The organism is Amycolatopsis sp. NPDC004772, from assembly GCF_053601215.1.
Window position 1 is genome coordinate 1 of the sequence record NZ_JBSGBK010000034.1, and the last position, 57,671, is coordinate 57,671.

The 57,671-nt window shown below is 70.6% G+C and carries 49 protein-coding genes (1 of these 49 running past the window's edge); 30 read left to right on the forward strand and 19 right to left on the reverse strand.

Translation table 11 applies throughout. From position 1 onward, the window contains the following. Positions 1–76: 76 nt before the first annotated feature. Genes ACWEF6_RS21395 through groL form a run of 7 tightly spaced genes read left to right on the forward strand, consistent with a single transcriptional unit; the run spans position 77 to position 7,140 of the window. Positions 77–1,105 carry an FAD-binding oxidoreductase gene (locus ACWEF6_RS21395; RefSeq protein ID WP_449684561.1) on the forward strand — a complete coding sequence of 343 codons (1,029 nt, stop codon included), beginning with the start codon at positions 77–79 and terminating at the stop codon, positions 1,103–1,105. Positions 1,106–1,112: 7 nt separating this feature from the next. Further along, positions 1,113–2,282: a ferritin family protein gene (locus ACWEF6_RS21400; protein WP_310975743.1), complete on the forward strand. Its 1,170-nt coding sequence runs from the start codon at positions 1,113–1,115 to the stop codon at positions 2,280–2,282. Next, complete coding sequence (gene mimD, locus ACWEF6_RS21405; protein WP_449684562.1) at positions 2,279–2,650, forward strand: propane 2-monooxygenase effector subunit MimD; 372 nt, start codon at positions 2,279–2,281, stop codon at positions 2,648–2,650. Before ACWEF6_RS21400 ends, mimD begins: the two co-directional genes overlap by 4 nt. Positions 2,651–2,686: 36 nt before the next feature. Then, positions 2,687–3,724 (forward strand): amidohydrolase family protein, encoded by a 1,038-nt coding sequence (locus tag ACWEF6_RS21410; RefSeq protein ID WP_449684563.1) that lies wholly within the window; start codon positions 2,687–2,689, stop codon positions 3,722–3,724. Continuing rightward, positions 3,721–4,416: an iron-sulfur cluster assembly protein gene (locus ACWEF6_RS21415; protein ID WP_449684564.1), complete on the forward strand. Its 696-nt coding sequence runs from the start codon at positions 3,721–3,723 to the stop codon at positions 4,414–4,416. Before ACWEF6_RS21410 ends, ACWEF6_RS21415 begins: the two co-directional genes overlap by 4 nt. Further along, entirely contained in the window at positions 4,413–5,438 is a 1,026-nt protein-coding gene (locus ACWEF6_RS21420) for an NAD(P)-dependent alcohol dehydrogenase (protein ID WP_449684565.1), read from the forward strand. The genes ACWEF6_RS21415 and ACWEF6_RS21420 overlap by 4 nt, the downstream gene beginning before the upstream one ends. 10 nt (positions 5,439–5,448) lie before the next feature. Further along, the gene (gene groL, locus ACWEF6_RS21425) at positions 5,449–7,140 is read left to right on the forward strand and encodes a chaperonin GroEL (protein WP_449684566.1); all 1,692 of its coding nucleotides are present in this window, start codon (positions 5,449–5,451) and stop codon (positions 7,138–7,140) included. Positions 7,141–7,211: 71 nt separating this feature from the next. On the opposite strand, the gene ACWEF6_RS21430 is transcribed toward groL, so the two are convergent. Next, entirely contained in the window at positions 7,212–7,811 is a 600-nt protein-coding gene (locus tag ACWEF6_RS21430; protein WP_449684567.1) for a hypothetical protein, read from the reverse strand. 220 nt (positions 7,812–8,031) lie between these two features. Here ACWEF6_RS21430 and ACWEF6_RS21435 point away from each other — a divergent pair, with 220 nt between their 5' ends. Together ACWEF6_RS21435 and ACWEF6_RS21440 are read left to right on the forward strand one after the other, a co-directional pair. Next, positions 8,032–8,571: an N-acetyltransferase family protein gene (locus ACWEF6_RS21435; protein ID WP_449684622.1), complete on the forward strand. Its 540-nt coding sequence runs from the start codon at positions 8,032–8,034 to the stop codon at positions 8,569–8,571. Next, positions 8,474–9,022, forward strand: a complete 549-nt coding sequence (locus tag ACWEF6_RS21440; RefSeq protein WP_449684623.1) for an LmrA/YxaF family transcription factor — start codon at positions 8,474–8,476, stop codon at positions 9,020–9,022. Before ACWEF6_RS21435 ends, ACWEF6_RS21440 begins: the two co-directional genes overlap by 98 nt. Here ACWEF6_RS21440 and ACWEF6_RS21445 read toward each other — a convergent pair. The 3 genes from ACWEF6_RS21445 to ACWEF6_RS21455 all read right to left on the reverse strand — a co-directional run bounded on the left by ACWEF6_RS21445 (position 9,019) and on the right by ACWEF6_RS21455 (position 11,907). Beyond that, positions 9,019–10,149 (reverse strand): epoxide hydrolase family protein, encoded by a 1,131-nt coding sequence (locus tag ACWEF6_RS21445; protein WP_449684568.1) that lies wholly within the window; start codon positions 10,147–10,149, stop codon positions 9,019–9,021. The genes ACWEF6_RS21440 and ACWEF6_RS21445 overlap by 4 nt on opposite strands. A 289-nt stretch (positions 10,150–10,438) precedes the next feature. Beyond that, complete coding sequence (locus ACWEF6_RS21450) at positions 10,439–11,422, reverse strand: glutathione S-transferase family protein (RefSeq protein WP_449684569.1); 984 nt, start codon at positions 11,420–11,422, stop codon at positions 10,439–10,441. 8 nt (positions 11,423–11,430) lie between these two features. Next, the gene (locus tag ACWEF6_RS21455) at positions 11,431–11,907 is read right to left on the reverse strand and encodes a MarR family winged helix-turn-helix transcriptional regulator (protein ID WP_449684570.1); all 477 of its coding nucleotides are present in this window, start codon (positions 11,905–11,907) and stop codon (positions 11,431–11,433) included. Between the two features lie 107 nt (positions 11,908–12,014). Here ACWEF6_RS21455 and ACWEF6_RS21460 point away from each other — a divergent pair, with 107 nt between their 5' ends. After that, the gene (locus ACWEF6_RS21460; RefSeq protein ID WP_449684571.1) at positions 12,015–12,572 is read left to right on the forward strand and encodes a YceI family protein; all 558 of its coding nucleotides are present in this window, start codon (positions 12,015–12,017) and stop codon (positions 12,570–12,572) included. A 22-nt stretch (positions 12,573–12,594) separates the two neighbouring features. Here ACWEF6_RS21460 and ACWEF6_RS21465 read toward each other — a convergent pair whose 3' ends face one another. Further along, the gene (locus ACWEF6_RS21465; protein ID WP_449684572.1) at positions 12,595–13,197 is read right to left on the reverse strand and encodes a TetR/AcrR family transcriptional regulator; all 603 of its coding nucleotides are present in this window, start codon (positions 13,195–13,197) and stop codon (positions 12,595–12,597) included. Between the two features lie 44 nt (positions 13,198–13,241). On the opposite strand from ACWEF6_RS21465, the gene ACWEF6_RS21470 reads away from it, so the two are divergent. After that, the gene (locus ACWEF6_RS21470) at positions 13,242–13,850 is read left to right on the forward strand and encodes a hypothetical protein (protein ID WP_449684573.1); all 609 of its coding nucleotides are present in this window, start codon (positions 13,242–13,244) and stop codon (positions 13,848–13,850) included. Here ACWEF6_RS21470 and ACWEF6_RS21475 read toward each other — a convergent pair whose 3' ends face one another. From ACWEF6_RS21475 to ACWEF6_RS21495, 5 genes are read right to left on the reverse strand one after another with little or no spacing between them, the layout of a single operon-like run. Continuing rightward, on the reverse strand, positions 13,851–15,851 hold the full coding sequence (locus ACWEF6_RS21475) for a glycoside hydrolase family 31 protein (RefSeq protein WP_449684574.1): 2,001 nt from the start codon (positions 15,849–15,851) through the stop codon (positions 13,851–13,853). It lies immediately after the preceding gene. A 20-nt stretch (positions 15,852–15,871) separates the two neighbouring features. Continuing rightward, the gene (locus ACWEF6_RS21480) at positions 15,872–16,687 is read right to left on the reverse strand and encodes a carbohydrate ABC transporter permease (RefSeq protein WP_449684575.1); all 816 of its coding nucleotides are present in this window, start codon (positions 16,685–16,687) and stop codon (positions 15,872–15,874) included. Next, entirely contained in the window at positions 16,684–17,622 is a 939-nt protein-coding gene (locus tag ACWEF6_RS21485; RefSeq protein WP_449684576.1) for a carbohydrate ABC transporter permease, read from the reverse strand. The genes ACWEF6_RS21480 and ACWEF6_RS21485 overlap by 4 nt, the downstream gene beginning before the upstream one ends. After that, positions 17,619–18,863, reverse strand: coding sequence for a sugar ABC transporter substrate-binding protein (locus ACWEF6_RS21490; protein WP_449684577.1), 1,245 nt, complete (start codon positions 18,861–18,863; stop codon positions 17,619–17,621). Before ACWEF6_RS21490 ends, ACWEF6_RS21485 begins: the two co-directional genes overlap by 4 nt. A 36-nt stretch (positions 18,864–18,899) precedes the next feature. Then, positions 18,900–19,907 (reverse strand): LacI family DNA-binding transcriptional regulator, encoded by a 1,008-nt coding sequence (locus tag ACWEF6_RS21495; protein WP_310976287.1) that lies wholly within the window; start codon positions 19,905–19,907, stop codon positions 18,900–18,902. A gap of 351 nt (positions 19,908–20,258) precedes the next feature. On the opposite strand from ACWEF6_RS21495, the gene ACWEF6_RS21500 reads away from it, so the two are divergent. Beyond that, positions 20,259–23,186 carry a glycoside hydrolase family 3 C-terminal domain-containing protein gene (locus ACWEF6_RS21500; protein ID WP_449684578.1) on the forward strand — a complete coding sequence of 976 codons (2,928 nt, stop codon included), beginning with the start codon at positions 20,259–20,261 and terminating at the stop codon, positions 23,184–23,186. Position 23,187: 1 nt separating this feature from the next. Here the strand turns inward: ACWEF6_RS21500 and ACWEF6_RS21505 are convergent, their stop codons facing one another. After that, entirely contained in the window at positions 23,188–24,009 is an 822-nt protein-coding gene (locus tag ACWEF6_RS21505) for an SAM-dependent methyltransferase (RefSeq protein WP_449684579.1), read from the reverse strand. Positions 24,010–24,132: 123 nt separating this feature from the next. On the opposite strand from ACWEF6_RS21505, the gene ACWEF6_RS21510 reads away from it, so the two are divergent. From ACWEF6_RS21510 to ACWEF6_RS21520, 3 genes are all read left to right on the forward strand, one after another. Continuing rightward, positions 24,133–25,464, forward strand: coding sequence for a cytochrome P450 (locus ACWEF6_RS21510; protein WP_449684580.1), 1,332 nt, complete (start codon positions 24,133–24,135; stop codon positions 25,462–25,464). Between the two features lie 78 nt (positions 25,465–25,542). Continuing rightward, the gene (locus ACWEF6_RS21515; protein WP_449684624.1) at positions 25,543–26,634 is read left to right on the forward strand and encodes an alpha/beta hydrolase; all 1,092 of its coding nucleotides are present in this window, start codon (positions 25,543–25,545) and stop codon (positions 26,632–26,634) included. A gap of 81 nt (positions 26,635–26,715) precedes the next feature. Next, a complete protein-coding gene (locus ACWEF6_RS21520; RefSeq protein WP_449684581.1) occupies positions 26,716–28,809 on the forward strand; it encodes a diguanylate cyclase domain-containing protein in 2,094 nt (697 codons plus the stop codon). A 5-nt stretch (positions 28,810–28,814) separates the two neighbouring features. Here the strand turns inward: ACWEF6_RS21520 and ACWEF6_RS21525 are convergent, their stop codons facing one another. Then, positions 28,815–29,477 carry a nitroreductase family protein gene (locus ACWEF6_RS21525; protein ID WP_449684582.1) on the reverse strand — a complete coding sequence of 221 codons (663 nt, stop codon included), beginning with the start codon at positions 29,475–29,477 and terminating at the stop codon, positions 28,815–28,817. Positions 29,478–29,698: 221 nt separating this feature from the next. Here ACWEF6_RS21525 and ACWEF6_RS21530 point away from each other — a divergent pair, with 221 nt between their 5' ends. Further along, positions 29,699–30,115, forward strand: a complete 417-nt coding sequence (locus tag ACWEF6_RS21530) for a hypothetical protein (protein ID WP_449684583.1) — start codon at positions 29,699–29,701, stop codon at positions 30,113–30,115. Between the two features lie 31 nt (positions 30,116–30,146). Next, entirely contained in the window at positions 30,147–32,249 is a 2,103-nt protein-coding gene (locus ACWEF6_RS21535; RefSeq protein WP_449684584.1) for a (Fe-S)-binding protein, read from the forward strand. 13 nt (positions 32,250–32,262) lie between these two features. Here ACWEF6_RS21535 and ACWEF6_RS21540 read toward each other — a convergent pair whose 3' ends face one another. Both ACWEF6_RS21540 and ACWEF6_RS21545 read right to left on the reverse strand, forming a co-directional pair. Then, complete coding sequence (locus ACWEF6_RS21540) at positions 32,263–35,430, reverse strand: CHAT domain-containing protein (RefSeq protein ID WP_449684585.1); 3,168 nt, start codon at positions 35,428–35,430, stop codon at positions 32,263–32,265. Between the two features lie 99 nt (positions 35,431–35,529). After that, the gene (locus ACWEF6_RS21545; protein WP_449684586.1) at positions 35,530–36,057 is read right to left on the reverse strand and encodes a hypothetical protein; all 528 of its coding nucleotides are present in this window, start codon (positions 36,055–36,057) and stop codon (positions 35,530–35,532) included. Between ACWEF6_RS21545 and ACWEF6_RS21550 the strand changes: the two genes are divergently transcribed. Further along, the gene (locus tag ACWEF6_RS21550; protein WP_449684587.1) at positions 36,038–40,324 is read left to right on the forward strand and encodes a hypothetical protein; all 4,287 of its coding nucleotides are present in this window, start codon (positions 36,038–36,040) and stop codon (positions 40,322–40,324) included. The genes ACWEF6_RS21545 and ACWEF6_RS21550 overlap by 20 nt on opposite strands. Positions 40,325–40,340: 16 nt before the next feature. On the opposite strand, the gene ACWEF6_RS21555 is transcribed toward ACWEF6_RS21550, so the two are convergent. Further along, positions 40,341–41,672 (reverse strand): IS4 family transposase, encoded by a 1,332-nt coding sequence (locus ACWEF6_RS21555; protein WP_449684588.1) that lies wholly within the window; start codon positions 41,670–41,672, stop codon positions 40,341–40,343. Between the two features lie 238 nt (positions 41,673–41,910). Between ACWEF6_RS21555 and ACWEF6_RS21560 the strand changes: the two genes are divergently transcribed. The 6 genes from ACWEF6_RS21560 (at position 41,911) to ACWEF6_RS21585 (ending at position 48,367) form a co-directional block, all read left to right on the forward strand. Continuing rightward, on the forward strand, positions 41,911–42,594 hold the full coding sequence (locus ACWEF6_RS21560) for a Crp/Fnr family transcriptional regulator (protein WP_449684589.1): 684 nt from the start codon (positions 41,911–41,913) through the stop codon (positions 42,592–42,594). 60 nt (positions 42,595–42,654) lie between these two features. Beyond that, positions 42,655–43,347, forward strand: coding sequence for a Crp/Fnr family transcriptional regulator (locus ACWEF6_RS21565; RefSeq protein ID WP_449684590.1), 693 nt, complete (start codon positions 42,655–42,657; stop codon positions 43,345–43,347). Positions 43,348–43,429: 82 nt separating this feature from the next. Then, a complete protein-coding gene (locus ACWEF6_RS21570) occupies positions 43,430–44,929 on the forward strand; it encodes a hypothetical protein (RefSeq protein WP_449684591.1) in 1,500 nt (499 codons plus the stop codon). Positions 44,930–44,959: 30 nt separating this feature from the next. Next, on the forward strand, positions 44,960–46,855 hold the full coding sequence (locus tag ACWEF6_RS21575) for a hypothetical protein (protein ID WP_449684592.1): 1,896 nt from the start codon (positions 44,960–44,962) through the stop codon (positions 46,853–46,855). A gap of 1 nt (position 46,856) precedes the next feature. Further along, entirely contained in the window at positions 46,857–47,117 is a 261-nt protein-coding gene (locus tag ACWEF6_RS21580; RefSeq protein ID WP_449684593.1) for a hypothetical protein, read from the forward strand. Next, positions 47,114–48,367 carry a CHAT domain-containing protein gene (locus ACWEF6_RS21585; RefSeq protein WP_449684594.1) on the forward strand — a complete coding sequence of 418 codons (1,254 nt, stop codon included), beginning with the start codon at positions 47,114–47,116 and terminating at the stop codon, positions 48,365–48,367. The genes ACWEF6_RS21580 and ACWEF6_RS21585 overlap by 4 nt, the downstream gene beginning before the upstream one ends. Before the next feature lie 5 nt (positions 48,368–48,372). Here ACWEF6_RS21585 and ACWEF6_RS21590 read toward each other — a convergent pair whose 3' ends face one another. Then, complete coding sequence (locus ACWEF6_RS21590) at positions 48,373–49,509, reverse strand: hypothetical protein (RefSeq protein ID WP_449684595.1); 1,137 nt, start codon at positions 49,507–49,509, stop codon at positions 48,373–48,375. After that, a complete protein-coding gene (locus tag ACWEF6_RS21595) occupies positions 49,506–50,291 on the reverse strand; it encodes an SMODS-associated NUDIX domain-containing protein (protein WP_449684596.1) in 786 nt (261 codons plus the stop codon). Before ACWEF6_RS21595 ends, ACWEF6_RS21590 begins: the two co-directional genes overlap by 4 nt. A gap of 15 nt (positions 50,292–50,306) precedes the next feature. Here ACWEF6_RS21595 and ACWEF6_RS21600 point away from each other — a divergent pair, with 15 nt between their 5' ends. The 3 genes from ACWEF6_RS21600 to ACWEF6_RS21610 all read left to right on the forward strand — a co-directional run bounded on the left by ACWEF6_RS21600 (position 50,307) and on the right by ACWEF6_RS21610 (position 52,384). Then, positions 50,307–51,128: a hypothetical protein gene (locus ACWEF6_RS21600; protein ID WP_449684597.1), complete on the forward strand. Its 822-nt coding sequence runs from the start codon at positions 50,307–50,309 to the stop codon at positions 51,126–51,128. 123 nt (positions 51,129–51,251) lie between these two features. Beyond that, complete coding sequence (locus ACWEF6_RS21605) at positions 51,252–52,013, forward strand: FHA domain-containing protein (RefSeq protein WP_449684598.1); 762 nt, start codon at positions 51,252–51,254, stop codon at positions 52,011–52,013. Next, positions 52,013–52,384, forward strand: coding sequence for a hypothetical protein (locus ACWEF6_RS21610; RefSeq protein ID WP_449684599.1), 372 nt, complete (start codon positions 52,013–52,015; stop codon positions 52,382–52,384). Before ACWEF6_RS21605 ends, ACWEF6_RS21610 begins: the two co-directional genes overlap by 1 nt. On the opposite strand, the gene ACWEF6_RS21615 is transcribed toward ACWEF6_RS21610, so the two are convergent. Together ACWEF6_RS21615 and ACWEF6_RS21620 are read right to left on the reverse strand one after the other, a co-directional pair. Next, positions 52,381–53,694 carry an MFS transporter gene (locus ACWEF6_RS21615; RefSeq protein WP_449684600.1) on the reverse strand — a complete coding sequence of 438 codons (1,314 nt, stop codon included), beginning with the start codon at positions 53,692–53,694 and terminating at the stop codon, positions 52,381–52,383. The two genes, ACWEF6_RS21610 and ACWEF6_RS21615, sit on opposite strands and share 4 nt — an antisense overlap. 140 nt (positions 53,695–53,834) lie before the next feature. Then, the gene (locus tag ACWEF6_RS21620; RefSeq protein ID WP_449684601.1) at positions 53,835–54,479 is read right to left on the reverse strand and encodes a TetR/AcrR family transcriptional regulator; all 645 of its coding nucleotides are present in this window, start codon (positions 54,477–54,479) and stop codon (positions 53,835–53,837) included. Positions 54,480–54,595: 116 nt separating this feature from the next. Here ACWEF6_RS21620 and ACWEF6_RS21625 point away from each other — a divergent pair, with 116 nt between their 5' ends. The 3 genes from ACWEF6_RS21625 to ACWEF6_RS21635 form a co-directional block, all read left to right on the forward strand. Beyond that, the gene (locus tag ACWEF6_RS21625; RefSeq protein ID WP_449684602.1) at positions 54,596–55,444 is read left to right on the forward strand and encodes a shikimate dehydrogenase; all 849 of its coding nucleotides are present in this window, start codon (positions 54,596–54,598) and stop codon (positions 55,442–55,444) included. After that, a complete protein-coding gene (locus ACWEF6_RS21630; protein ID WP_449684603.1) occupies positions 55,434–57,233 on the forward strand; it encodes a TIM barrel protein in 1,800 nt (599 codons plus the stop codon). Before ACWEF6_RS21625 ends, ACWEF6_RS21630 begins: the two co-directional genes overlap by 11 nt. Positions 57,234–57,534: 301 nt before the next feature. Further along, positions 57,535–57,671, forward strand: the 5' portion of a protein-coding gene (locus ACWEF6_RS21635) for a sugar ABC transporter substrate-binding protein (RefSeq protein ID WP_449684604.1). 1,165 nt of this gene lie beyond the right edge of the window; only the first 137 of its 1,302 coding nucleotides appear in the window; its start codon is at positions 57,535–57,537; its stop codon lies beyond the right edge, outside the window.

Consider the following 57,671-nt stretch of genomic DNA (forward strand, 5'->3'; position numbering starts at 1 on the left):
TGTGGTGTGTTGTTTTGGCTCTCCCCACCCCCCAACACCCCCCCCCCCACCCCGCACCGAGCAAGACGGGGCATCCATGGCAGAGAAACACCGCGTCCGGTTCGAGCCGGTCGGGATCGAGATCGACGTCGCCGAGGACACCACGATCCTGCGCGCCGCCGCCGAGCAGGGCGTGATGCTCATGCACGGCTGCAAGGAAGGGCAGTGCGCGGCCTGCAAGTCGTTCCTCCTCGACGGTGACGACGTCGAACACGACCGGTACTCGACCTTCGCGCTCCCCGACTACGAAAAGGAGGAAGGCTTCACGCTGCTGTGCCGGGCCCACGCCTACGAAGACCTGACGATCGAGCTGCTCAACTACGACGAGGAGATGATCCAGTCCGGCCTACCGATCCAGGAAGCCGAGGTCGAGGTCGTCGCCAACGATCCCGTGACGCACGACCTCCGGCACCTGGTGGTGCGGCTCGACGGCGACCTGAAGTTCTTCCCCGGGCAGTACCTGGACTTCGCGATCCCGGGCACCGAGGAGACGCGGTCGTTCTCGATGGCCAACACCTCCGCGCGCGACGGGCTCCTGGAGTTCGTCGTCAAGATCTACCCCGACGGGCTGTTCTCCCGGTTCCTGGCCGCCGAAGTCGCGGTCGGCGACCGGCTCCGGGTGACCGGCCCGTTCGGGGTGTTCACCTTGCGGGACAACCCGGGCGCGGACCTCGTCTTCGTCGGCGGCGGAGCCGGGATGGCGCCGATCCTGTCCCTGCTGCGGTCGATGGCCGAGCGCGGGATCGATCGGAAGGCCGTCTTCTACTACGGCGCCCGCCGCCGCCACGACCTCTGTTTCGAGGCCGAACTGCGGGCGCTCGAAGACAAGCTGCCGTCTTTCCGTTACGTCCCCGCGTTGTCCGAGCCGGGCGACGCCGACTGGACCGGCGAAACCGGCTTCGTCACCGACGTCCTGCGCCGCGCCGGCCTCGACCTCGCCGGTGCCGACGCCTACGTCTGCGGGCCGCCGCCGATGGTGGAGGCCGCGCTGGAGCTGCTGCCCGCGCTCGGCGTCGCGGACAAACGCGTCTTCTACGACAAGTTCACCACCACGGGCGAAGGGTAGGAAACCCATGACAGCCACCTCCGAACGCAGCGTGCCCAAGCCGGCGTTCACCGACGCCGAGGCGGGCGCGAAGGTCTTCCCGGACTCCACGGCCCGCCAGTACAACTACTTCACCCCGGCCAAGCGCAAGCAGAGCCACTACGAGGACGTCACCGTCGAGGTCCAGCCCGACCCGCGGCACTACCTGTCCCAGGGCTGGCTCTACGCCTTCGCCGACGGCCAGGGCGGCTACCCGCTGGAGTGGACCGCGCTGAAGGCGTGGGGCTCCGACCGCCCGCTGCCCGAGCGCGGCCCGGGCTCCGGCGGCAAGGGCTACGACTGGCCGGCCCACGGCTGGCACGAGTTCCGCGACCCCAACGAGGAATGGGAGCTCACGCTCTACCGGTACAACGCGAACGTCGTGCGCCAGCTGAACCAGAACATCGACGCCGCGCGCCAGGCCAAGGCGTTCGAACAGTGGAACCGCAATTGGGTCGACTTCGTCGCCAAGCACGTCGGCGCGTGGATGCACGTCGACCACGGCCTCGGCCTGTACCTGTTCGCCAACGCCAACCGCCGCGCGCCGACGAACATGCACAACAACGCGATCTCGGTGAACAGCATGCACCGGATCCGCGCGGCCCAGGACCTGGCGCTGTACAACCTGACGCTGACCGAGGAGATCGAGGGCTTCGACGGCACCGCCCACCTGTCGACGTGGAACGAAGATCCGGCGTGGCAGGGCGTGCGGGAGACCGCCGAGCAGCTGACCGGGATCTGGGACTGGGGCGAGGCGATCTTCGCCGCGAACGTCGTCTTCGAGCCCCTCGTCGGCGAATTGTTCCGCAGCAACCTGGTGCAGCAGGCCGCGCCGGCGAACGGCGACTTCGTCACCCCGACGCTGATCGGCGCCGAGGAGTTCGACTTCTCCGAACGCGACCTCCGCTACACGAAACCGCTGTTCCACCTGCTGATCAACGACAAGGAGTTCGCCGACCACAACAAGGCGCTGCTGCAGAAGTGGCTCGAGGACTGGGTGCCGAAGAGCATCGCCGCCGCCCGCGCGCTGCAGCCGCTGTGGTCGCAGCCCGACGCCAAGCCGATCCGGTTCGAGGACGGTCTCGACCGCGTGAAGAGCCGGTTCGCCGGCATCCTGTCCGAATTGGGCCTCAAGGCACCCGAGGAGCTGGGCCAGTGACCATCTTCAAAACCGCGGAAAGCCCGTTCAAGGCCGACAACACCGCGTCCAACATGTGCGGCTTCACCCTGATGAACAACCAGGTGGGCGCGATCATCGCGGAAGTGATGGGAACGAAGGACAACGTCACCATCACGCCGCTGCCTTCGATGATCCGGGTCGACGCCGTCGGCCGGATGGAGGTCGTCTACGCCGAGGTCGACGAGGCCGCCGGCGAGGAAGAAGGCTGGTTCAACGCGGCCGAGTTCGAGGAGAGCATGTCCACCCACTACGGGCGGATGATCCACGAAGACGACCGCACGATCATGTTCGCCAACCCCGAGGACGCGGCCGAATACCTCGACTTCGACCTCAAGCCCGTCAAGTAGGACCCAGCACTCGATCCGGCTCAGGAGGATCAGGAAATGTACGAGAAAGACGGCGAGAAGTATTTCGTGGTGGACGCCCACACCCACTTCTGGGACGCGAGCCCGGAGAACTGGGTCGAAGGGCAGGAGGAATACGCCAAGGGCTGGATCGAGTGCTTCCACGCCTACCAGGGGCTCGGCCCGAAGGAGACGCACTGGCCGATCGACCGGTTCCAGAAGTACTCCGAGGAACTGATGATGCACGACCTGTTCGAGGCCGGGCACGTCGACCAGGCCATCTTCCAGCCGACGAACCTGCGGCAGTGGTACAAGACGGGCTTCAACACCACCGAAGCGGACGCGGCGCTGGCCGAGAAGCACCCCGGCAAGTTCCTCGTCAACACGACCTTCGACCCGCGTGAAGGCGACGAAGGCCTGAAGGCCCTGGAAGAGCGCGTCAAGCGGTACGGCTGCAAGGGCGTCAAGCTCTACACGGCCGAGTGGCGGGGCGACTCCCGCGGCTGGAGCCTCAAGGATCCGGAAACCGCGCGCTTCCTCGAGAAGTGCGAGGAACTCGGCGTCACGAACGTCCACATCCACAAGGGACCGACGATCTGGCCCTTGGACAAGGACGCGTTCGACGTGTCCGATGTGGACCACGCGGCGACGAACTTCCAGGGCCTCAACTTCATCGTCGAGCACGTCGGCCTGCCGCGCATCGAGGACTTCTGCTTCATGGCCACCCAGGAGCGGAACGTCTACGCGGGGCTGGCCGTCGTGGTCGGCGGCCTGATGCACGCCCGCCCGAAGTTCTTCGCCAAGGTCATGGGCGAGCTGATGTTCTGGCTCGGGGAGGACAAGCTGATCTTCGGCGCGGACTACGCCATCTGGGAACCGAAGTGGCAGGTCGAGGGCTTCGTCGACTGGAACATGCCGTCCGACGAAGAGCTGTCGGACTTCCCGCCGCTGACCGTCGACCAGAAGAAGAAGATCCTCGGGCTGAACGCGGCCCGCCTCTACGGCATCGACGTGCCGGAAGAGCTTCGGTTGCGGGATCCGGAGAAGGTCGAGCCCGTCGGCGTGCCGAACTCATGACCACGCTGGTGACCGGCGCCCGCGCCGCCGTGTGGGCGGCGCTGGGCACCGTCCGGGATCCCGAACTGGACGAACCCCTCACCGACCTCGGGTTCGTGGCCCGCTGCGAGGTGAGCGACGCGGGCCACGCCGTCGTCCGGCTGCGGCTGCCGACGTACTTCTGCGCGCCGAACTTCGCGTTCCTCATGGTCGCGGACGCCTACGACGCCGTGGCCGGGGTGCCGGGCCTGACCGGGCTCGACATCCGGCTCGACGACCACTTCGCGTCCGACGTCATCAACCGCGGGGTCGCGGCCCGGCAGGGGTTCGTCGCGTCCTTCGACGGCGAGGCCGTCGACGAGCTCGACACGCTGCGGTACGACTTCGTCCGCAAGGCCGTCCTGGCGGGCACCGACCGCGTCTGCCGGTCCCTCGGCCGGGACCCGGCGGCGCTGACCCTCGGCGACGTCCCGCCGAGCCCGGACCTCGACCGGCTGCGGGCCCGCCGCCGCGAGCTCGGCCTGCCCGCCGAGGACGGCGACCCGCTGCTGCTCGACCCGGCGACCGGGCGAGCGGTGTCCGAGGCCGATGCGAAACGCCACCTGGCGTTCGCGCGGCTGACCCGCACGAGCATGGAGGCCAACTCGGGCGTCTGCCGCGGCATGCTGCGCGCGCGGTACGCCCTGACCGGTGAAGAGGAGGGCACGGGATGAAGGCCGTGCGGCTGCAGAAGTACCACCAGCAACCGGTGATCGAAGACGTCCCGGAGCCGCGCGCCACCGGACCCTTCGACGTCGTGGTCAAGATCGGCGGCGCCGGCGTGTGCCGCACCGACCTGCACATCATCGAGGAGCAGTGGGCCGAGAAGTCCGGCGTCGCGCTGCCCTACACGATCGGGCACGAGAACGCGGGCTGGGTGCACGAGGTCGGCCCGGCGGTGACGAACGTCGAGGTCGGGGACACCGTGATCCTGCACCCGACGCCGACCTGCGGGCTCTGCCACGCCTGCCGGGCCGGCGACGACATGCACTGCCCGAACGGGAGCTTCCCGGGCATCAGCAGCGACGGCGGGATGGCGGAGTACCTGCTGACGTCGGCGCGGGCGTGCATCAAGCTGGATCCGTCGACCCGGCCGTCCGATGTGGCGGCGCTGGCCGACGCGGGCATCACCGCCTACCACGCGGTGCGCAAGGCCGTCCCGCACCTGTACCCGGGCACCACCTGCGTCGTCAACGGCGCCGGCGGCCTCGGGCACATCGGCATCCAGTCGCTGCGCGCGCTGACGGCCGCCCGCGTGATCGTGGTCGACCGCAACGCCGACGCCCTCGACCTGGCGGCCACCCTGGGTGCCGACGAGACCGTGCTGGCCGACGGCAAGCAGGTCGAAGCCGTGCTCGACCTGACCGGCGGCAACGGCGCCGAAGTCGTCCTCGACTTCGTCGCCGAGCAGGGCGCCCAGCAGGACGCCTTCGCGATGACGCGGCGCGCCGGGTCGCACTTCGTCATCGGCTACGGCTCGAACATCGAGATCCCGACGATCGACATCATCTCCACCGAACGCAACATCATCGGCAACCTCGTGGGCACCTACAACGACCTCGTCGAGCTGATGGTCCTGGCCGAAGCCGGCAAGGTCACCCTGCACACGAAGAAGTACCCCCTGGACGCGGCGCTCGACGCGCTGGCCGACCTCGACGCCGGGCGCGTGCGCGGCCGCGCGATCCTCACCCCCTAGGAGCGGGCAGATGGCGAAGGAACTGCGGTTCGGCTCGGACGCCCGCGACCTGCTGCTGGCGGGCGTCGACAAGCTGGCCGAAGCGGTCAAGTCCACGTTGGGCCCCAAGGGCCGCAACGTGATCATCGAGAAGATCACCGGCTCGCCGGTGGTCACCAACGACGGCGTCACCATCGCCCGCGAGATCCACCTGAAGAACCAGTTCGAGAACATGGGTGCGCAACTGGTGAAGGAAGCGGCGATCAAGACCAACGACGTCGTCGGCGACGGCACCACCACGGCCACCGTGCTGGCCCAGGCGATCGTCCGCGAGGGCATGCGGGCGATCGCGAGCGGCGGCAACCCGGTGCTCGTCAAACGCGGCATCGACCACGCGGTCGGGCTGCTGGTGGCGCACCTGGAGAAGCAGGCCCACCCGGTGGTGTCCGAACAGGACTACGCGCGGGTGGCGGCGATCTCGGCCAACGACGACGACGCCGTCGGCGCGGTCATCGCCAAGGCCCTGCACACCGTCGGCGACGGCGGTGTGGTGACCGTCGAGGAGTCGCCGTCGATCGGGATGAGCGTCGAGTTCGTCGAAGGGTTCGAGTTCGACAACGGCTACCTCTCGCCGTACCTGGTCACCGACCCGGGCCGGCTGGAGGCGGTGCTCGACGACCCCTACATCCTGATGTGCGCGGAGAAGATCACCAAGGTGCAGCAGCTGATGCCGTTGCTGGACAAGGTGATGCGGGCACCCCGGCCGCTGGTGGTGATCGGCGAGACGGTCGAGGGCACGGCGCTGTCCATGCTGGTGCACAACCACATGAACGGCACGTTCCAGTCGGTCGCGGTCCGCGCGCCCGGCTTCGGCGACCGGCGGCTGCACAAGCTGGAGGACCTCGCGGCCATCGTCGGCGGCGCGGTGCTCTCGCGGCAGTCCGGGTTCACCATGGAGACGATGACCCTGGAGCACCTCGGCCGCGCCAAGCAGGTCCGGGTCACCGAGAACCGCACCACCATCGTGGGCGGCGCCGGCTCGTCGGACGCGGTCGAGTTCCGGGTCGGGCAGTTGCGGGCGGAGCTGGAGCGCGCGCAGTTCGGCGTCGACGAGGACGTCCTGACCGAGCGGATCGGTGCCCTGACCGGCAAGGTCGCGGTGGTCCGGGTCGGCGCGGCCACGCCGGCCGAGCTGAAGGAACTGCAGCACCGGGTCGAGGACGCGTTGTCGGCGACCCGGGCGGCGATGGCCGAGGGCATCGTGGCGGGCGGGGGAGCGGCGCTCCTGCACGCCGAAAAGGCCCTGGAAGGCCTCGGCTTGGACGGTGACCAGGCCATCGGCGTCGAGATCGTCCGGCGGGCCCTGGCCGAACCGGCGTTCCTCATCGCGCACAACGCGGGCCACCCGGCGCACGAGATCGTCGCGCGCACCCGGGAACTCGGTGACGACGAAGGCTTCGACGCCCTGCACGACCGCTACGGGGACATGATCGCCCTCGGCGTCGTGGACCCGCTGCGGGTGTGCCGCTCGGCCGTGCAGAACGGGGCTTCGGTGGCCGGTCTGCTGCTCACGACGAACTCGCTGATCGCCGAGGAACAGACCCCGTGGGGCGGCAGCCCGGCCCTGATGACCGAGTTCGGCCCGCTGGACGAAGGCCTGCACCAGCCGTCGCCCGACGCCAGCACGCCGCAGTCCCTCGGGATGGGCCCCTCCGTCGGCTGAGCTCTCCCGGCCCGCGGAGTGCGGAGGTCTTCCCGCCGGTGTCCTGAGCCCCCGGCGGGGAGACCTCCGGCTCAGGGAGCGAGGCCGTGGCGCGCCAGTTCGTGGCCGGCCAGCTTCGCGATGACGTCCCGGTCGCGCTCCCGCCAGCCGGTGGCCGGCTCGCCCACCGAAGCCAGGCGGTGGAGGGGCTGCGTCGTGAGGGCGCGCAGGGCCAGCAGGTCCAGCCCTTCGTCACCGAGGGCCCGCAGCCGTGCGGCCGAGGTGGCGCGGCGCGTGTAGTGCCAGCGCAGCGGCAACCACGACACCAGGAGCGTCAGCACGGGCAGGGCGATGATGACCGCCGCCAGCCACCAGGCCAGGTTCTCGACGGCCTCGATCTGCCAGTGGCCGGCGTCCGTGAGTTTCGTGCCGACGTCCGAACCACCGTGCAGGGCCTTGGCCAGGGCGTCCCCGACGAGCGGGAGGCCGTCGGCGGAGTTCGCCGCGGAGTCGAACGTGCCGCGCAGGCCGGTACCGGCGTCGACGAGCCCGTCCCCGGGTGCCCGCAGCTTCATGACCTGGTCGTACACCGACGTCCCCAGCCAGACCGCGATGACGACGAGCAGCACGGCCAGGAGGTCGCTGACGAGCTGGGCGGTCCGGCGGATCGGCCGTTCGGCGTAGAGCTGCATCGAGGACGCCTTTCGCGGTGGGGGAGCGCGGCCACGGCAACGTACCCGGGTCCCGGCCGGGCGAACCGGGCGCGGCGGCCTATGACACCCGTCATGGCATTTTCCGGTCCGGTGTGCTCTCATGGGGACTATGACCACTGTCATAGAGGTCGCGGACCGCGCGCAGGTCGCCGCGCTGATCGCGGCCTGCTCGCCGGAGAGTCTCCGGCGCCGGTTCATGATGGGCGGCCCGGCCCGGCCCGCCGAGGTTTTCCAGCGTTACGAACGGTTTTTGCTCGCCGGTGTCGCGTTGCTCGCCTTTCGCGACGGCACTCCGGCCGGGCTGCTCAACTTCGTCTCGGAGACGCCGGGGGAAGCGGAAATCGGGATCCTGGTCGCCGACGCGTGGCAGCGGCAGGGAGTCGCCAGTGCGCTGAGCCGGTGGCTGTGGGCGTGCAGGCGCTGGCCGGGCTGGACCGTGCGGGCCACCGTGCAGGCCGGGAACACCGGCGCCGAGGCGCTGCTGCTGGGTCAGGGGTTCCGGCCGATGCCGTCCTACGAGCGCGGTGAACGGGACTTCGCGCTGGTCGTGCCGGACTGGGCTACCATGACGGACGTCATGAAGGAGGCAGCCGATGACCAGGACCCCGCGCGAGCGGATGGTGCTCAGCGCCGCCCAGCTGGTGCGGATCCACGGTGTCGGGGCGACCGGCATGCGGGACGTGGTCGCCCACGCCGAAGCCCCGCGGGGGTCCCTGCAGCACTACTTCCCGGGCGGTAAGGACCAGCTGATCGCCGAAGCCGTCACCTGGGCCGGCGACTACGCCGCCCGCCGCGTGGCGCGCGTCGCGGCCAAGCTCGCCGACCCGACCCCGGGGAACCTCTTCGCGGCGATGGCCGCCCAGTGGACCGGCGAGTTCACGACGTCCGGCTTCGACGCGGGCTGCCCCCTGGTGGCGACGGTCGCGGACACGGCCGCCACCAGCGACAGCCTGCGCGAAGCGGTGGGCAAGGCGTTCGAGGGCTGGCAGCGCCCGGTCGCGGCGACCCTCGAGCAGCTGGGCGTGCCCCCGGCCCGCAGCGCGTCCCTGGCGGTGCTGATGCTCAGCGCCCTCGAGGGCGCGATCGTCCTGGCGCGGGCGCACCAGGACGTCGCGCCCCTCGAGACGGTGGTCGAGGAGCTGCGTCCGCTGCTCGACGGCGCCGTGGCCAAGCGGCGCCGCCGGGTCTAAAGGCCGCGGAAGAACTCGCGGATGTCGGTCACCAGTGCTTCGGGCGCCTGCAGGGACGCGAAGTGGCCGCCGGTGTCGTACTCGGTCCAGCGCGTGACCGTGTTGGACAGTGCGGCCAGGCCGCGGATCGCGTGGTCGCCGCGGAAGTTCACCACCGCGGTCGGGACCCCGGAGGGCGCGGGCCGCTCCCCCCAGCCGTCCTGGCCGGCCTCGAGGTAGAGACGCGCGGCCGAGCCGGCGGTGCCGGTGAGCCAGAAGATCGTCACGTTGGTCAGGAGCGCGTCCCGGCTCACCGGGGTCTGGTTCGTGGCGGTGGGATCCCAGTCGACGAACCACTCGAGGTTCCAGGCGAGCTGCCCGGCGGGGGAGTCGTTGAGGGCGTAGGCGAGGGTCTGCGGCCGGGTGGCCATCTGGGTGGCGTAGCCGGAGTGGGGGTACCACCAGGCTTCGTTCTCCCGCGCCCGCTTCCGGTCCTCTTCGGACAATCGGTCGAGGTCCCCGGGAGCGGTCGGCACCCCGGCATTGGCGACGGCGTTGAGGTGCACGCCCAGCACGGCATCAGGAGCGACGCGGCCGAGTTCGGGCGAGACGATGCTGCCGAAGTCGCCGCCGTGGGCGCCGTAGCGTTCGTAGCCGAGCCGCTGCATCAGCTCGGCCCACGCTTTCGCGACGCGGTGGGTGTTCCAGCCGCGTTCGGTGGTGGGGCCGGAGAAGGCGAACCCGGGCACCGATGGTGCGACGACGTGGAAGGCGTCCTTCGGGTCACCGCCGTGGGCCTTCGGGTCGGTGAGGGGGCCGAGGACGTCCCGGAAGTCGGCGATGGTGCTGGGCCAGCCGTGGGTGATGATCAGCGGAGTCGCGTCGGGTTCGGGGGAGCGGGCGTGGACGAAGTGGACGTTCTGGCCGTCGAGGGTGGTGGTGAACTGGGGGTACCGGTTGAGGCTTGCTTCCTGGGCCCGCCAGTCGAAGCCGTGCTGCCAGTAGCCGACGAGGTCGGCCAGGTAGGCCTGGCTGACGCCGTAGTCCCAGCCGGCGTCGGGGAGCTCGCCCGGCCAGCGGGTCTTGGCCAGGCGGTGGTGGAGCTCGTCGAGGTCTTGCTGGGGGATGTCGATGTGGAAGGGATCCATGGGGGCGACGGTCTCTTGGATATAGGACAGGTGATGTCCGCTGCCTTCTGTGCTTCCCGCCGGCCCGAACGCCGGATTGTTCAACGGCCGCTGAGGGCGGCTGCTTGCCTTGGGGCGTCATTGTTGTTCAGGTGTGCATGCCGCCTTCGATGCGGATTTCCGTGCACGTGATGAACTTTCCGTCGTCCGAGGCGGAGCGTGGTGGCCCGGCCGATGCCGGAACCGGCGCCCGGTGGCCAGGACCCGGCGATCGCGCAGGCGTTCCATGGCGATCACCGTAGCCAAGTTCTCAGAGCGCGGGCACCCTCTCGGACTCCGGCGGCGGGCCCGGCGGGGTCCCGTCGCCGAACGGGCGGCCGCCGAGCTCCTCGCGGCCGTGCGGGGTGAGCCAACCGGAGCTGTCCGGGCCGAGCGGGACGATCCCCGTCGGGTTCACGTTCTGGTGCACCACGTAGTAGTGCTCCTTGATCTGGGCGAAGTCGATCGTGTCGCCGAAGCCCGGCGTCTGGAACAGGTCGCGCGTGTATGCCCACAGCACCGGCAGCTCGGTCAGCTTCTGCCGGTTGCACTTGAAGTGACCGTGGTACACCGCGTCGAACCGCACCAGCGTGGTGAACAGCCGGACGTCGGCCTCGGTGATCGTGTCGCCCACCAGGTACCGCCGGCCCGCCAGGCGGTCCGACAACCAGTCGAGCCGGGCGAACAGTTTCCGGTACGAGTGGTCGTACGCCTCCTGGGACCGGGCGAAGCCGCACTGGTACACCGCGTTGTTGACGTCGGTGAACACCTTCTGCGCCACGTCGTCGATCTCGTCGCGCAGCTTCTCCGGGTACAGCTCCGGTGCGCCGTCGCGGTGATACGCCGTCCACTCCGTGGACATGTCCAGCGTCATCTGCGCGAAGTCGTTGGTGACGACCTGGCCGCTCGGGACGTCGACGAACGCGGGCACCGTGATGCCGCGCGGGTAGTCCGGGTCGCGCTTGAAGAACGCCTCCTGCAGGCGCTCGATGCCGAGGACCGGGTCGCGGCCCCCGGGGTCCAGGTCGAAGCTCCAGCTGCGCTCGTCGTGGACCGGGCCCGCGATGCCCATCGACAGGACCGGCTCGAGCCCGAGCAGGCGCCGGACGATCACCGCGCGGTTCGCCCACGGGCAGGCCCGCGCCACCACCAGCCGGTAGCGGCCCGGCTCGACCGGCCAGCCGTCGCGGCCGTCGGCCGTGATGCGGTCCGGGAGGTAGTTCTGGTCGCGCTTGTACTCGCCCTTGTCGCTCATCGGCGTCCTCAGCAGTCGTCGGTCGGGGGAGCGGTGTCCAGTGCCGCGGCCAGCCGGGCCAGCACCGGCCCGGCCGTGCGGATGTCCTCGGTGCTCAGGTGGTCGAACACCGCGGCCCGCACGCGGGCGAGGTGGCTCGGGTAGGCCGCCTCCAGTCTGGCCAATCCGGCCTCGGTCAGCACGGCGTTGGACGCGCGGCCGTCCTCGGCGCAGCGGCGCTTCTCGACCAGGCCGCGGCGGGTGAGGTCGTCGACGACCCGGCTGATCCGGCTCAGCGACAGCCCGGTGGTGGCGGCCAGGCCGGAGATGCGGAGCAGGTGGTCCGGCGCTTCGGACAGCGCGACCAGCACGCCGTAGTCGGTGATCGCCAAGCCCGTCTCGGGCAGGAACTGGTCCTCGAGCGCGCGCGGCAGCGCCGTCATGATGCGCATCAGCGGCCGCCAGAAGGCGGCTTCGTCGAGGTCGAGAGCGGACAGTTCACCCATGCGGGCAACACTACCGAAAGCTTGCTTGCGCAACCAGCCAAAGTGAGTACAGTGTCGTTGAACCCTCAATCACCTGGGGGCGCCACCACGAGGAGAGAAGAACAGCGATGACCAGCGCGACCACCTACCCCCAGCTGACCGGCGAATACACCCTCGACGCCGCCCACTCGCGGATCGGGTTCGTCGCCCGGCACGCGATGGTGACCAAGGTGCGCGGCAGCTTCAACGAGTTCACCGGCGCCGCGACCATCGACGGCGACGCGCCGGAGAAGTCGAGCGTCCAGGTGACCATCCAGGCCCACAGCATCGACACCCGCAACGCCGACCGCGACGGGCACCTGAAGAGCAACGACTTCCTGTCGATGGACGAGTACCCGCAGATCACCTTCACCTCGACCGAGATCAAGCAGACCGGCGAGACCAGCTTCGACGTCACCGGCGACCTGACGATCAAGGACGTCACCCGTTCGGTCACCGTCCCGTTCGAGTTCGAGGGCTCGGCGAAGGACCCGTTCGGCAACGACCGGATCGGCTTCGAGGGCTCCACCTCGATCAGCCGCAAGGACTACGGCATCACCTGGAACGCCGCGCTGGAGACCGGTGGCGTGCTGGTGAGCGACAAGGTCACGCTGGAGTTCGAGATCTCCGCGATCAAGTCCGCCTGACTTCCGGGAGCGGGAACCGGGCTCACCGGTTCCCGCTCGCCCGCAGGTTCCCGATGCCGACGTCGAGCGCCGCTTCGAGGTGGTCGATGCGGCCGGTCGACAGCATCACCACGACCCCGCCCTGGATGCCCGCCAGCAGGGCGGCCGCCGCGCGTGGGGCGTCCAGGTCCGCGCCGACCTCGCCGGCCCGCTGCAGGTGGCGGATGCCCGCCTCGATCTCGTCCTGCCAGCGCCGCAGCAGTTCGGTGACCACGGCCTGCGCGCCCGGGGTCGCGCGGCCGAGCTGGGAGATCAGGACGTTGAGCGGGCAGTGCTGCCCGCGGCTGTCGTAGTGCGAGACGACGGTGTCCCGCCAGCGCTGCCACCCCGCCCACGACGTCAGCCGGCCCAGCTGCGGCTGCTGGACGGCCAGGACCTGGTCCGCTTCGAAGCGGGCCACCGCCAGCAGGAGCTCTTCCTTGCCGTCCGGGAAGTAGTGGAACAACTGGCTCTTGCTCGTCCCCGTCCGCGCCCGGACGTCGTCCAGCGTCGTGACGGCGACACCGCGCTCGCGGATCTCGGCCGCGGCGCCCTCGACGATCCGCTGCCGCGTCGCCGCGCCCTTCGGGGTCAGCTTTGGACTCACAGGTCCACTTTAATTCGCTGGCGGCGGCCGGGAGAATCCCGGGTATGGCCACCGTCACGCCGTTCGCCGTCCTGGCGCTGATCGGCGCCGTCTCCGGCTCGGTGACGGCGTGGCTGCTCCTGCGCCGGGACCGGCCCGCCGAGGTGCTGACCCCGTCGGCGCCGCCGGAGCCGGTCCCCGACGAGGTCGCCGCCCTGCTGCTGGCCGACGAGCACACCGTCCGGCTGGCCGAGCTGGCCTCCTTCGCCGAGCAGGCCGACGCCGACCCCGAGCGGCGCCAGGAGTGCGTCCACGCCATCACCGCCCGGCTCGACGACGACTGGCCGGACCCGGTCGCGTGGCAGGCGGAGCTGTGGCAGCTCCTGCGGCCCCACCTGCGGCGCGCGTCCCCGCGGTTCTGGCCCGGGATGGACCTCGACCTCGACCACCTGGTGCTCCACGCGGTGGACCTGCGCGGCTGCGAAGTCCGCAGGGCGAGCTTCGTGGAGACGTCCTTCGCCGGTCCCGTCGATTTCACGGGCGCGACAGCCGCCGAATACGACTTCACCGGAGCCCACGTCCGGATCGACGCCGGCGTCGTCCGGATCTGGCCGCCGGGCTGGGCACCGGGCGAGCCCGAGCCGCAGCCGTGGGTCGAGCTGCGGGAGCGGTGACTATTCCCGGATCGGCAGGTCCGCCCCGTCGCGGAGGAACACCGGGATCCGGTCCGCCGGGGCCGGCGCCTCGACCCATTCGCCGCCGTCGTGGCGGGTGCCGGCCACCGCGTCCGTCCAGGTCGCTCCGGCGGGCAGGTACACCCGCCGCGAGGTGACGCCCGGCTCGAGCACCGGGGCCACCAGCACGTCCGGGCCGAGGAGGAACTGGTCGTCGACGTCCCAGGCGGCGCGGTCCGCCGGGAAGTCGACGAACACCGGCCGCATCGGGGGGATGCCCTGCTCGTGGGCCACCCGCATCTGCTCCATCAGGTACGGCCGCAGCCGCTCCCGCAGGCGCAGCGACGCCGTGATCGACTCGTACGCCGCTTCACCGAAGGACCAGACCTCGTTGGGACCGCCGGTCATCTCCGGCCCGAACCCCGGGCGCGGGTCGCGGTAGCCGTGCAGCCGGAACAGCGGGCAGAACACGCCGTACTGGAACCAGCGCACCATCAGCTCGCGGTACTCCGGCGAGTCGGGGTCACCGCCGTGGAAGCCGCCGATGTCCGTTGTCCACCAGGGGATTCCCGCCAGCGCCACGTTCAGCCCGGCCCGGACCTGCGTGCGCAGCGACGGCCACGTCGCCCCGATGTCACCCGACCAGAGCGCCGCCCCGAAGCGCTGGCTGCCCGCCCACGCCGACCGGGACAGCAGTACCACTTCGTCGTCGCCTTCGGCGCGGATGCCGTCGTGGAACGTCTGCGCGTTCGCCTGCGGGTAGAGGTTGAACACCTCCGCGCCCGGGCCGGCGTGGAAGCCCAGGTTGTGCGGGTGGCCGGGCTGGATCTCCGGCTCGTCGCCGTCCAGCCACCACGCGCGCACGCCCAGGTCGTAGTAGTTCTCCTTGACCTTGCTCCAGACGAACCGCCGCGCCTCCGGGTTGGTCGCGTCGTAGAACGCCACCGGCATCTCGACGCCGAACCCCTTGTCCTTCCAGGGCGCGTGCGCCGGGACGCCGCTCTCGGCGGCCACCAGCAAACCCTGCTCGTGCAGCTCCTGGTAGTTCTCCGAGAGCGGGCTGACCGACGGCCACACCGAGACCATCAGCTTGACGCCGAGGTCCGCCAGCTCACGCACCAGCCCGGCCGGGTCCGGCCACTCCGCGGTGTCGAACTTCCAGTCGCCGAGGTGCGTCCAGTGGAAGAAGTCCGCCACGATCACCGACAGCGGCAGCCCCCGCGCGTGGTACTCGCGCGCGACCGACAGGAGCTCCTCCTGCGTGCGGTAGCGCAGTTTCGACTGCCAGAACCCGGCCGCCCACTCGGGCAGCATGGGCGCGTGGCCGGTCGCGTCGGCGTAGTGGCTCAGGATCTGCCGCGGGCCGTCGCCGGTGGTGATCCAGTAGTCGAGCTGACGCGCGTCGTCGGCGACCCAGCGGGTACCGTTCTCCGCCAGCTCGACCCGGCCGACGGCGGGGCTGTTCCAGAGGAACCCGTAGCCGCGGCTGGACAGCAGGAACGGCACCGACACCTCGGCGTTGCGTTGCACCAGGTCGAGCACGAGGCCCTTCTGGTCGAGCCGGCCGTGCGTGTGCTGCCCGAGGCCGAACAGCCGCTCGCCCTCGTAGGCGCTGAACCGCTGTTCGAGCCGGCCGTAGCCGTTGCGCGAGGGCATGAACAGCCGCGCGCCGGGCCACCAGAAGTGCGCGCGCTGCTCGGACAGCAGCTCCTCGCCGGTGTCCGTGCGGACGAACTTCAGCTGCGCGTCGATCCCGGTGTCGGTGTCGGCGATCTCGACGATCGCGGTGAGCGGGCCGTTGACGACCCGGCCGGTGCGTCCCTCGGCGGACGCGGTCGCCGCCGACGGCTTGGCGGGCAGCAGCGCGCCCGGGACGTCTTCGGCGATGCGGTGCCGTCCGGCCCGCACGCGCAGGCTGCCCTCGCCCCACGGCTCGATGCGCAGCACCTCGTGCCGCACGCTGACTTCGAGCGAGCGGCCGTCTTCGGTCGTGGTGATCACGCGGGTCTCCTTGGAAGAGGTCAATCTTTGACGGCGCCGCTGGTCAGCCCGGCGACGACGTAGCGCTGGGCGACGACCAGCAGGACGGCCGCGGGGATCGCGGCGAGGACGGCGGTGGCCATGATCCCGTTCCAGTCGGCGGACTGGTTGCCGACGAACCGGTAGATGCCCACGGTGATGGGCTCGAACGACTGCCCGGTGGTCAAGGTGACCGCGAACAGGAAGTCCGCCCAGGCGAACAGGAACGAGAACAACCCGGCGGTGACCAGCGCGTTGCGGCTGACCGGCAGGATGATCGAGGAGAACGTGCGCCAGTACCCGGCACCGTCCACCCGGGACGCTTCGGTGAGCTCCTTCGGCACGGAGATCATGAACGCCCGCAGCAGGAGGATGGCGAACGGGATGGTCGCGGTGGAGTCGGCGAGGACCAGCCCGAGGTAGTTGTCGATCAGGCCGAGGTTGCTGAACACCGTGTAGAGCGCGTTGGCCATCACGATGCCCGGGATCATCTGCACGATGAGCAGCACGAACACCAGCGCCGGCCCGCCGCGCACCTTCAGCTGGGCCAGCGCGTACGACGCCGGTGCCGCCACCAGCAGCGACACGACCACCGTGCCGAGCGCGACCACGACGCTGGAGAGCAGGTTGGGCCCCTGCGTCGAGACGGCCTTGCGGTAGCCGTCCAGGGTGCCGCCGACGGGGAAGAACGCCGGGTCGGGGCGCAGCAGCGCGCCGCTGGGCTGCAGGGAGGCGTTGACCATCCAGTACAGCGGAAACAGCAGCGCCGCGACGATCAGCACACCGAGCACGGTCCGCGGCCAGTTCGCCGTCTTCATGCCGCCTCCGCCAGGGTCGCCTTGGCCGAGCGCAGGTACAGCAACCCGAAGACGGTCGCCACCACGATGAGGACGTTGCCGACCGCCGCGCCCTGCCCGAACGCGAAGTCCTGAAAGGACAGCCGGTACGACCACGTGGTCAGCGTCTGCGTCGCGTTGGCCGGCCCGCCGCCGGTGACGACCATGATCACGTCGAACACCTTGATCGTGTAGACCAGGCCGAGCATGAGCACGATCCCGGTGACCGGCCGCAGCAGCGGCCAGGTGACGTGCCGGAACCGCGCCCAGGCCCCGGCGCCGTCCAGCTCCGCGGCTTCGTAGAGCGACGCCGGGATGGCGCGCAGGCCGCCGTGCAGGATCACCAGGTTGAACGGGATGCCGATCCAGATGTTGGTGAGGATCACCGCCGGCAGCGCCCAGTTCGTGCTGCTCAGCCACGGCACCGCGGCGAAGCCGAGGAACCGCAGGCCGGCGTTGAGCACGCCGTGGTCCTGGTCGAACATCCACCGCCAGACCGCGCCGCTGACCACCAGGGGCAGCAGCCACGGCAGCAGGAGCAGCGACCGCAGCAGCGCGCTGCCGAGGAAGCGGCCGTTGAAGAACACCGCGAGCGCCAGGCCGATGCCGAACTGGAAGACGAGCGACCCGGCGGTGAACAGCACCGTGTTGAGCGCCGCCGTCGAGAACAGCGGGTTGTTCAGCACGGCGGAGTAGTTCGCGATGCCGACAAAGGGCGCTTCGCCGGTGTAGAACGACTTCACCGTGTAGTTCTGGGTGCTCATCACCAGGTTCGCGACCAGGGGGTAGCCGAAGAACACGATGATGTAGGCCAGGGCGGGCAGCAGGAACGCCCACGCGGCGAACCGGTTGTCCCGGCGGGACCTCCGGTTCGCGCGGGGTGCCGCCGAGACCGTCGGGGCGGCGGCGAGCGTCACGAGCCGCTCGCCTGCTGGGCGGCCTTGAGGGCCTGGTCGACCGGAGTCTTGCCGGTCAGTGCCGCCTGGAGCGCGTCGGCCAGGGCCTGCGAGACCTTCGGGTACTTCTCGCCGAGCTCCGCGGTGCGGGAGCGGGCGGTGCCGACCTCGTCGACGAACGCCTGCATCGCGGGCTGGTCCTTGCCGAACTTCTCCGCGACGGCCGTCTTCGACGGGATGTAGGCGTGCGCCTTGCTCCACTCGACCATCGTCGGCTCGGACAGGATGCAGGAGAGCACCTTGCCCGCGGCCTGCTGGGCGGGCCCGCCGGTCACCGGGATGGTGCCGACCTCGCCGCCGAGGGCGACCACCGGTTTGCCGCCGGCCTGCGGCACCGGAATCGGCACCACGCCGTAGTGCAGGGACTTCTGCTCGTCGAGGCGGGCGATGTTCCACGACCCGTTGATCATCATCGCCGCGTTGCCGCCGACGAACTGGTCGGCGACGTCGTTCTGGTTCCAGGTCACCACGGACTTCGACGCCGCACCCGAGTTCACCAGGTCGGTGACGTACTGCAGTGCCTGGGCCGCCTTGGGGGAGTCCAATTGGGACAGTTCGGCGCCGTTGCTCCAGAAGAACGGGAGGAACTGCCAGGTGCCTTCTTCGGACGGGATGGCGGAGAAGGCGAGGCCGTACTTGCCGTCCTTGGTCAGCTTCGCCGCGGCGGCCTTCAGCTCGTCCCACGTCTTCGGCGGCTCGACCCCGGCGGCCTGCAGGAGGTCCTTGTTGTAGATCAGCGCGAGGCCGTTGACGCCGGGCGCGACCCCGTACACCTTGCCCTGGTAGGTCCCGGCCTTGACGATGCTGTCGTAATAGCCGTCGGTGCTGATGCCGTAGTCGCTCAGCGGGGTCAGCGCGCCGGTGGCGGCGACCTGCTGGAGCGTCGGGTTGTCGGTGAAGAGCAGGTTCGGCAGCGTCTTCGAGCTGGCGCTCTGCAGCACCTTCGGCAGCATCTGGTTGGTCGGCACCTTCTGGCGCTCGATCTTGATCCCGGTCTGCCCGGCGCAGGCGTCGAGGATCTTCTGCCACGCGGCGGAACCCTGCTCGTCGGCGTAGTAGTCGAGCTCGGTGATCGACGTGGCGGCCGGGGCGTCGGCGCCGCCGGGCGCGGCCGGGGCCGTCGGGCTGGGGCTGCAGGCGGCCAGCAGCACGGCACTCGTGGCGCACACGGAGAGGACGAGGGCGCGACGGACTACGGGCATGGTGATTCTCCTTCGGCAGCGGAGCAGAACCGGGGGTCAGGCGCGGGGCGCGGCGGTGCTTTCGCGCCGGGTGAGGCGGGGCCCGAGCAGCCGGACCTCCGGGGTGGTGTGGCCGGCGAGCCGGCGCATGGTCATTTCGACGGCCTGGGTGCCGACCTCCTCGGCCGGGATGGCCACGTTGGTCAGCGCGACGGCGTGCTGCTCGGCCATGCTGTCCGGGCAGACGGCGATGACCGAGATGTCCTCGGGCACCCGCAGGCCGCGGTGGCGCAGGTCCGACAGCAGCCCGGGCAGCACGGCCTCGTTGTGCACGACCAGGCCGGTCAGGCCGGGATCGGCGGCGAGCAGCTCGTCGAGGCAGGCGCTCACCGCTTCGTAGGAGTGGGCGCACGCGTGGGAGGCCGCGCGCACGTCCCGGCTCTTCGTGGCTTCGTCGAAGCCGCGCAGGAACCGCGTCGCGTAGCTCGTACCGCGCCGGTAGACCGCCGGGGACGGGCCGATCAGCGCGATCGAGCGGTGGCCGAGGTCGGCCAGGTGGGCGACGCAGGCCGAGGCGGCCGCGGTGAAGTCGAGGTCGACGCAGCTCAGCCCGGCCGGGTGGTCGGGCACGCCGATGAGCACCACCGGCAGGTCGAGAGCCAGCAGCATCGGCACCCGCGGGTCGGCGGTTTCGACGTCCATCACCATCAGCGCGTCGGCGATCGCCGAGGACGCCACCCGCTGCAGCGCGGCGGGCCCCTCGTCCTTGGTGAGCAGCAGCAGGTCGTGGTCGTGCGCGCGGGCCGCGGTGACCGCCGACGCGACGAACTCCATCACGACGGCGACGTTGAGGTCCGTGCGCAGCGGGACCACCAGCGCGAGCACGTTGGTCTTGCTGCTGGCCAGTGCCCGGGCCCCGGCGTGCGGGTGGTAGCCGAGCTTGCGGATGCTGTCTTCGACCAGCCGCCGGGTCTTCGGCGAGATCGAGCGTTTGCCGCTGATCACGTACGACACCGTGCTGGGGGCGACCCCGGCCGCGTTGGCGACGTCGTTGATCGTGACCACGGGCGGCCTCCTGAAGGCGGGGAGGGGGGCGGGCGTTGTGTCGAAGCGCATCGACGATGGCACGAAGGTAAGTGACACCCGCCGGAAACACAAGCATCATTAACCGTTTGCCGGTATTCGATGGTTATTCGACAACAGAGGTGTTCGTCGAAATCGTCGAAGGTCCCTGTTGAACGTTCTTTTTGCAGCTCAGTGCCACGATCAAGCCGTCCTCACAAGAGACCTGGGAGCGTTCCCAGGAAGTCTTGACCTTCTGCTCACGCGGCTGTAATAGTCGTCGGGTTCCCCGCCGTTCGACGCGAATGTTCCGCGCCGCGCCGTCGAAACGATTCGACGAATCGGAGGCCGTCCGTGCGCTTGTCCCTCTTCCGCCGTGCCCTCGTCCCGGCGGTGGCCGCGACCCTGCTGCTGGCTTCGTCGCCGGCGCTCGCGGCGCCGCCACCCCCGTTCCGCGATCCGTCCCGGCCCCTGGCCACCCGGATCGACGACCTGCTGTCCCGGCTGACGGCGGACGAGAAGATCTCGCTGCTGCACCAGTACCAGCCGGCCATCCCGCGGCTCGGCATCGGCGTCTTCAAGACCGGCACCGAAGCCCTGCACGGTGTCGCCTGGTCGACCGACTACGACAACTCCGGTGCCGTCGTCAAAGCCGACGGCACGGTGTTCCCGCAGGCCATCGGCCTGGCCACCACTTGGGACCCGGCGCTGGTGAAGCAGGTGGGCGCGGCCGTCGGGCAGGAGGCGCGCGGCTTCAACGCCCGCAACCCGACGCTGTGGGGCCTCAACCTGTGGGCCCCGGTGGTGAACCTGCTGCGCGACCCGCGGTGGGGCCGCAACGAAGAGGGCTACTCCGAAGACCCGTACCTGACCGGCGAATTCGCGAAGGCCTACGGCCACGGCATGCAGGGTGACGACCCGCGCTACCTGCAGGCCGCGCCGACGCTCAAGCACTTCCTGGCCTACAACAACGAGGTCAACCGCGACACGACGAGTTCGTCGGTGCCGCCGAAGATCCTGCACGACTACGACGAGCAGGCGTTCAAGATCCCGCTGGAGGCGGGCGCGGCCAACGCCGTGATGCCGTCGTACAACCTGGTCAACGGGCGGCCCAACCACGTCAGCCCGGATCTCGACGGCAAGCTGCGGAAGTGGGCGCCGGACGACATCGCCGTGGTCAGCGACGCCGGCGCACCGTCCAACCTGGTCAACTCCGAGAAGTACTACGCCACCAAGGCCGAAGGCGACGCGGCGGCGATCAAGGCGGGGCTCGACAGCTTCACCGACAACGACACCGACGGCTCGATCACCGTCGCCGCGGTCAAGGAAGCGCTCGCCAAGGGCTTCCTGACCATGGCCGACGTCGAGAACGCCGACCGCCACCTGCTGTCGCTGCGGTTCCGGCTCGGCGAGTTCGACCCGCCGGGCCGCAACCCGTACGCGAAGATCACCCCGGCCGTCATCGGCTCGCCGGAGCACCAGGCGCTGGCGCGCAAGGCCGCCGACGCGCAGATGGTGCTGCTGCGCAACAACGGCGGCGCGCTGCCGCTGAACGCCGCGAAGAACAAAAAGGTCGCGGTCGTCGGCCCGCTTTCGAACACGCTGTACGAAGACTGGTACGCCGGCGCGATGCAGTACAAGGTCACGCCGCTGCAGGGCATCAAGGAACGGCTCGGCTCGGCGGGCACGGTCGCGTCGTCCGAAGGCGTGGACCGGATCGCGCTGAAGGACCTCGGCACCGGCCGGTACCTGACGGCCCCCGCGACCACCGGGAAGATCACCGCCGGCGGCACGGTGGCGGGCACCGCCGAGTCCTTCGACGTCTACGACTGGGGCGCGGGCAAGAACACGCTGCGCGCGGCCGCGAACGGCAAGTTCCTGAGCTACTCCGGCGGCGCGCTGGTGAACGACGTCGACCAGCCGGCCGGCTGGTTCGTGCAGCAGCAGCTGAAGCTCGACGCCCAGCCCGACGGCAGCTACGTGCTCGAGTACGCGGGCAACGAGGTCAACGAACCGTGGTTCGGCCCGAACAAGTTCGCCGTGGTCGGCGCGGACGGCGTCCTGACGATCTCCTCGCCGGACGCCGCGCACGCCACCAAGTTCGGCCGGGACGTGCTGAGCAGCGGGGTCGGCAGCGCGGTCGCCGCGGCCAAGGACGCGGACACCGCGGTCGTGGTGGTCGGCAGCATGCCGTTCATCAACGGCCGCGAAGCCAACGACCGCACGAGCACCGAGCTCGCCCCGGCGCAGCGCGCGCTGATCGAGGCGGTGCAGAAGGCGAACCCGCACACGGTCGTCGTGGTGGAAAACAGCTACCCGACGACCGGCTGGGACACCTTGCCGGTACCCGGCATCCTGTGGACCAGCCACGCGGGGCAGGAAACCGGGCACGCGGTCGCCGACGTCCTCTTCGGCGACACCGACCCGAGCGGGCGGCTGACGCAGACCTGGTACGCCTCCGACGCCGGGCTGCCGAGCATCCTGGACTACGACATCGCCAAGACCGGGATGACTTACCAGTACTACCGCGGGAAGCCGCTGTTCCCGTTCGGCTACGGGCTGAGCTACACCAGTTTCCGCTACGACAACGTCCGCGCGTTCCAGGCCGGCGGCCAGGTCCGGGTGAGCGTCGACGTGACGAACACCGGCGCCCGCCGCGGGTCCGACGTCGTCCAGCTCTACTCGAAGAACTCCGGTGTGCAGCGGTTGCGGGACTTCTCGAAGCTGACCCTGGCCCCGAAGGAGACCCGCACGGTGCGGTTCGACGTGCCGGTGGCGGACCTGGCGTCGTGGGACGTCGCCCGCGACCGGTCCGTCGTGGCGGCGGGGGTGTACGAGTTCTCGGTGGGCCGCAACGCTTCCGAACTCTCGGCACCGCAGCCGGTCTACGTGGCGGGGGAGCGGCCCCAGCCGCGCGACCTGAGCCGGCCGACCCAGGCCCAGAACTTCGACGACTACTCCGGCACGGCGTTGACGGACACGTCGAAGGTTTCGGGGACGTCGGTCACCACCGCGGCCGGCAGCTGGGTGGCGTACCGCAACGTGGCGCTGAACGGCCCGGGGCGCTTCTCGGCCTCGGTGTCCGCGACGGCGGCGTCGAAGGTCACGGTCCGCCTGGACTCACCGACCGGCCGCGTGCTGGGCACCGTCCCGGTGTCGTCGACGGGTGACCGGTACGCGTACACGACGGTGACGGCGGTGCTGGCCAAGGCGAGCGGCCGGCACGACGTGTACCTGACCTTCGACGGCCCGGTGAACCTGGCGACGTTCTCGCTGCGGTGACCTAGGGTTTGCGGCCCACCCCCGCATAGGGCAGGGAGTTGACCGACGGGTCGTCGGACATGTCGCCGGCGCCCTCGGGGTTCCACATCGCGCAGCCGACCAGGCCCGGTTCGACGAGGTCGAAGCCCTCGAAGAACCGGAGCACCTGGTCGTGCGTGCGCGGGAACGGCTGGTTCTGCTGGTTCTGCCGGGTCGTGTAGACCTCGATCGCCTCGTCGAGGCCCTCCGAGCCCGAGTCCGCCGCGACGTGCGTGACGGCGAGGAAGCTGCCCGGCGCGAGCCGCTCGCGGTAGCGGGCCAGGATGCCCACCGGGTCCCAGGAGTCGGGCACGAAGTGCAGCAGCAGCAACATGAACACGCCGGTCGGCTGCTCGGGGTCGAGCAGCCGGCGCGCCGGCTCCGCGTCGAAGATGTCGTTGACGTCGCGCAGGTCGGCCTGGATCACCGCGCAGTTGTCGTTGCCCTGCAGCAGCAGCTCGCTGTGCGCGACGGCGACCGATTCGCGGTCGACGTACACCACCCGGCACGACGGGTCGATCTGCTGGACGATCTCGTGCAGGTTGCCGACGGTCGGGATGCCGGAGCCGACGTCGAGGAACTGCCGGACCCCGGCGTTCACCATGTACCGCGCGGCGCGGCGCAGGAAGGCACGGTTGAGCCGGGCGGCGTCGCGGATGCCCGGCATGATCTTCAGGATCTGCTCCCCGAGCGCCCGGTCGGCGGCGAAGTTGTGGTCCCCGTCGAGCCAGAAGTCGTACACCCGGGCCGGGTTCGGCACCGAAGTGTCGATCTCCGGCGGGACCCAGCTCAGTTCTCCGGTCACGGGACCTCCCACCCTCGCGGACGCTGCGGGACCGGAGCTTAGCCCCTCATCCGTTCGTGTGGACTCGGGCTCCGCCGCCCCGGCGTCCGGCTAAGGTGGCCCGGTCGCGAGGGAGGCGAGGCCATGACGAACCCACGTCCCGTGCCCGGCCGGGTCCCGCTGCTCGGGCACACCGTGCCGCTGCTGCGCGACCCGCTGAAGTTCTTCACTTCCCTGTCCGCGCACGGAGAAGTCGTCAAAATCAGGCTCGGGCCGCTGCCGGTGCACGTGGTCACCACCCCGGAACTGGCCTGGCAGGTGCTGGCCACCGACGCCGACAAGTTCGACAAGGGCCTGGTCTTCGACAAGATGCGCCCGCTCTTCGGTGACGGCTTGGCCACCTCGAACGGCGAGCTCAACCGCCGCCAGCGCCGGCTGGTGATGCCCGCCTTCGGCCGCACGCGGATCGCCGGCTACGCCGAACACACCATGACGACGCTGGCCGACGACCTCGTGTGTTCGTGGCGGCCCGGCGAAGTCGTCGAGTTCGACAAGCGGATGCAGGACCTGGTGCTGACCATCGCCGGGCAGACGCTGTTCTCCACCGCGCTCGGCGAGGAGGCGCTGGCGGAGATCCGGCACTCGATCCCGGTCATGCTGAAGTACGTGCTGATCCGGGCCTTCTCGCCGAAGTTCGTCGAGAGGCTGCCGATCCCGGCGAACCGGCGGTTCGACACCGCGGCCGCGCGCCTGCGCGAGGTGATCGGCGAAACCGTCGTCGCGGCCCGCGAAGACGGCGCCGACCACGGCGACCTGCTCTCGATGCTGCTCCTGGCCCGCGACGAGGACACCGGCGAAGGCATGTCCGATCGCCAGGTGCACGACGAGGTCATCACGATCCTGACCACCGGCGCCGAGACCACCGCCGTCGCGCTGGCCTGGTTCTTCCACGAGCTGGGGCAGCACCCGGACGTCGAACGGCGGTTCCACGCCGAAGTCGACGAAGTGCTGGGCGGGCGTGCCGCGCGCTTCGAAGACCTGCCCGATCTGGTCTACACCCACCAGATCGTGAACGAGATCGTCCGCCGCACCCCGCCGCTGATCCTGATGCGCCGCGCGCGGGAGGACGTCGAGCTCGGCGGGGTAGCGATCCCGGCCGGCAGCGAGGTCGCCGTCAGCCAGCACACCCTGCACCGCGATCCGCGCTGGTTCCCCGAGCCGGACCGGTTCGACCCGGACCGCTGGGCCCCCGGCCGTACCGCTGACGTGCCGAAGGGGGCGTACATCCCGTTCGGCGCGGGCGCGCGGCTGTGCCCGGGGCACGTGTTCGCGCCGACGGAGATCGGCATCGTCGCCGCGACCATCGGGGCGCGCTGGCGCCTGGTCCCGGTACCGGGCAAGAAGGTGTACGCGCAGATCAAGGCCACCATGCAGCCGAACCGCCTGCCGATGACGCTGGTGCCGCGCGCGACCTGACGGTACCCGTCCGGCTACCGGGTGTAGTGTTCCGGAGTTCCTTCACCTGTCCGAGTCCAGAGGGAGTGCGGCGTGAAGCTGCCCGTCAAGGTGACGTCGGCGTTGTTCGCGTGCGGTGTCCTGTTCGCGTCGCTGACCGCGGCGGTGCCCGCCGAGGCCGCCGCGATCTCCTGCAGCGACACGGATCTGCCGGTCTCCGGCCCGGGCCTGCCCCCGCTGGTGCCCGGGGCGCCCGCGACCGTCCACGGCCGGCTGTGCCTGCCCGCCGGGGCCGCCCCGGACACCGTTCAGCTGCTCGTGCACGGCGGGACGTACAACAGCGCGTATTGGGACCTGCCCTACGAGCCGCAGCGCTACTCCTACCAGCGCGACATGGCCGCGCACGGATACGCGACCTTCGCCGCCGACCAGCTGGGCGCCGGGCGCAGCAGCCGGCCGCTGAGCCTGCCGCTGTCGGTCTGGGCCGCGGCCGAGTCGATGCACGAGGTGGTCGGGCACCTGCGGGCCGGCCGGGCCGGTGGCGTCCGGTTCGCGAAGGTGGTCATCGTCGGGCACTCGGTCGGCTCCGGGGTCGTCGCCGTGGAAGCGTCCACGTACCGCGACGTCGACGGCGTCGTCCTCACCGGCATCACGCACCTGCCGGCCCTGCCCGTGCTCGCCCTCGGCGCGGCGCTCGGCCTGCAGCCGGCGCTGCTCGACGGGCAGCTCGGGACCCTCGGCAGCGACCCGCTGTACTTCACGACGAGGCCGGGAGCGCGCGCCGGGCTGTTCTACGCGGCGGGCGACGCCGACCCGGCCGTGATCGCCGCCGACGAGGCGACGAAGGACCAGGTTTCGGTGCCGGGGATGGGCACGGTCGCGTTGTTCGGCATCGTGTTGCCCGCGACGTGGGGAATCTCCGTACCGGTTTTGCAGGTGGTCGGGGAAAAGGACGTCCTTTTCTGCGGGGTGCTGGCGTTGCGCGACTGTTCCGACGCGGCGGTGCTGCGGGCGCAGGAGGCGCCCTATTACGCCGACCCGGCGAAGTTGTCGACGTACGTGCTGCCCGGCGCGGGGCATTCCGTGGCGCTGCACGAAAACGCGGGCGAATACCGCAGTGCGACCCGGTCCTGGCTGCAGGGCCGCCTGGGGATCGCTCCGCAGGGTTATCACTCGATCGGACGAAACTGAACCCGTGCGTGTCGCACAATTCCGGGCCAAGATATATCGATTGACCCGAACGGTGTGTACTGAACCCTTGGACAGCCTGAGGTGACTGCTCCCCAACCCCGCGGCAACGCCCCGCGGAACAAGCCGGACGCCGATCGCGCGGCGAAACGGCTGGCCGCGCTCGCGCGCAAGTGGGGCTACCTGATCAGCACCACGGCGTACCTGCCGCACACGCCCGAGGAGATCGAGCGCGAACTCGCCGGCCTGGCCGGGCGGCTGTTCGAGGCGGTGGCGAGCGAACCACCGGACCTCGCGGCGGCCGCGACCGCCGGCGGGCGGCTCGTCGAGCTGCGCTGCGTCGGCGCCGAAAGCCTGCGCCGCAGCCTGGAAGTCCTGGGCAAGGCGCTGGTCCGCGAGCCGGAACTGCGCGGGATCGACCGGCTCGCCGAGCGGGTCGTGCTGGTGCTCGGCGCGTTCAGCTCCGGGTACGGCGAGATGCTGCGCGAGGACATCCAGAAGCGGCAGGAGGGCCTGAGCCGGGCGCTGCTGAAGGTCGAGCAGGAGACGCGGCAGAAGCACGTCATCTCCCGCGCGCAGTTCGAGGAGGTGTTCGCCGGCTCGGCCAGCGGCGTCGCGCTCACCGAGCTGGACGGCCGGGTGCTGCGGGCCAACGCGGCGCTGGCCAAGACGCTCAACCGCACGCCGGCCGAGATCGCCGCGATGACCGTGTTCGACCTGGTCCACCCCGAGGACGTCGAGCAGCTGCGGGAAAGCTACGGCGAGCTGGTGGCCGGCCGGCTGCATCGGCTGCGCGCCGGCCGCCGCCTGCTCGGCAAGGACGGCGAACCGATGTGGGCGACGTTCGCCGCGTCGGTGATCCGCGACGCGGTCGGCGCCCCCCGCCAGCTGCTCACGATCGTCGACGACGACACCGAGGTGTCGCTGCTGCAGCGGCGGCTGAGCCACCAGGCGCTGCACGACGTGCTCACCGGGCTGCCGAACCGGCAGTTCTTCAGCACCCGCTTGGAAACCCTGCTCCGCGACGCGGACCCCGCCCGCGGGGTCACCCTGTTCCACCTCGACCTCGAAGGCTTCTCCCAGATCAACGGCGGCCTCGGCCAGGAACTCGGCGACCGGCTCCTGCGCGGGGTCGCCGCCAAGCTGAAGCTGGTGTTCGACGGGGAGAAGGCGCTGGTGGCCCGCCTCGGCGGCGACGAATTCGGCGTGCTGGTGCAGAACACGGCGGACACCCCGGGCGTGGTGACGCTCGTCCGCCGGATCACCCACGAGCTCGCCGAAGCGGAGTACGTCGACGGGCAGCGCGGGGTCGCGGTGCCGGCCGCGATCGGCGTGGTCCACCGCCCGCCGCGCGACATCACGCCCGCGGAGCTGCTCCAGGCGTCGGACCTGACCTTGCGGCGCGCCCAGCGGACGGGCAGCCAGTGGGGCCTGTTCGACCGCGAGCTGGACCGCCGCGACCGGCACGACTTCGGCTTGGCCGCGTCGATGGCGGGCGCGTGGGAGAACGGCGAGATCGAAGCCCGCTACCAGGTCCTGACGTCGGCGACGACCGGCGCGGCCGAAGCCGTCGAGGCGCGCCTGCAGTGGAACCACCCGGCGGAAGGCGTGCTGCCGCACGAAACCTGCGTCCGGCTGGCCGCGGAGATCGGGTTGGCGCTCCCACTGGGCACGTGGCTGTTGCGCACGGCGGCCGAGCGGCTGGCGGCATCCGGGCCGGACGTGCCCCTGGTCGTCGAGCTGACGGCCCAGCAGGCGGCGGACCCGGAATTGGTCGGCGAAATCCGCCGCATCCTGGACGACACCGGTTTGCCGCCGGACCGCCTGCGCCCCGGCTTCCCGGCCGCGGCCCTGGACGTCAGCGACACGGCCGACAACTTCCGGGTCCTGGGTGAGATCGGCGTCCGGGCGGAGATCCACGGCCTCGGCGACATCACGTGCCTGACGGAGTTCCCGGCCGCCGCGGTCCGCATCGCACCGAACCTGGCGGCCAAGCGCGAACACCCCTTGGTGGCCGGCCCGCTGTCGGCCTTGATCGACGCGGCCCACGCGGCCGGGTCCGCGGTGTCGGTCGCCGGGGTGCGGACGCCGGAGGAGGCCGCGTGGTGGCGGGAGCGGGGTGTGGACCTGCTGTCGGGCCCGGCGTTCCCGAACCTGCCGGACGGCTTCCCCGGCTGAGGAGCTCAGATCCGCACGAGGACCTCATCGAGCGGCTTGCGCTGCAGGTCCGGCACGACGCAGTCGTCGGCCGGGTAGCCGACGGGGATCACCGCGAATGCCTTTTCGTTGCGTGGGCGGCCGAGCAGTTCCCCGAGGAAGCGCATCGGCGACGGCGTGTGCGTCAACGCGGCGAGGCCCGCCACTTGCAACGCCGTCAGGAGCATGCCCACCGCGATGCCGACCGACTCGTCGACGTAGTAGTGCTTGCGGACACCGCCGTCTTCGTCGACGGCGAACCGTTGCTGGAACACGACGATGAGGTACGGCGCGTCCGTCAGGTGGGGCTTCACCGCGTCCGTGCCGAGCGGCCGGAGCGCCTCGAGCCACGCCTCGCCGAGGCGGCCTTCGTAGGAAATCCGTTCCTCGGCCTCGGCGGCTTCGCGGATCCGGCGGCGCACCGCGGGATCGGTGACGAGGACGAACGTCCACGGCTGCTGGTGCGCCCCGCTCGGCGCGGTCGAGGCGACGGCGATCGCGTCGAGCACCGCGCGTTCGGGCACCGGGTCGGGGGAGAACATCCGCACCGAACGCCGGGCTTCCATCCGCCGGCGCAGCGCGGCGGCCCGGGCGAGCGCTTCGGCGTCGGGCAGCCGGGCGGGGCGGTAGGGGACCGGGTGATACGTCATGCCCGGATTGTGGCGGGGGACACGCTGTGCGCAGCAGGGCCGAACGTACGATTCGCGGTGTTAAGCGTCCGCTGTACGGACAGTAAGGTGATCCTTGCCTGCGAAATTGCGCCGAACAGTCCAGGGAAACTAGGCCGAACGGTCCTGTCGCGTGAAGTGATCTCCTCATTACCCTCCAGTAGCAGACAGTGGTGCCGATCACAGTCGTTCCGGGAGGCTTCATGGCGTCGCGCGTCCGAGGACCCGGCTCCGAAGACCGGCGCGAACTGCGGATCCGGCACCTCGCCGGCTGCCTTCCCTGCACGCTCAAATGCGCGTATTGCGGGCTGCCGGTGCGGCTCACCGGACCGGGCGACCACCCCGGCTACGGCGTGGTCGAAGAAGTGACCGGCGATCTCGTGCTGCTGCACCGGTTCTGCCGCGCCGCGGTCGGCCGGTGCCGGACGCGGGGGTGCGTGCTGCGGCGCGCCCACCTCGGCCGCGCGACCGAGCAGTACGAAACCGGCCGGCGGCCCGGGCGTTACCAGCGCCTCGGCGTCCGGCGCTCGCCCGACCTCGATCTGTACCGGAAGCACTGGCGGATCGCGAAGATGCGGTACGCGTGCAAGGCGTGCCGGTACTACACCGGCTCGCACTGAGCCGGTCCTTCCATCACGACGCGGAGGACTCGTGCTCGTTCGTCTCATCCTCGGCCTGCTCATGACGGTCGTCGGCCTCGCCGTCGCCGGCAAGCGGGTCGCGTTCCTCTACCGGATGATCAAGGCCGGCCAGCCCGACGCCAAGCGGTCCGACGAGCTCGGCGCCCGGGTCTTCGCGCAGGTGCGTGAGGTGTTCGGCCAGCGCAAGCTGCTGAAGTGGTCGGTGCCCGGACTGGCGCACTTCTTCACGTTCTGGGGCTTCGTGATCCTCGCTTCGGTGTACCTCGAGGCGTACGGCGCGCTGTTCGACGAGAAGTTCGCCATCCCGTGGATCGGCCACTGGGCGGTGCTCGGCTTCCTGCAGGACTTCATCGCCGTCGCGGTCGCCGTCTCGCTGGGCGTCTTCACGATCATCCGCATCCGCAACGCCCCCGAGCGCAAGGACCGCGCGTCCCGCTTCTACGGCTCGCACACCGGCGGCGCGTGGCTGATCCTGATCATGATCTTCAACGTCGTCTGGACGATGTTCTTCTTCCGCGGCGCCTCGTCGGCGTCCGGCAACTTCCCCTACGACAACGGCGCGTACGTCTCGCTCGGCGTCGGGAACCTGCTCGAGCCGCTCGGGCACTCGACGACCGAGGTGCTGGAGACCATCGGCCTGCTGCTGCACATCGGCGTCATGCTCGTCTTCCTCAGCATCGTGCTCTACTCCAAGCACCTGCACATCTTCGTGGCGCCGATCAACGTCTCGGCGAAGCGGCTGCCGGACGCGCTCGGCCCGCTGCTGCCGATGGAGTCCGCGGGCAAGCCGATCGACTTCGAGGACCCGGGCGAGGACGACACGTTCGGCCGCGGCAAGATCGGCGACTTCACCTGGAAGGGCATGCTCGACTTCGCCACGTGCACCGAGTGCGGCCGCTGCCAGTCGCAGTGCCCGGCGTGGAACACCGGCAAGCCGTTGTCGCCCAAGCTCGTCATCATGAACCTGCGCGACAACCTGTTCGAGGAAGCGCCCTACATCCTCGCGGGCACCGAGCACGAGGGCGCGCGCCCGCTGGTCGGCCCGGAAGACGACGGCGGCGTCATCGACCCGGACGTGCTGTGGTCGTGCACCACCTGCGGCGCGTGCGTCGAGCAGTGCCCGGTGGACATCGAGCATGTCGACCACATCGTCGACATGCGCCGCTACCAGGTGATGATCGAGTCGGCGTTCCCGACCGAGCTGGGCGGGCTGTTCAAGAACCTGGAGACCAAGGGCAACCCGTGGGGCCAGAACAACTCCGAGCGCCTGGCCTGGACGAAGGACCTCGGCTTCGACGTCCCGGTGTTCGACGGCGAGCTGGCCGAGGACGTCGAGTACGTCTACTGGGTCGGCTGCGCGGGCGCGTTCGACGACCAGGCCCGCAAGACCGTCCGCGCCACGGCGGAGCTGCTGCACATCGCCGGGGTGAAGTACGTGGTGCTGGGCAAGGAGGAGTCGTGCACGGGTGATCCGGCGCGCCGCGCGGGCAACGAGTTCCTCTTCCAGATGATGGCGCAGCAGACGGCGGAGACGTTGAACGCCGTGTTCGAGGGCCGCGAGCCGAGGCTGCGGAAGATCGTCACGACCTGCCCGCACTGCCTGAACACGCTGAGCCGCGAGTACCCCCAGCTGGACGGGCACTACGAGGTGGTGCACCACACGCAGCTGCTCAACCGCCTGGTCCGCGGCGGGCAGCTGACCCCGGTGAAGCCGGTCGAAGACGGCCCGAAGGTCACCTACCACGACCCCTGCTACCTCGGCCGCCACAACAAGGTCTACACCCCGCCGCGCGAGCTGGTCGGGGCGACGGGCGCCGAGCTGGCCGAGATGCCCCGCCACGCCGACCGGGCCCTGTGCTGCGGCGCGGGTGGCGCCCGCATGTGGATGGAGGAGCAGATCGGCAAGCGCATCAACCTGGAGCGCGTCGACGAGGCGATCGCCACGGACGCGGAGACGATCGTGACGGGCTGCCCGTTCTGCCGCGTGATGCTGACCGACGGCCTGGTCCAGCGCCAGAGCGAGCAGAAGGCGGAGAACGTCGACGTGCGCGATGTGGCGCAGCTGCTCTTGGAGCGGGTGAAGGCCACGGACACGTCGGCCCCGAAGGTCTGAATGATCGCGGGGGCTAGCGGCCGAAGTGGACGAAGGCGCCCCACAGCAGTACGGCCAGGTCGCGGTCCGCGCCGGCCAGCTCACGTGCCAGTCGTTTGCGCGTGAGCTGGACCGTCGCGTGCAGCGCCTCCGCAGCGCGATCCGCGGTGGGCGACGGATCCGAGAGAAACCGGTAGAAGAGGTCCGCGACGTTCTTCGCGATGCGGTCGTCGACACGCCAGTTCGCCGCCACGACCCGGTCGAAACCCGCTGCCAGCAGGGCGCCGGCGAGATGCATCGCTTCGTCGGGCAGCGTCAGCCTGCCCGACGACGACTCGCACGCACCGAGGTAGGCGAGCTGCGCCCGGCCGGTTCGGGCCGCGCGGAGGTCGGCGAAACCGACTCCGCCGGTGCGAGCGTGGTCGTGACTCATCAGGCAGGCACTTTCCATGCTGTAGGTGTCCTGCCGGCCGTGCCCGGCGAAGTGAAACCAATCGTGTCGCGTGAGTTCCGCCAGCAGCCGTGAACGGGTCGCGTCGGCGTCGAGGAGCAAAGTGCTGTCCCGGAAGACCGCCGCCGCGGCTCGCGCCTCGTCGGTCGCCGCTTCGAGGAACGCCTGCCCCGGGGTATCGGCGACCCCCACGGCCAGCATCCGCTGGTTCCCGGGCGCTGCTGGGGGCTCCAGCAACGTCCGCAACGTCGGCACGTAGGACGGCACGACGTGGTCCAGCACCGTTTCGGGCAGCTCGTCGCCGGTGGTCTTCCGGTACCGGCCGGCGGCGTGGATCGGGAGCACCGTGACCATTCCGGTCGGGCACCACCAGACCCGCCGCCGCGGTCCCAGGGCGGCCAGCACCGGCGAGGCCACGCTTTCCCACAGCCAGCTGAGCGTGTTGTGCAGCGAGCGGACCCGGAGATCGATCGTGGCCTCGTCGACCGCCGCGAGCTCGTCGCCCAGGACGAACCGGTCCCGGTGCTGGAGGAAGCGGGCCGACTGGTCGACCAGGTGCTCGCGGCGCAGCCGGGGGAGCGGCACGACGGCGAGTTCGCCATCGGCCAGGACAAGCGCGTCGGAGCGGTGCTTGCTGGCGTTCACGACAACGGCCGGACCGGGCAGCCGGGCCAGGAGCTCGGCGCACGAAGGACCCTTGAGGAACCGCTCGAACCCCGGCTCGGCGCGGATCCGGGCGAGGACTTCCGACTCCTCGGTCTCCAGCCTGCGGCGCAGCGAGAGCTCGGCGTGCGTGGTCGGCGAGTCGGCGCTCGTGCGCAGGGCCGCGATCCGGACGTCGACCTCTTCAAGCCGCCGTGCCAGGTCCGGGTATCTGGCTCGCAGGCGATCGAGGTCGGCGGTGCGGTTCGTGCCGAGGAGGATGCCGCGGCCGCTCTCGAGGAGCTCGACGGCGAGGTGCGGCTCGCCGGCGGCCAGTGCCACGGCGGCCGCGTCCGATGCCAGGGCGAAGAACCGGCTCAAGCCGAGTTCGCGATCGACCGGGCGCCACGTGCGGGGCACCATGTGGACCAGGAGGTCGACCGCCGTCCGGTAGGCCTGGCAGGCGCCGGGCCAATCGTGACCGGCGAGCAGCTCGCCGAGTGCGATGTGGGCTCGGATCCGGTCGTCCGGGGCCATCGGCGCGTCCAGCACCGATCGCAGGACGGTGACTGCTTCGGTGCGGGCCGCGGGGGCGTCGAACCGGTCGGCACGAATCTTCAGCAGCTGTACCAGGGCGAGCCGGTTCGTGACCGGCACCCGGTGATCTCCCGCCTGCGCGGCGGCGAGCGCACGGGCCAAGTGCTCGCCTTCCTCGAGGGTCGCGCGGTCGGGCTCGGCCCTCAGCCGGTCGAGTAGCGCGGCGACCAGTGTCGAACGCACCAGGTCGTATCCGGAGGCAGCGGGATCGGCCGTGGCCAGCCAGGTGCGGAGACACGGCTCGGCTTCGGCGCGAACGGCCTGGTCCGGGTGTCGCCGCAGGGCGACGGCAAGGTTGTTGACCAGCAGCCCCCGGGTCGAGAAGCGTTCCGGCGCGGCGGAAACCGCTGCCCGCAGGGTCTCGATCGCGACGTCGAGGCACTGGCGCTCCTCGCTCCCGGCCAGCCCGGTCGCCGTCTCGAGGTAGACCGACCCCAGGATCGACAGCAGCATCGGCCGGAACGGGTCGTGCGGCGCCATCGAGCCGAGTGCTTTGTGGAGGTGCCCGGACGCCGTGTCGATCGCCGAGGTGATCCCGAAGAACCGGAACTGGTCGATCAGGGCCAGAGCGAGGTTGGCGTACCGTCCGGGCAGGTTGACGTCGCCGGCCGGAGTCAGGGCCAGGATTTCCGTGAACCGCGCGGTCACCTCTTCGAGCAGGGCCCGCTCGCCGCTGCGCCGGAACTGTTCGTGCCGAGCGTTGGCGAGACTGGTGAGCCGGCCGGGATAGTGGGTGCTTCCGGGCGGGGTGAGCCGCACCGCCTCGGTGAGGTCCGTCGCGGCACGGTCCAGAGCGTCCCGTTCGTCCGAGACGATCGCCGCCTTGGTGCGCAGTTCGCCGAGGGTGGTCAGCGCGACGACGCGAAAGCCGGGTTCGCGGGTCGCTCGCGTGGCGTGCTCGGCCGCGGCGATCGCCTCGGCGAGCACCGCGGGGTCGGGGTCGAGGTCGAACCACAAACCGAGAAGGGCGGATAGCTGCTGTGAGCTGCGGGGCTCACCGGCCGCCGCTGTCGGACGGCAGAGGTCGATGGCCGACGCAAGGTGTCCGAGGTCACCCGTGTGGTCGAAGAGGCGGGTCAGCATCGTGGCGAGTCCACTGTGGATGGTGGCTCGCCCGTGGAGGTCCGCCTCGGGAACCTCCTTCTGCGCTTCCCGGTACGCCTGCACGCACTCGTCCAGGTGGGCCGGCTGCGAAGTCCGGTCGAACCGGTCACCCAGCGCTTGGGCCAGGTTGTTCAGCTGGACGTAGCGCCACGGATCGCCCGGCTCGCCGTCGACCGCCACCCGGGCCGCCGCGATCGCCTCCTCCAGCCGCCCGCGATCGGAAGTGGCTTCGGCCAGGTCACGCAGTGCGCGGCTGAGCTGGTTGTGCAGGTGGTTGCGGAACCAGGAGGCCGGCGTCACCGCGATCATCGCGCGGGCGTCTTCGCACGCCCGCAGCAGATACCGGATATCGCCCGTGGCGCGGAACGCCTGGATCAGTTCCTCGAGGGGGTCGACGCTGTCCGGCACGGGACTCCTCGGTTCGACGGAGGTGTTCGCGGCTCCCAGTCGCTGCTTTCGCCCGCGATGCAACGGACTCCGGCCGGCCTCACTCGATCGGAGCATCGGTCAAGAGTCGCCGGGTTCCATTTCGACGGCGAAGAGAGCGCACCGGGGAGCGCTGCCGGGCGGGGCCACGACACTGCGATCGCAGTGGTCCAGCGGGCACCGGTGGGTGACGCGGAACTGCCCGCGCAGCCACGGTGGCGTTTTGCCGGTCGTGTCACCCTCGCGGATCACCTGCGTCGCCGCGTTCCGCAGCAGCCGGTCGATCTTCCGCGCCAGTGCGGTCCAGTCGTCCAGGGTGTCCAGCCCCGCCCGGGTATCGGCGAGCAGTTTCGCGTACCGGTCGCGTTCCTCCACCACGGTGGCTTCCTCGAGAATCCGTGGCAGGCGGATGCAGATATCGGCCCAAAGTTCGCGGTTGTCGCCGGGCATTTCGTCTCCGATCACGGGATGGCGGTTCTCCGGTGTGTAAGGTGGCACATCACGCAGGGAGGTGTCGATGTCCTCGGTTCCGGAGATCGTTCCCGGGGATTTTCCTTTCCCCGAGGGCACTCGGGGAAAGGTCCACGACGTGGTCCTGCGGATCACCACGTCCCGGCAAGGCTGGTACGGCCCGGTGGAATCGGTCGGGATACGGCGGGTCATCAGCGGCGGGCGCAGTGGCGCCCTGGTGCTCGACGTCGTGTTGCGGGCCGGTTCCGAGCGCCGGCAACGGGTCGTCAAAATCGGGCCGTCGGCCGAGGTGGCGGGGGAGTTCGCGAATTTCCGCCGGATTCTCGGCGATTACCCGGCTGCGGTGTGTGCGCCCATTCAAGAGGTGACGGACGGCGTGCGGGAGGACGACGGCGAAAGTCCTTCCGAGACCGAGGCGGTCGTCTACGCGCATGTGGAGGACTACGCCGGGAGGTCGGAGGTGCCCGCGGTGACCCTCGAGGACATCGTGAGAGCGGCGTTCGAGAACGGGGAGGCCGAGCCCACCCTCGCCCGAGGGCTGATCAGCGCGCTGTTCGACGCGATGGCCACGCCGTTCCACAACCGGCGGGTCGTGCGTGCCGAACGAAGCCTGCGCGACCTCAACGCCGCCCTCGGACCTGATCTCGTGGTGGAACCCGGTGCGGTGAGCGCGGAGCTGTCCTACCCGGAGGATGTCCTGCAGGCTTCCCTCGCGGGCGGGGGATTCGCGCCCGGGGATCCGATCCGGCTGGCCGATCCGGCTCACTCCGCCGTGCGTGTCGTCCTGCGCCCACCGGCCGACGGACCGATCTCGGGCGTGGTCGTCAGCACGAGGTTCGACGACCGGCGGGCCCGCTTCGACCAGGCCTTCAAGGCTGTCGCGCGCGTGGCGGGCGCGGTCGAGACCGACGGGGTACGCACGGCCGATCCCGCGCGGGGGCTGCGGCGCGTGCTGACCGACCCGGAGCTCGGCCGGGTCCGTGGTGTCGTGCACGGCGACCTGAACGCCCGCAACGTCATGTGCGTGGACGGCCGCCCGGTCCTGATCGACTTCGCCGAAACCACCGACGACCGGCCTGTCTTCGCCGATGCCGCGTGGCTGGAACTCAGCCTCGCCCGTGACGTCTTCGCCGGGCTTGCCTACGACGATCTCGTCCAGGTGCAGCGGCTGCTCGCGGTGGCCACCCGCCTACAGGCCCCCAGCGCGGACGACCGGCTAGCCGAACTGCTCCGCGGACAGGCGAAAACCGTCTTCAAGATCTTGGCGGCGATCCGGTCGAGCGCGGCTCGCTCGTACCCGCGGGACGTGGTCGCGTGGCGCGACTACCTCGCCCAAGTGCATCTCGCCGCCTACCGGACCGCCAAATGGGAGGGAGCAGTCCAGACCGCGGGCAAGCTCCGCGCGGTACACGCCGCGGCCGCGGTCGCCACCGAGTGGCTCGTGGACGACGATCCGTTCGCGCACTGGGAGGATCCCGGTGAGGTGCTCGGATGCGTGGCGGGCTTCGCCGATCCTGCGGATCCCGAAGCCATCGACGTCATCGCCGGGCTGGTGACGGCAGTCGACCGCGCCGGAGGGCAGGCGGAGGACCTGAACCTGCGCGAGCTGAGCGATCGGTACGTGCTCAGGCATTTCTCGGCCGAGGCTCGCGAAGTGGTGATCGATCTGTCGCGGGAGCACGACGAGTTCCTGGCCGTCGTTCCGGAGGAGGAAGCGAAGCCGCTCGTCCTCGTCGGCGGCCCCGGCAGCGGCAAGACGTGCATTCTCCGCGAGCTCGCTTACCGGGCCGCGATGGACATCGCCCGCCCTCGAAGAGGGGCGGCCGGGTTGAGGGTGCCTCGGCTGGTCGAGGCTCGTCGGCTGCTCGCCGAGGGGGTGGAAGGCCTGGGAGTACCGCGGGAAGCCTTCGTCCTCGGTGCGGTGCGGCTGCTGGTCGACGGTGTCGACGACGTCCCGTTGGCGGAACGGGAAAAGCTGTTCGGTTGCGTTACTGCGCTGCACGAGCGGTACCCGCGCGTCGCGGTGGTCGTGGCGTCGAGGGACCGGGACCAGGCGGACCGCGCCGGGCTGCCGGCGTGGCAGGCAGGTCCGTGGTCGCCCGAGCGGGCCTTGCGCTTCGTCGCCGAAAGCCGAGCGCGGTGCCCGATCCCCGACACCGACTTCCCGGACCTGCACCGCGAGCTCAGCGCACTCGGAGGCGCGACCCCGGGCATGCTGATGATGTACCTGGACGTCGTCCGCAGGCTACGCCGGACGGTTCCGCTGGCCGGGGTCTACCACGACTACTTCGCGGCCCTGCTGGACGGCCTCGACCCGGTCGGTCTCGTCGAGGCCGCGGAGGCGAGTGTCGATAGCGGTGGTCCTGCGTCACCGCCCGAAGCGATCGAGGACTTCCTCGCGCGTGGCGTGCTACGGCGCGAAGGCGACAAGGTGCTGTTCACCCACGGGATCGAACGGGACTTCTTCGCCGCGATGGCCCTCACACTGGCGTCGGAGGACCTGGTCCGCGAGCGCGCCCGACAGTTCGCCTGGCGACCGGTGACCTTGCTGGCCGCCCGTCTGCCCGAGGTGCCCGACGCCGTGGTGGAGACGGTCGTCCGGTCGGTGGCCACCGCCGACCCCGAGTTCGCCGCGAGGCTCCTGCACCTGCGGCCTTCGGTGTCCTGCTGCTCCGAATTCGTCTCCACCCAATCGGCGATCCTCGGAGACGCGGAGCAGGGCCGTTTCGCGGTGCTCCGGGCCGTCGAAGCCCTCAAGACCGTCGGTACGCCGGAGGCGCTGCGTCAGCTCAAGTCGCGGCTGACCGAGGAGTCGATGCCGTCCGGGCTCCTGGGAGCCGCGCTGAATGCGGTGACACGCAGGCCGTCGAAGCTGGAAGAGTCCGCGGTGCCGCAGCGGTGGCTGAGAGAGCTCCTCGGCGGGCTCCTGGACGCGGGACGGCCGCCCGAGTTGCTCCGCGTGGTCATCCGCGTCGTCAAGTTCCAGGTGGTGCGCGGCCTCGATCTGATGCTGGCTCAACTCGTCACCGCGGCCGATCCGGCTGTCGCGCAGGCCGCCGACGATGCGTTGGCGTCCTTGAACGTGGTCCTGCCCAGTGCGCTCCGCACCGAGCGTCCGCGGCTCGTGTCGGCGCGATTGACCGAGGTCGAGCGGGTGCTTCCCACTCTGTGGAAGGACGGGGAGATCCGCGCGGCCCGGACGGAACGGCTCCACCTGCTGCGGCGGCTGGACGACCTGGCGTTCTGGCTGCCGCGCCTGTACTCCTACGGTATCCGGCACGACGTGGCCGACCGTCTGAAGGGCGAGCTCGGTGATGTGGTCGACCTCGGTGAACGGCGGCGGTTGGCCGCCTTGGACGTCGGCACCGCCAATGCCCTCGCCCACCGGATCATGGCGGAGCACCCTCGGCTGCGCGACGAACTGGTGTTCGCCGCTGACGTCGGATCACCGACGCCGGTGTTGCTCATCGCGGCAGCGGCCGTGGGGTCCGTGGCGGCGGTCGAGCACGCCGCCGAGCTCGTGATCCGGCTCGCCGAGGAGGAAACGGGAGACCGGATCGAGGGCTTGACGGCGCTGGCCCACGCAGTGGCTCAGGCCGACTCGGCCCGTGGCTTCCGGGTCAGCAGAAGCGCTGCGCGCAGGTTGCGGGAGCGGGCGATCCCGGCACGCCTGCACTGGCCGTGGACGGCGATGCTCGCCTACACCCGTCCGGACTCCCGGGAACTGGACACCCTCCTCGCCGGCGGTGCGGCCGACGCGGTGGCCGAATTGGCCATCCGGTGCACGGCGCTCGACGGTGCCCGCGCCGACCCCGTGCCCCTCGGCGAGGACGCCCGTCGGTTCCTGCTGACCGATCGCAGCGAGGAACCCGTTGTCCGGACTCTCGCCCTGTGTGCGGCCGGGCTCACCGAGGGGCTACCGGAGATAGCCGGGTTGCTCTCCGACCGGAGCCAGGGCGCGACGGCGTCGACGATCTCCTCGGGCCGGTACGGTCCGCTGGAACTGGCGCCACTGGCGGAAATGCTGTCGGCGTACGGCCAGCTGGCCCGCGAAGCCGGGGAAGCCGACGCGGCGCTCCGGGTCCTGGCGGAGGTGGATCCCGCCGGTCTGCACCCCAGCGTCGCGGACGGGAAGGCCGTCGCACTGGGGTACCTGGGCGATTGGGTCGCGGTGGTCGAGGCCGCGCCGGGCGACGGCGGACGGCTCGACACCGCGGCCCGGCACACACTGCGCAAGTGGGTGCCCGGGCCTGCGACGCCCGCACACCTTCGAGAGCCCGGCGCGATCGCGTCGTGGCTCAAGCACCGGCTCTCGGACGCGGCGCTCCCGGCCGGGCCGCGCTCCCTCGCCCAGGAGCTGCTCTTCGAGATGGAGACCCGGCACGGCGCGCTGCTCCCGGACTAGCGCCAATGCCGTGTAGTTAGTGGTTCGGTTGGTTCGTCAAGGGGGTTGGCGGGGCGAGGATGTCGATGCTGATGGTGGCTTTGTAGCTGGTTCGGTCGATGGTTCCTCGGGCGTTGTATTTAGAGATGGCGCGTTTGACGACGCGGGGGCTGGTCCGGATGCGGCGGTCGGGCAGCAGGTTGGCGAGTACCTGCCTGCCGATCACCCCGATCAGGTCGATCACCGTGCCGGCGATGACGCCCGCGGCCTGGACGATCTGGTCGCGGGCGGTGTGCAGGGCGACGGTGAACCCGGCTCGGTCGGGGTCGATGCCGGGGAGTGTGCTGGTGGCATCGGCCATTGCGGTGCGCAGGAGCTGGTAGGTGATCAGCAGGGCATGGACCTCTTGGTCCACCCCGTCTGGGGTGCGGGCGCGCAGGACCCGTCCGCCGAGGATGCTGGACTTGATCTCCAGGTAGGTGGTCTCGATCTCCCAGCGTTCGTGATAGAGGGTGACCAGGCCGGAGGCGGGATAGCGGTGGTGGTCGAGCAGGGTGGTGACCAGGCGGTAGACGCCTGTGCGGCGTCCGGCGCTGGTGGCGATGGTGACTTCGGCGTTGATCACCCGGACCGGCAGCGTGCCGAGCAGCGAGGAGTAGGAGCCGTCGTCGTGACGGCGTATCGGCGGCAGTTTCCGGTTGGCTTTGACCCGTAACAGCACGTGTGCGCCGTTGCCGGCGATCGTGGTGGCGAGGCGGGCGTCGGCGAAGTCGCGGTCGGCCAGCACGATCGTGCCTTCGCGCACGCGGTGTGACAGGCGGGCGGCGTAGGTGGTCTCGCCGCGGGTGGCCGGTCCGAACACCGCGTCCAGCACGGTGCGGGTGCCGCAACTGACCAGCACCAGCATCCGCAGGAGCGGCTGGGAGGAGCCGCCGGGTTTGGTGAATACCGTCAGGTTGGCGGCGCTGTCGGCGACGGTCATGGTGGTGCCGTCGAGTGCGGTGACCAGCAGCCCGCGCCACCGGGTGCCGGTCGTGGCGATGCCGGCGGCGGGGCCGCGCAGCAGATCGAACAGCCACCGCAGCGGCTCGACGCCGACCCGGCAGCGGGCCTGCCACAAGGCACCCGCCGTCGGTGCTGCGACGTCGATGCCGTCCAGCCCGGACACCAGCCGGTCCCACACCTGCCGGTAGCCCAGTTCCGGGAACAGGCAGCCGGCCAGCAGCAGATAGACCACTACCCTCGCGGGCAGATCTCTGATGCGGGACTGGACCTTGCGGGTCTCGGCCAGTGCCTCGTCGACCATGTCGAACGGGACCAGCTGGGTCAGCTCACCGAGATGACCCGGTGCGAACCGGCCCTCGGCCACAGCGACGGCACGGGTGATGACAGACTGGGTGTCCAACGGAGTTCCTGTACTTCAGCGATCTTGGTCGACGCTGTTCTAACAGGAACTCCGTTGCCCGTTTCAGTCACCTTGACAGGCACGGCGAAGCCTTAACTACACGGCATTGGGACTAGCGCTACGCCGAACGGGTACGAGGCCTGGTGGTGGTGCCGCCGGGCCTGTTGGGGTTAGCCGGAGCGGTGGGGGAGGTGTGACGGCGGTGGACACGACTTCGGCCGGTCCGGGACTCTTCGCCGCACTGCCGGCGATCACCGTCCAGGCGTTGCTGGGAGTCGGGGCCGAACGCCGGTTCCGCGCCGGAGACGTCCTGGTGCGGGAAGGGGAGCTGACCACGCACGTGATCCTGCTCCTCTCCGGCTGCGTGAAGGTCACTGCGAACACCGCCGACGGCGGCCGGGCCCTGCTGGCCGTCCGGTTTCCCGGCGAGCTGATCGGCGAGCTGGCCGGACTGGACGGCAGGCCGCGTTCGGCGACCGTCACGGCGGTCGGCCTGGTGAACACGCGGGTGATGACCCAAGCGGTCTTCCAGGCATTCCTGAAAGACCATCCGGATGCCGCGGTCGCCGTGAGCCGATCGGTGGCGGCGAAGCTGCGATGGGCGACCGACCGCCGGATCGACTTCAGCGGGTACGACGTCCCGGTCCGAGTCGCCCGCGTACTGGCCACGCTCGTGCGGTCCCACGGGACCCGCACAGCACGAGGCTGGGAGATCGGGTTCCCGTTGTCACAGCCCGAACTCGCGGCTTTGATCGGCGCGGCGGAGCCCACCGTGCACAAGTCGCTGACCGAGCTGCGCCGTAAGTCGGTGCTGGAAACGGGTTACCGGAAGATGACGATCCTGGACCTGCCCCGGCTCCGGCTCCTCGCGGGCCTGCCGGACTGAGCTGCGCAATCCCGTTCTTGGACGGGGTCCGCCGCGTCCGGGACCGGCACAGTCCGTCCGGTGAACGCCCCGTCCTGGCCGCCCCCGTCCCTCCTCGGCCGTCTCCGCAGGCGGGATGTCGAGGCCATGCTCGACCTGGGCACACCGGTCAGCTACCCGGCTCAGCAGCGCGTCATCCGGCAGGGTGACGCGGCCCGGTACTCGCTGCTGATCCTGCAGGGAGCCGTCAAAGTCGTCGTGGACACCGAACGCGGCCGCGACGTCGTCATCGCGGTGCGCGGTCCGGGCGACCTGCTGGGCGAGATGGCGACGCTGGAGCACCGCCCGCGGTCGGCCCACGTGGTCACCTGTTCGGCCGTGCAGGCCCGGATCATCCACAGTCCCCAGCTCGCCGACTTCCTCGGCCGCAACGTCGAAGTGAGCCTCGCGGTGGCCCGGATGCTCAGCGAGCGCCTGCGGTCCGCGGACCGCAGGGGCATCGACTTCGTGGTGTGTCCCGCACCGGTCCGGGTCGTCCGGGTCCTGCTCGACGTCGTGCAGCAGCACGGTACGGCCACGGGGCAGGAACTCGGGATCCCGCTGTCGCAGGCGGAGATCGCTTCGATGGCGGGCACCGGGCTGAGCACGGTCGAAAAGGCCTTCCGGCGGCTCGAGTCGGAAGGGGTACTGGGCCGCCGCTACCGGCGCGTGCTGATCACCGACCTGTCCGGCCTCCGCCGATTCGGGGAACTTCCTGGCGGAATCCCGTACTAGTACGGCGTCGCCCGTCGTGATCTGTCACAGAGTGATCCGCGTCAGCATGAGCCACCCGAAAGAGTCGTCCGAAAGAGTGCACATGCCGAAGCCTCGCGACCTGTTCCGCCGGAAGTTCCGCTCCCTGTTCAGCGTGCTCGCGACGGGCCGCGCCGGCCCGTCCGCCGGCGACCGGTTGTTCGCGAGAGCACACCCGGAGCACGTCACGGTGACCGAGTGCCATCACTACGAGCAGGAGATCTCCCGGAATCCGTCGATCGACCGCGTCGGAGCGCCGACCGGGCGGATCGAGATCGTCGTGCCGTTCGACGGGGCCGACCACTTCACCCGTCAGGCCTGTGCCGATGTGGCACCCACAGTCGAAGCCGGGGGAAAGGACCCGCGGAACGCGGTGATCGGTCACCTGGCTTTCACCGGGCACCAGCACACGGATCTGGGAGCGGTGCTGGGCCTGGACGACAGCTACGGCGCCCTGCCGATCGAGATACCGATCGTCGGACGCGACGCCCCCGGCGGCTGGCACGAGCTGCGCCGGGATCGCCAAGCCGGCGTGATCTGGCACGAATACCGGCCCGATCCGGGGCTGCTCGAGGTGTACCCGGTGAAGGTCCAAATCGACCTGCTCGACCCGGATACGCTCGGGGGCGCGATCACGACCCAGGATGCGCCGGACCTGGTCCACGTTTCGCAGCAGCCGAACTTCCGGCCCTTCCTCTGGCTCCGGGTCCGGGTCGCGCTGACCATCCCCTGGCGGAGTGACCGGCCCGAGCCGTCCCCGGTCATCAACCGGATCTCTCTCGATTGGCCCACGATCACGTCCCTGCACGTCTTGAAGGTCGAAGAGCCGGACGCGGCCGGTGGCGAGCGCCCCATCACGTACAACCCGGTGGCCCGGACCATCGAGTGGCGGGACGTGCCCATGCGGGCGAACGACCAGCGGCGGGACGACGAGCTGCGGTTCATCAGTGACGCCATGGTCGTCTCGATCCGCCAGCCCGGAGAACTGTACCGGCAGCCGAGCCTCGACGGCGCGGTCGAGATCGAAATCCCGGACTACCTGCTCTCGGGCATGCGGACCCGGCTTTTCGACTGCGCCGGCCGGTTGGTCGACGACCGTCTCCGGGAGCGCAGCAAGCTGACCTCGCGGGTCCACGTGATCTTGGGCGAGGCTTTCGCCCGGCGAAAGCTCATGCCTCATCAGCACCTCCACTTCGACGAGGTCATTCCGGAGCAGGGCCGCATCGCCGACATCGAGAACGCGCTCGCCGACCGGGGATTCGACGTCACGTTCCGGGAGATGTCCGAGCCGGGTGGCGCGAGCCGGTGGCACGGCCGGGCCAAGCGGGCCGAGGGGCCGGAGACGATGAACCTGATCATCCTCGTGGAGGGAAGCCACCACGAGACCGAGCGCACGGTGCACAAGCCGGGTGGCCATTCCTACACCAGCAAGCTGCCCAGCGGGGAGCTGAAGGTGTTCATGTACGGCGAGCTGCCGCGGGCCAGCCGTGCGGTGACGCGCGAGATGAACGCGCTGCACGCCGCGGTCCGCGACCGGTTCGACCGGATCCGGGCACTGCGGTGAAACCCGGGACTCGACGAGGAGTGCCACCGAATGCCCTATGAACTCCGCGAACGGGCGCCCCGCGTCCGCTGCCACAGCTGCGGTTCGGTCAAGATCGCCGCGGTCTGCCACCACTGCGGCCGGCCCCTGTGCCGGCGGCACGTTCGCAAACCGGCGGTCACGAGTGAATTCGAGGGATTGGGACTGCGCCGGATCCAGCCACATCACTGCGCTGCCCACGACCACGTCGTGCGGGCGTCACTCCGGCAGATGTACTACGTGGTGGGTGGTATCGCGGCGGCGGGTTCGCTGCTGCTGTTCGTGCTCCCGCTCGCCGGAGTCGTCCTCGTGCTCGGAAGTGTCGGCGCTGCCGGTCTGATCCGGTACGTGGATCGGCGCCGCGATCGAGCCGCGCTGCTGGCCCGGCCTTCGCTGCCGGTCGTGCCCAGTATCGACTCGGTCGAAGTACGGGAAGTCCTCCGTGGTGAACTGGTCCTCGACGTGGACGGCACCTACCGGACGTCGGTGACGCCGGTCAACGGTCACATCCAAGTCGAGATGACCTTCGGTCGCCCGGACCAGGACCGGTTGCGTGAGTACTGCAAGAAGTTCCGGCTGGAAAGCCGCGAGGGCGTGCCGTTCTCGGCGGGCTTCCTGGTGCTTCGCGGACCGGTCGGACTCGAGTTCACCGACCGGGTCGGCGGTCCGGTCGTCCCGCTGGCCGGCCTGGTGGGGACGCAGCGGTTCCTGACTTCCCAGGACGTACCGGTGAGCGCCAAGTGGCAGGTACGGCTGGGACACCGCGTCACGGGGGTGCCGGGCCGGAGCGAGATCCCGTTGTGGCTCACCCCGGCGCTCATGCCGGAGTCCGACCAGCGCACCCTTCAGCTGGACCTGCAGTGGCTGGGCAACTGGCCCTCAGCGGAGTCGGGTCTCGATGCCGACCGCGTCGAACGACTGACGCTCTACGTACCGGCCGCGTGGGGGAACGTCGAATACGTCGAGGGCGCGACGGTCGGCGGCCGGGTCGATCCGGACAGCGGACGCCGGCTCATCGAGTGGAAACAGCTTCCCCTGGACCAGGACAAACGCCGGTTGACGCTCGCCGCCCACTTCGAGGAGCAGATCAGACTGACCGATGTGATCAAGGGATCGCTGGTCGTCTCGTTCCGCGGGGCGCTCTCCGGGCTGGAAGGGGTGGACCTGTTCGAGCCGCTCGGCGGACGACGGCGCGGCGGCCGGTACACCGACGTCAAGACCGAAGTCACCGCGGATGTCGAACTGAGCCTGAACGGCGTCCGTTACCAGGACATCCGGGTCGTCCCGGATCCCCGCAAGGACGACCCGGTACGGATCCCCGAAACGCACGAGTTCCCCGGCGTGATCCCGGATCACGACACGCTCATTGCCCTCACCGACGCGATGAGCGCGGACGGGTACTACGTCAAGCGGGTCATCGAGAGCCCGCCGCGGGATCGCGGCCGCGCCGACCTCGTCAACCGGGCCTGGGACGTCGCCGGCCGCCGTTACTTCGGCGTCTACCCGGTCGACTTCCACCTCGTGCTGACCGGTGAGGAGGTCTACGGCAGCGACATCCGCGCGGAAGCCGGCAACACCAAGGTGCGGTTGTACGTTAAAGGCGCATTCGCGAGCAAGGAAATGGAGGACGAGATCGAGTCCGTTTGGTACGGGTTGCAGGGCATCATCTCGGAGACCCTCCAGCAGCGCAGGGCGAGCCGGCCGCCCGACGAGCACCGCATCGGAACGGGGCAGCCGGCGTCGGACGCGCGGATTCGACAATTGAACCAGCGGCGCGAGAGATTCGAGGACGCGTTGCTGGAGCGGCAGATTTCCGAAGACGCCTGCCGGGACTTCATCGCCCGCATCGATCGCGACATCGCCGACCTGGCCGACGGCTATGGCGGTAAGCAGAGCTGGGAGGGGTGAAATGGCGTGGAAGTGCAGTGACTGCGACGCCGAAGAAGACAGCGCGGGAAAGGTCGTGGTCGACGCTGTCTGCCATCACTGCGGGAAACCGCTTTGCCGGTTGCACCAGCAGGCCGTGCTCGACGACGCCTTCGCAGTGGACACCTCCGCGGCGATGGACTCCATCGGCCTGATCCCGGTGGACCGGATCGCCGTCCACTGTGAAAGCTGCCGCCGGGACCACCACCCCCGGGCCGCGCTCATGAACGGGAGGCCGCGATGATCCGCGCCGAAATCACCACCGACGGCCTCTACGCCGGCCAGGACTCGAACATCGTCGTGCACCTGCGCAACGACGGTCCGCGGATGTGCACGAACATCCACTTCGCCCTGCGGCTGCCCGCCCAGATCCCGGCCCTGCGAGGCAACAAGGAGTTCTCGGTGCCCCGGCTCGACGCCGGTACCGAGTGGACGACGACGGTCAAGGTCCGGCCGCTGCGCGCGGGGCCGTGGACGGCGACCAGCACGAACTTCTCCTTCCGCGACGAAGTCGGCAACGGTCACCGGATCACCGACTTCGCGGCGGTGCTCGAAGTTTCGGAGGCCGTGGTGCAGCCGCCCGAGGAACCGCCGAAGTTCGAGATCGAACTGTCGACCGTGCGCGTTGCCTGCGGGGAGTGGGACGCCATCAAGGGTGAGATCGTCAATACCGGAGCCACGGCCATCACCTGGGGCCGACTCGGCCTCCAGGGGCCGTTTTCGGTCGACCCGAAGGGAGTCGCCGTCTCACTCGGCCACCTCCCGCCCGCGGAGCGGGAACCGTTCGAATTCCACGTTCTGGCCAGGGAACCGGGGCGGGCCGTACCCGTCCACCTCACGGCGGAGTGCGCGAACGGGGCCGGCGGCCGGGTCGAGCGCGGGGTCCGGCGAACGGTCGCCGTGGGGCACGTCGGCCAGCAACGGTCCGGTAGCGTGGAGATCCTCTACCTCGCGGCGAACCCGACGGACACCGAGCGGATCAGGTGGGACGCCGAACTTCGGGACGTGCGGGAAGCGCTCCGGATGGGCGAGCACCGGGAGCGGTTCGTGCTTCACGAACGCGGTGCCTTGCGAGTGCGGGACCTGACGCAGGCTCTCCTGGACTTCTCGCCGCGGATCGTCCACTTTTCGGGGCACGGCAGCGACGACGGGCAGTTCCTCGCCGAGGCCGCGGGCGGTGAAGGGCGGCTGCTCTCGGTGCCGGGTCTGGCCGCCTTGTTCGAAGAAGTCTCCGACACCGTCGAGTGCGTGATCGTCAACGCTTGTCACAGCGCACGGCTGGCCGAAGCCCTCGCCCAGCACGTCGGCTACGTCATCGGCATGCGCAGCTGGCTCGGTGACCGCTCGGCGACGGACTTCAGCGTGGGGTTCTACCAGGCGCTGGCCGCGGGCTTGGCGATCGAGCCCGCGTTCCGGATGGCCAGGGCCGCACTGGCGATGGGCGACGAACGCCTCCACGGGCGGAACGTCCCGGTGCTGTACCGCGGCCCATGAGCGGGTCACGACCGTGGTGCATGCACCCAGGCTCGTTCGGCGAAACCCTTATCGGGAAGGACTGCGTCGACCGGCTCGAACTCCGCCGGATCGAGCTCGCCTCCGGTGGCCGCGATGACGTCCCTGAAGACCACGTCCGCGACGATCAGCGCAAAATCGGCCGAGCGGTCCCGGGCGAGCCGGCTGCGCAGCGGCGCGCAGTCGAGCAGCCGGTGCACGGCGATGGTCGCGGTGCCGACCCAGCCGTTCACGCCCGGGGCGACGTGGCCTCGGTGCAGCGCGACCCGCAGCCGCAGCCGTGCCCGGTCGCTCAGGTCCGCGTTGGCGGTGGCCAGCGCGGACCGGACGCCCTCGACGAGCCGAGGGATGACGACCGTTTCGTCCAGCCCGGTCGGCAGGATCGCGAACTGGCCGTCGCCGGAAGGTTGGAGGTCGACCTCACGTTCCGTGATTCCGGCAGCCCGCCTCGCTTCGGCCAGGACCCCCACGAGCCGTTCCTGCGTCCGCGCGGCTTCACTGGTGGTGAGCCGGCCGTAGGCGACAGTGTCGGCAGCCATGCACAGGCGCACAGCCGGCTTCCGGTGGCTGACCGGGTGCGGCGGTGGCGGCGGGTGCCGTGCCCACCCGGCCGGCAGCGCGACGGCGAACTGAACCGGATCGATGCCGGCGTGAAGCCGTCGGCGATGCCAAGCCGGGCGCAGGATGGTGCTGTCGAAGCGGTTGACTCCGGCGAGCTCTGCGTGGTCCTGCGGAACCCAGAGGGTAGCCCGGACTTCGCCGGTCCGGGGCGCCGTGGTCACGCCGACCGGATCGCCGACCAGCCAGCCGCACCCTTGCGGCAGGTCGGAAACGACCATGTCCGTGACGGGCTCGGCGGTCACGCCCGACAGCGCGTGGATGCGCACCCGGGGATCGGAGAATTCGGCGATCAGATACGTGGCGGCGATCCTGGCGCGGCCGGCGACAGGTTCCAGTGCGTACCGCTGGCGGAACTCCACCAGCCCCATGCCGTCGGGCATCTCGTCGGCCAGCTCGTCTGGCGTCGCGTGGTGCGCTGTCGGCAAGTCGAGCCGAACTTCGCCGAGGGCACGTTTTCGCGAGGGGGTGCGGAGCTCGGCGACGCGCCGTGCGGAGGCGGTCATCGCAGCGCCGGCAGGTCCGGGGCGAGCCGCGACGGACCCGCGAGGAGCGCGGTCTGCGGGGCGATCAGAGCTCGACCGAGGCGGCCGTGGGTGATGTCGGCCAAACCGGCCAGCAGGACGCCCGGATATGCGTCGTCTTCTCCGGCTTCGGTCAGGTGCCGGCTCAGACGCCGGGCGGCGGAATTGGTCATCGCCAACGCGCGAACGTCGAATCCGCGCACTTGCCGGTAATTTTTTCCGGGTACGGCCAGCGGACCCTCGCGCACTGAGCGCACGGAGGTGAAGTCCAATTCCGAAACCACGTCGTCCCATCCGTCGACGCCGACCTCGGCGAGCTCTTCGCGCAGTTCGCGACGTAAGCATTCGTCGGCGGTCTCGCGGTACGCCCCGGAGGCGAACCAGGTCCGGAACCGGCGCAGCGCGCGGGCCGGGAGAGTGCCGCGCAGGTCCGCTTTCAGTTTGCGGTGTGGGGATCCGGTGCGCTCCGCCTGGAATCCGAGCTCGTCCAGGATCCGGGCGGCCGGGGGAAAGAACTTGATCACCCCGCCCGGTGGTCCGTAGGCGCCCGGGCGTTTGGGGGCGTCGAACAGCACGAAACGGTCGTCATCGACGATGCGGAGCAGGACGCTGAACGAGATCCGGACCTGATCCCGGCGGCCGGACAGGAATGCGGACGAAGGTTTCACGATCACAGCCCTCTCGTCGTCCGGAATCGTAACCACGTGATCGTAACAGCTCCCGCCGAAACATCGACTGATCAGTGGTTTGCCCGGCTTGTCCAAGGAAGGAGAATGGTCGTGGGACTCTTCGGAGGCGGAGAATCGTTGTCGGAGGACTTCCGTGCCGCGTTGGCCGATGACGCGTCGCACCACCGCCGGATGGTCGCCAAGGGCGAGCAGGACATCCGGTTGTACCTCGAGGACGGTGAGACCGTCCGGCTGATCGCTGTGGAGGACTTCACGGCGACGCACACCCTCGTGGTGACCGACCGCCGTTTGCTTGTCACGCGGAAGGGTGGCCGGGTGCTGGATCGCACGGTCGTGCCGGAGGAGATCCGGGACGTCGACGTGCGCCCGAGCGGCACGGGGTCGTTCCACCTCGTGGTCGAGGGTCCGGGGACCGTGGTCAAGTTCCAGCGCCCCGGCGTCGCATACTCGGTCGGGGAGGCGATCGAGAAGCTGGCCCGGCGCCGCCCGCCGGTGGGACTCCCCTCGGAGCTCGCGACGGCGGGTGGCCGGGCCGTCCCGATCCTGTACCCCGGCTTCTACCTGGACCTGCTGACCGAGACGGGCGTCCCGGCGACGCCGGAGAACGTCGGCAACTTGATCGAGCGGGTGTTCGTGATGGTGATGGGGAAAGCCGACGAGTACTTCGGGCAGCTCGGGGACCACGATGCGGCTCGGCGGTTCCACGACCGGTTCGACGGTGGTGGCCCGGAGGACCGGGTCCTGAACTCCGTGGACGACATGGTCGACTGGCTGTGGGACTGGAATCCCCGCTGCCACGGGCCGCTGACGCACCTGTTCCCCCGGATCCAGGCGCTCCTGCTGGAGCCGCACAGCTTCCTCCGGACCGGGAACGGCCGGGTGCCGTCGTGGGCCGAGTACCAGGAAGGCTGAAAGCGTCGGATTCGAGTTCCGGCCCCGAAGGTCTGAACGGGTTCACCCGTTCGCCCTATATCCCCCGGCCGCCGCGCGGCTCTTCCTTGAGAGGCAGGGAGCCGTGCGGCGGGAGGAGAGCCGATGGCCGGGGCGAGGATCGAGGCGGTCGGCGGGTCCGGGGTGCGCTTGGTGGTGCGCCGGGGCTCGTGGCTGGTGGGGCGCGGGCCCGACGCGGACCTGCGGTTGCCCTCGGACCAGGTTTCGCTGCGGCACGCCTGGATCCGCCAGGACGCGCGCGGCACCTGGGTGGCCGACGCCGGGTCGCGGAACGGGACCTGGGTCAACGGGCGGCGGCTGGCGCCGCGGCAGGACCACCCGCTCCGCCACGGTGACCGGCTCGAGTTCGGCCCGGTCGCCGCGGTCTACTCCGACGGGGACGGCGGTGGGCAGCAGACGCGGAGCTGGCAGCGGTCGTCCGGCGGGGTCTCGTTCGGCGACGTGTCCGCGGGGACCATCAACAACGCCGGGCGCGATGTCAACAACAGCTACGACAACCGTCAGCACCACAAGTACGAGTTCAGCACCCCCGAAGGGCAATTGATCTCGGAACTGGCCACCGGGCGGGGCGCCGGCCGCGCGGTCATGGTGCTCGGGTTGCTCATGGTGCTGGCCGGGTTCGCGATCTGGGCGTCGGTGATCTTCCGCTTCATCAAGGCGGGGTCCGATTCGGTCTCGTCGGGGTCGTTCGACGCGCCGCCACCGCTGCTCGGCCCGGAGGTCTTCGACGGCGTGCCGCTCGGGGCGATCGGCTTCGCGCTCTTCGGGCTCGGCGGGGTGGTGGCGATGATCGGGCTGGTCATGGCCAAGGCGGCGCGCGAGCGGCGCCGGAACAGGAGGCGGTAGTGGACGGCATCCACTTCCACGGCGACGTCCGGGCCGGGACGGTCAACAACGCCGTCCACGGCGACATCAACACCGTCCACGGTGGACATCAGCAGATCCACCGCGGCCTCGACGCGCGGCAGGTCGCGTCGCTGGTGCGGTCGGTCCGCGCGGAACTCGACGCGGCCCGGTTGCCGCCGGCCACGAAGGACGCCGTGCACGACGCCCTCGACGAGGTCGACCGGGACGTCGTGCACGGCGGAACCGGCGTGGGCGCGAAGGTGCGCCGGGCCCGGGATCTGCTCCGGGACGCCGGGGGCCTCGCGACCGCCGGCGCCGGGTTGTGGACCGCGGTGCGGGCGCTCGCCGCCGCGGCCGGCGTCCCGTTCTAACCGTCCACAGTGGACGCGACCACAGTGGACGGTGCCGCGGGCGCGACGCCGCCCAGGTGCGCGGTCGGCACCCGGTAGGTCTCCCGGGCCGTCGCCGCGGCCAGTGCCGCGACCACGCACACCGCCGCGGTGAAGATCGCGACGCCGAGCCAGTCCTCCTTGCCGGACCCGATCGCCGCCACGACGCTGGGCGCGAACCCGGCCACCGCGAAGCCGATCTGGGTGCCGATCGCCATGCCGGACAGGCGGACCCGCGCGCTGAACATCTCGCCGTACAGCGACGGCCAGACGCCGTTGATCCCGGAGTACGCCACCCCGAACAGCACGATGCCGAGGACGAACAGCAGCGCGTACGAGCCGATCGAAATCGACCACAGGTACGGGAAGATCAGCACACCGCAGGCCAGGCAGCCGGTGATGAACACCGGTTTGCGCCCGACCCGGTCGGCGAGCCCGGCCAGCAGCGGGATCGCCGCCAGCGCGACGACGTTCGCGAGCACGCCGACCCAGAGCATCGGGGTGCGGGACAGGCCGATCGTGTTGACCGCGTAGCTCAGCGCGTAGACGGTGAAGATGGTGCTCACCGAGGCGATGGTGGCCGCGACGACCACCCGCAGCACGTCCGCCCAGTGGTGCCGGAACAGCAGCGCGACCGGCAGTTTCGCGACCTCGGTGCGTTCGAACACCGGCGTCTCGTCGAGCTTGCGCCGGATCACGAAGCCGACGACCACGACGAGCGCGCTGCCCCAGAACGGCAGCCGCCAGCCCCAGGTCAGCAGATCCTCCTGGGGGAGTGCGGCGACCGGCAGGAAGATCGCGGTGGCCAGGATCTGGCCGGCCTGCGTGCCGCTCAAGGTGAAGCTGGTGAAGTAGGCGCGCCGGTGTTCGGGGGCGTGCTCCAGGGACATCGAATTCGCGCCGGCCTGCTCGCCGGCCGCGGAAAGGCCTTGCAGCAGCCGGAGAACGACCAGCAGCACCGGGGCGAGCACGCCGACACTCGCGTACGTCGGCAGGCAGCCGACGCAGAACGTCGCGAAGCCCATGAGCAGCAGGGTGAAGACGAGCACGCGCTTGCGGCCGAACCGGTCGCCGACGTGGCCGAGGACGAACGCGCCGACCGGCCGGGCGAGGTAGCCGACGCCGAAGGTGGCCAGGGCCAGGAGGGTGCCGGTGGCGGGGGAGGAGGCGGGGAAGAACACCTTGCCGAACACGAGCGCGGCGGCGGTGCCGTAGATGAAGAAGTCGTAGTACTCGAGCGCGCTGCCGATCCAGGCGGCCAGCGCCGCCTTGCGGGGCATCGATCCGGTCACGGGGAGGTGCTCCTGACGTCCGTGCTTCGTTGCTCAGACTGCGGCGGGGAAGCAATGTACGGTCTAGTTAGTTAATAAAGAGTGCGAGACCGGGGCGCCGGGTGTCAAGAGATCCTTTTTCGCTGGTGGGCGGCTTGGGCTCAGCGAGCCGTCAGGTACTCGATCAGCAAGTCGCCCAGCATGGTGCGGTAGTGGTCGCGACGGGCCGGGTCCAGCATGTCGCGGCCGAAGATCGCCTGGAACGTGTGGCGGTTCGCCAGCCGGAAGACGCAGAACGAGCTGATCACCATGTGCACGTCGAGCGCGTCGACGTCCTCCCGGAACAGGCCGGCCGCCCGGCCGCGCTCGAGGATCCGGGTGATCCCGCCGAGCGCCGGGTCGGCCAGGCCGGCCAGGATCTCCGACTGCGACAGGTGCTCCGCGTGGTGGATGTTCTCGATGCTGACCAGCCGGATGAAGTCCGGGTTCGCCTCGTGGTGGTCGAAGGTCAGCGCGGCCAGCTGCCGCAGGGCGTCCTCTGGCTCGAGGTGCTCGACGTCGAGTTGCTGTTCCGACGCTCGGAGCGCGGAGTACGCGCGCTCCAGTACGGCGATGTAAAGCCCTTCCTTGCCGCCGAAGTAGTAGTAGATCATCCGCTTGGTGGTGCTGGTGCGGGCGGCGATCTCGTCGACCCGGGCGCCGGTGTAGCCCTTGTCCGCGAACTCGCGCGTGGCCACGGTGAGGATGTCGGCGCGGGTCCGCTCCTTGTCCCGCTGGCGCTCGGCCTCCGACGATGGTGCGGCCACCGGGCTCCTTCCCGCGCAGGTCGACGGGCCCTACTCTAGCCCAGCCCTTCCGCCCGGCCGCACGCCGCGCTACCGTGAACGGACTAGTTCGTACATTAATGGCCGGAGGGCGCCGCGTGACCAGCTACCTGATCGGACTCGTCGGCACGGGCATCGGGCCGTCCGCCAGCCCGGCCCTGCACGAACGCGAGGCCGACGAGCTCGGCCTCCGCTACGTCTACCGGCTGCTGGACCTCGACGTCCTGCGCCGCCCGGTCGCCGGCGTCCTCGCCGCCGCCCGGCTCGCCGGGTTCGACGGCCTCAACGTCACCCACCCGGCCAAACAAGCCGTGCTGCCGCACCTCGACGAGCTCTCGCCGGAGGCCGAAGCCCTCGGCGCGGTCAACACCGTCGTCTTCCGGAACCACCGCGCGATCGGCCACAACACCGACGCCACCGGGTTCGCCCGCAGCCTCACCCGCGGCCTGCCCGACGCGCCGCTGGACGACGTCGTCCTGCTCGGTGCCGGGGGAGCGGGCGCCGCGGTCGCGCACGCCCTCCTCTCCCTCGGCACCGGCCGGCTCACCGTCCACGACGTCGACGGCGACCGGAGCGCCCGCCTGGCCGGGGCGCTCGAGCGGCGGTTCGGCCCCGGCCGCGCGCGAACCGGCGACCTGACCGCGCTCGAAGGCGCCGACGGTCTCGTGCACGCCACCCCGACCGGGATGGCGGCCCACCCGGGCTCGCCGGTGCCGGCCGAGCTGCTGCACCCGGGGCTGTGGGTCGCCGACATCGTCTACCGCCCCCTGGAGACCGCGCTGCTGGCCGCCGCGCGGGCCCGCGGCTGCCGGGTGCTGCACGGCGGCGGCATGGTCGTGTTCCAGGCCGCCGAATCGTTCCGGCTGTTCACCGGCGCCGAACCCGACCCGGCGCGGATGCTGCGCCACTTCGACGCCCTGGAAGGGAAGGCCGCCCGTGCCGCCTGAACCGCGCACCGCCATCGCCACCGTCTGCCTGTCCGGCACCCTGGAGGACAAGCTCGCCGCCGCCGCGGCGGCCGGGTTCGACGGCGTCGAGCTGTTCGAGAACGACCTGCTGGTCTCCCCGTCGAGCCCGGCCGAAATCCGCCGGCGGTGCGCCGACCTCGGCCTGTCGGTTGACCTCTACCAGCCGTTCCGCGACTTCGAAGCCGTCCCGCCGCCACAGCACGCGGCCAACCTGCGCCGGGCCGCGCGCAAGTTCGACGTCATGGCCGACCTCGGCGCCGGCACGATCCTGGTCTGCTCGTCGGTCTCGCCGGAGGCGATCGACGACGACGAACTGGCCGCGGAACAACTGCACGCGCTGGCGGAGCTGGCCGGTACGCGCGGCCTGCGGGTCGCCTACGAAGCCCTGGCCTGGGGCCGGCACGTCAGCGGGTACGAGCACGCCTGGCGCATCGTCCGCCGCGCCGCGCACCCCGCGCTCGGCGTCTGCCTGGACAGCTTCCACATCCTGTCGAAGGGCCACGACCCGGTGCCGATCCGCGCGATCCCCGGCGACAAGATCTTCTTCCTCCAGCTCGCCGACGCGCCGAAGCTGCCGATGGACGTCCTGCCGTGGAGCCGCCACCACCGGCTCTTCCCCGGCCAGGGCGACTTCGACCTCACCGCGTTCACCGGGCACGTCCTCGCCACGGGCTACCGCGGGCCGCTGTCCCTGGAAGTCTTCAACGACGTCTTCCGCCAGGCCGACCCGCGTCCGGCCGCGGTCGACGCGCTGCGCTCGCTGCTGGCCTTGAAGGAATCTCTCGGCGTGCGGGAGCTGCCGGCCGCGCCTGCGCTGACCGGCCACGCGTTCGCCGAGGTCGTCACCGACCCGGGCGCGGGCCGGATCCTGGCGTCGCTCGGGTTCGCCCGCACCGGCGTGCACCGGACCAAGCCGGTCGAGCTGTGGGAGCAGGGCGACGCGCGGGTGGTGGTCAACGAAGGCGGCGCGGCCCACGGTGCCGTCGGGGCGGTCGCGCTGGCGAGCACCGACCCGGTCCGCTCCGCCCGCCGCGCCGAAGCCCTGCTCGCGCCGGTCCTGCCGCGGGTGCGCGGCCCGCGCGAGGCCGACCTGGCGTCGGTCGCGGCGCCGGACGGCACCCAGGTGTTCCTCTGCGGTGACGACTGGCGGGACGACTTCACGCCCACCGGCGAAACGGCGCCCGGCGCGGGAGTCTTCGGAATCGATCACGTGGCCCTCACCCAGCCCTTCGACCACTTCGAGGAGGCGGCGCTGTTCTACCGCTCGGTGTTCGGGCTGACGCCGTCCCCGGTGGCCGAGTTCGCGGCGCCGTTCGGGCTGGTGCGCAGCCGCGCGGTGGCGGCGGGGGCGGTCCGGCTGACGCTGGACAGCGCCGTGGTCCGCCGCGGCGAGTGGGCGCCGGCCGTCCCGGAACCGCAGCACGTGGCGTTCGCCTGCACGGACGCGGTGGCGGCGGCCGCGGCCATGCGTGCGGCCGGCGCGCCCCTGCTGGAGATCCCCGGCAACTACTACGACGACCTCGATGCCCGCCTGGACCTGCCGGCCGAGCGGCTGGCCGCGCTGCGGGAGCACTCGGTGCTGTACGACCGGGACACCGGCGGCGAGTTCCTGCACTTCTACACCGCGCTGGCCGGGGCGCGGGTGTTCTTCGAGGTGGTCCAGCGGATCGGCGGGTACCGGGGGTACGGCGTGAGCAACGCGCCGGTGCGGATGGCCGCCCACCGCGCCCGCCGACACGCGGCCCCACCGGCGAAAACGCCGGCCTGAGCACCATCGCCGCCCCGGGATTTCTTTCCCGGGGCGGTTTTCGTCGTGCCCGGCGCCTGCGGGCGCGCGGAATTCCCGTGCCCCAGCGGTGAAAAACGGCCGGGACGCCTTCCTATCCGGACGACTTCTGGCGCCCGCCGCCGGTGGCCGGTGACCGCCCGGCTACTCCCCGCATGCGTTTACAACGTTCCGGCAACCGCCTTGACAGGGCCTGTGGTACGTACCACTCTAACCCCAACATTGGTCTACACCATTTGGGGCGTCCGGCCGCGGTGGCCGGGCATGGAAAGGACGGCATCGAGTGAAACGCTGGCTCAAGCTGGCGGCGGGCGCCGCCGCACTCACGCTCGCGACCGCGGGCTGCGCGGGCTCCGGTGGCTCGGACACCGCGGCCTCGTCGAGCGGCAATGCACCGCTGAGCGGGACCGTCACGGTCTG

What these genes read in the sequence shown, in the direction of transcription:
- ACWEF6_RS21395 (WP_449684561.1), top strand. Translation starts at nt 77, where the DNA reads ATGGCAGAGAAACACCGCGTCCGGTTCGAGCCGGTCGGGATCGAGATC.
- ACWEF6_RS21400 (WP_310975743.1), top strand. Translation starts at nt 1,113, where the DNA reads ATGACAGCCACCTCCGAACGCAGCGTGCCCAAGCCGGCGTTCACCGAC.
- ACWEF6_RS21410 (WP_449684563.1), top strand. Translation starts at nt 2,687, where the DNA reads ATGTACGAGAAAGACGGCGAGAAGTATTTCGTGGTGGACGCCCACACC.
- ACWEF6_RS21415 (WP_449684564.1), top strand. Translation starts at nt 3,721, where the DNA reads ATGACCACGCTGGTGACCGGCGCCCGCGCCGCCGTGTGGGCGGCGCTG.
- ACWEF6_RS21420 (WP_449684565.1), top strand. Translation starts at nt 4,413, where the DNA reads ATGAAGGCCGTGCGGCTGCAGAAGTACCACCAGCAACCGGTGATCGAA.
- groL (WP_449684566.1), top strand. Translation starts at nt 5,449, where the DNA reads ATGGCGAAGGAACTGCGGTTCGGCTCGGACGCCCGCGACCTGCTGCTG.
- ACWEF6_RS21430 (WP_449684567.1), bottom strand. Translation starts at nt 7,811, where the DNA reads ATGCAGCTCTACGCCGAACGGCCGATCCGCCGGACCGCCCAGCTCGTC.
- ACWEF6_RS21435 (WP_449684622.1), top strand. Translation starts at nt 8,032, where the DNA reads ATGGGCGGCCCGGCCCGGCCCGCCGAGGTTTTCCAGCGTTACGAACGG.
- ACWEF6_RS21445 (WP_449684568.1), bottom strand. Translation starts at nt 10,149, where the DNA reads ATGGATCCCTTCCACATCGACATCCCCCAGCAAGACCTCGACGAGCTC.
- ACWEF6_RS21450 (WP_449684569.1), bottom strand. Translation starts at nt 11,422, where the DNA reads ATGAGCGACAAGGGCGAGTACAAGCGCGACCAGAACTACCTCCCGGAC.
- ACWEF6_RS21455 (WP_449684570.1), bottom strand. Translation starts at nt 11,907, where the DNA reads ATGGGTGAACTGTCCGCTCTCGACCTCGACGAAGCCGCCTTCTGGCGG.
- ACWEF6_RS21460 (WP_449684571.1), top strand. Translation starts at nt 12,015, where the DNA reads ATGACCAGCGCGACCACCTACCCCCAGCTGACCGGCGAATACACCCTC.
- ACWEF6_RS21470 (WP_449684573.1), top strand. Translation starts at nt 13,242, where the DNA reads ATGGCCACCGTCACGCCGTTCGCCGTCCTGGCGCTGATCGGCGCCGTC.
- ACWEF6_RS21480 (WP_449684575.1), bottom strand. Translation starts at nt 16,687, where the DNA reads ATGAAGACGGCGAACTGGCCGCGGACCGTGCTCGGTGTGCTGATCGTC.
- ACWEF6_RS21490 (WP_449684577.1), bottom strand. Translation starts at nt 18,863, where the DNA reads ATGCCCGTAGTCCGTCGCGCCCTCGTCCTCTCCGTGTGCGCCACGAGT.
- ACWEF6_RS21510 (WP_449684580.1), top strand. Translation starts at nt 24,133, where the DNA reads ATGACGAACCCACGTCCCGTGCCCGGCCGGGTCCCGCTGCTCGGGCAC.
- ACWEF6_RS21525 (WP_449684582.1), bottom strand. Translation starts at nt 29,477, where the DNA reads ATGACGTATCACCCGGTCCCCTACCGCCCCGCCCGGCTGCCCGACGCC.
- ACWEF6_RS21530 (WP_449684583.1), top strand. Translation starts at nt 29,699, where the DNA reads ATGGCGTCGCGCGTCCGAGGACCCGGCTCCGAAGACCGGCGCGAACTG.
- ACWEF6_RS21570 (WP_449684591.1), top strand. Translation starts at nt 43,430, where the DNA reads ATGCCGAAGCCTCGCGACCTGTTCCGCCGGAAGTTCCGCTCCCTGTTC.
- ACWEF6_RS21575 (WP_449684592.1), top strand. Translation starts at nt 44,960, where the DNA reads ATGCCCTATGAACTCCGCGAACGGGCGCCCCGCGTCCGCTGCCACAGC.
- ACWEF6_RS21580 (WP_449684593.1), top strand. Translation starts at nt 46,857, where the DNA reads ATGGCGTGGAAGTGCAGTGACTGCGACGCCGAAGAAGACAGCGCGGGA.
- ACWEF6_RS21585 (WP_449684594.1), top strand. Translation starts at nt 47,114, where the DNA reads ATGATCCGCGCCGAAATCACCACCGACGGCCTCTACGCCGGCCAGGAC.
- ACWEF6_RS21590 (WP_449684595.1), bottom strand. Translation starts at nt 49,509, where the DNA reads ATGACCGCCTCCGCACGGCGCGTCGCCGAGCTCCGCACCCCCTCGCGA.
- ACWEF6_RS21605 (WP_449684598.1), top strand. Translation starts at nt 51,252, where the DNA reads ATGGCCGGGGCGAGGATCGAGGCGGTCGGCGGGTCCGGGGTGCGCTTG.